Raw genomic sequence first — 55,167 nt, forward strand, 5'->3', positions numbered from 1 at the left:
TCGACCCGCAACCAGATCCCGCTCGGTTCCGAGGGCAACATCCGGGTGATGGACGCGGTGGAGGCCGTACTCGCCCAGGGGAAGGGCTCGCCGGCGCTGTCGGCGTTCCTGGCCCGCGCCGGCTACCGATATCTGCTGATCCGGCACGACCTGGACCGCGCCGCGACGGGCGCGCCCCCGATCGCCGTGCTGCGCCGGGCGATCACCGGCTCGCCCGGGCTGACCCGGGCCGCCACGTTCGGCCCGCAGGTCGGTGCCGGTGGCGCGGAACCCAGCCCGGCCGACGCCGGGATCGCGGTGCCGGCCATCGAGATCTTCGAGGTGGACCGGGACGTCCCGGCCGTCTCGGCGACCAGCTTGGCCGGCGTGCCGGTGGTCAGCGGCGGGCCGGAATCCATGCTGGAGCTTCTGGAACGTGGCCTGATCGACAGCCGGCAGCCGGCGGTGCTCGCCGGTGATCTCGGCGGTGATCTCGGCAGTGATCTCAGCGCCGGCTTCGGCGCTGGTTTCGGAGCGCCCGGCGCCGCTGGGCAGACGATCGTCACCGACGGCCTGCGCCGGCGGGAGCTGAACATCGGCCGGATCCGCGACAACGTCAGCCAGACGCTCACCGAGGACGAGGAGACCCGGCAGAACCGGGTACGCACCGACCTGGTCCCGTTCGACCCGAAAGGCCACCTGACCGTCGCCGCCTACCAGGGCATCCGTGCGGTCGAGGCGTCCAGCGGCGCCAGCTTCGCCGACTCGCTCGGCGCCTCCGACCCGTCCGCGCTGCCGTTCGCGGCCCTGGACGGCAATCCGTCGACCGCCTGGCGCGCCGACCCCTACCAGGCCGCCCCCGGGCAGTGGCTCGAGGTCGAGATGGAGACGGCGAAGCGGGTGACCGCGGTGACCGTCGACTTCGTGGCGGACCTGCGGGTCGCCGCGCCGGTGTCGATGGTCCGGCTGATCACCGACCAGGGTTCGGTGGACCGCACCGTGCCGGAGACCCCCGGCCCGCACCGGCTGGCCACCCTGCCCGGCCTCACCACCTCGGTCCGGGTCGTCGTGCTCGCCCTGCGCCAGGGTTACGAGGGCACCGTTGCTTTGCGTGAGCTGGGCATCCCGGGGCTGGTCGCGCAGCGCGGGCTGCGCACGCCGGCCGACACCGGAACAACGGCCGCCCCGGTCTTCACCTTCCGGCGAGCGCCGCAGCAGCGCGGCGCCTGTTTCCCGGCGGAGACGGGAACCCGGTGCGACCAGTTCCTGGCCCGCGCCGGCGAGGAGCCGCTCGGCGTGGACCGGTTCTTCACCACCCCGGTCGACGCCGGGTACGACCTGCGCCTCACCGCCCTGCCCCGCCCCGGCGCCGCCGTCCCGCTGAACCGTCCGGTGACCGCCGCCGCGTCCTCGACGCTGACCGGCGACGTCACGGTCGGCGCGCACGCGGCCCTCGACGGCGACCCGTCCACCGCCTGGCTCGCCGAGCCGGACGACGACATCCCGACGCTGAACCTGGCCTGGACCGGCACCCGCCGGATCGACCGGGTCCGCCTGATCACCCCGGCGGCGCCGACCGCGGGCCGTGTGCAGCAGGTGCTCGTGGGAACCCCCGGCCGCCTGGTCGAGGCCCCGGTCGACGAGAACGGCTGGGTGCGTTTCCCGGCGGTCACCACCGACCGGCTGGAGCTGCGGATCACGTCGGTGTCCCGGGTCGAGGCCGACCCGCGGGGCAACGGCTGGCCGGCCCCGGCCGGAGTCGCCGAGATCGAGGCGCCCGCCCTCGCCGGGCTGCTGACGCCGGCTCCGGCGAACACGCCGGTCAGCGCGCCGTGCGGGCGCGGACCGGCCGTCGAACTGGACGGCGTCACCTACCCGACCTCGGTGCGCGGCACGCTCGCCGACATCCGGGCCGGCCGGGCGCTGCCGGTGACCGTCTGCGACGACTTCGCGAGTGAGGTCGTACAGCTGGTGGCGGGGGAACATCGGCTGCGCACCGTCCCGTCGGCCGCGTTCGTGGCCGAGTCGGCCACCCTGGTCCGCGACGGCGCGGAAGCCGGCGCGCCGGCCGTCACCGAGCGACCGGTCGAGGTCGAGCGGTGGGACGCGACCGAGCGCCGGGTCACTGTCGCCGCGGGTGAGGCCGCCCTGCTCGTGGTGCCGGAGAACCTCAACGCGGGCTGGACCGCCACCCTGGCGGGGGAGGAGCTGCGGGCGGTCCGGGTGGACGGCTGGCAGCAGGGGTTCGTCGTGCCGGCGGGCGCGGGCGGCACAGTGGACCTGCGGTTCACCCCCGACGAGCCGTACCGGACCGGACTGGCGGCCGGCGCGGCCTGTGTGCTCCTGGTGGCGCTGCTGGCGCTGGTCCCGGCCCGCCGCCGGGTCGCGGTGAACGGCCCGGCCCACCCGACGGCTGCGGCCCAGTCGCCGGCGGCCTCTCACCCGACGGGCTCCACCCACCCGCCGGTCCGGCGCCGGCGGTCCTTTCCGGGTGGTGCGGCCTGGATCGTGGTGCCGCTGATGGCGGTCGTGGTCGCGCTGGGTGGTGCGGCCGGCGCGGTGTTCCTGCTGGCCGCGTTGATCGTGCGGCAGCTGTGGCCCCGCGCCCTGCCCGGGCTGGCTTTCGCAAGCGCCGGGACCGGCATCGTCGTCGCCGTCGCCGGGCGCCAGCTCGGCAACGGCCAGGAGTGGGCGTACGGGGCGGCGGTGCAGCTGGCGATGTTGGCGGCGGTCTGCTGGGTGGCGGCGACCGTCGCGCCCTCGGCGGGCCACCCGGACAAGGACGCGCGAATGGACGAGCCGATCGACAACCCCGACGCGCCGGTTATCACTGCGCCGACACCGACGCCGACGCCCACGCCCACGCCGACCTCGGAGCCGGAGCCGGAGCCGGAGCCGGAGCCGGGGGAGACGCGGGAGCCCGCACCGCATCGGGCCACCCTCGGCCGGTCGATCGCGCTCTTCCAGGCGTTCCTGGTGGAGCAGACCGACCCGGACCGGTTCTACTCGCACCTGGCCGTCGATTCGGTGCGCCAGCTCCGCTCGTACGTGCCGCTGGACGGCGCCACGGTGCTCGACGTGGGCGGTGGACCCGGCTATTTCGCCAGCGAATTCCGCCGGGCCGGCGCCACCTACGTCGGCCTGGACCCCGCGGTGGGCGACTTCGCCGCGGCCGGCGCCGAGGTGAGCGGCATGGTCCGCGGCAGCGGCACCGCCCTGCCGGTCCGCACCGGCGCGCTGGACGTCGCCTACTCGTCCAATGTGCTCGAGCATGTCGCCGAGCCGGAGGCGCTGCTCGACGAGATGGTGCGAGTGACGAAGCCGGGCGGGACGCTGTTCGTGTCGTTCACGCCGTGGTGGTCGCCGCACGGCGGCCACGAGACCGGGCCGTGGCACCTGATTTTGGGCGGGCACGGCGCCCGGCGCCGCTATCGGCGGATCAACGGGCGGGAGCCGAAGAACCGGTTCATGGAGTCGCTCTTCCCGATCACCGCGGCCCGCACCATGCGGTGGGCTCGGGCGGCCCGCCGGGCGGGTTCGGTCACCGTCGTCGATGTGTTGCCTCGTTACCACCCCTGGTGGGCGCGCTGGGTGGCCTCGGTGCCGGTCCTGCGGGAGACGGTCACATGGAACTTCACGGTCGTGCTCCGGCGCACGGGTGAGCCTGTTTCAGCGGTCTCCCAGGAAGATGTGTCCCAGGTCTCGCTTCCGGATGTGACTCAGTAGTAACCTTCCGCCAGCTGCATTGAAAACCTCTCGAATTCTCTTCTTGATTCATCTTGATCACCCCCGTGTCAATACCCCCGTGTCATTTACCTCGTGGAGGCACTATGAGGTCCCGCGTCCTCGGCTCCGTGCTGTTCGGCCTCGGTGTCCTGGCGTTGGTTTTCGCCGGCGGCCTGGCGTTCGTCGTGGGCCCTACCGCGGCACAGCTCCCGTACGACATGGAGATGACGCAGTCGGTCGCCGAAGCGTCCAACGCGCGTTTCCTGCAGATCGCCGACGCCAAGGCGACCGTCGAGACAGGCAACCTGCGCTCGACGGTGACCGTGCAGCCGGACCGGCAGGCGACCGCGAAGCTCGAGGGTGACCTCGACGGCAGCGCGCTCGTCTGGCTGGCCGGCCAGGAAGTCATCCGCGTCGACACCAACGAGGTGGTCAGCGCGTACAGCACCTCGCTCGCGGTGGACCGCAAGTCGGCGGCGGCCCAGGACTGGCCGAACCAGTGGCTGGACACCGGCAACGACCGGGAGGACATCAAGTACTCCGGTCAGGTCTACAAGTTCCCGTTCGGCACCGAGAAGAAGACCTATCAGATCTTCGACCGGGACATCCTCTCCGCGCAGCCGGCACAGTTCGTGGAGACCGAGGAGATCGCCGGGCTGGAGACCTACAAGTTCACCCAGCGGATCCAGAACGCCACCCAGGTGCTCCCGAACGACCGGGTCCAGCTGCTGCTGGCGCAGCTGATCCCGGGCGCCACCGCCGGTCAGGTGGCCTACAACAACACCCGGACCGTGTGGGTGGAGCCGACCACCGGCCAGTACATCAAGGTCGAGGAGCAGCAGCAGAAGAACCTGGTCGCTGCCGACGGCCGGTCCGTCGAGATCCTCAACGCGGTCTTCACGTACACCGACGACACCACGAACCGGGCCGCCGACACCGCCCGGGAGAACATCTCGAAGCTCAACCTGGTGACGCTCTGGGGCCCGCTCGGCCTGGGACTGCTCGGCCTGATCCTGGTGATCGCGGGCGCCGTGCTGGTCACCCGCGGCCAGGGCCCGGCCGGCGTGCCGGGGCAGGGCCGGCACGCGGCGCCGGGCGGTGGTGGCGCGGCGGCGGACGATGACCGCACCGAAGCCGTCGCCAAGAACTGACGACCGCGCTGAACGGCGAACCCCGTACCACCGGCTTTCGGTGGTGCGGGTTTTGCCGTCTCCTCGGCTTTTCTTGCTCCGCGTCACAACGTCGCCGGGCCGGACGTGAGAGCCGGGTAATCCGGGACGCACCTTGAGGTGACCATCCGGAAACCGCGAGTTCCTAGCGTGAGCGACGTGGCTGTCTCCCAGGTGCGAACCGTGTGCGGGTACTGCGGCGTCGGCTGCGGCATCGTCCTCGACGTGGCCGCCGGCGCCGACGGGCGGCGCCGGGTGATCAAGGCGAGCGGCGACAAGGCGCACCCCGCGAACGCCGGCCGGCTCTGCACCAAGGGCGCAACCAGCGCCGACCTGCTCACCGCGCCCGGGCGTCTCGGCACCGCCCTGATCCGGCGGCAGCGCGGCGCCGAACCGCAGCCGCTCGACGTGGACGACGCCGTCGCCGAGACCGCCCGCCGGCTGCGCGCGATCATCGACGAGCACGGCCCGGACGCCTTTGCCATGTACGTCTCCGGCCAGATGACGCTGGAGGCGCAATACCTGGCGAACAAGCTGGTCAAGGGGTACCTCGGGACCAACAACATCGAGTCCAACTCGCGGCTCTGCATGGCGAGCGCCGGCACCGGCTACAAGCTGTCGCTCGGCGCGGACGGCCCGCCCGGCTCCTACGACGACTTCGACCACGCCGACGTGTTCCTGGTGATCGGCTCGAACATGGCCGACTGCCACCCGATCCTCTTCCTGCGGATGATGGAGCGGGTCAAGGCCGGCGCCAAGCTGATCGTGGTGGACCCCCGGCGCACCGCCACCGCCGAGAAGGCCGACCTCTTCCTGCAGATCCGGCCCGGCGCCGACCTGGCACTGCTCAACGGCCTGTTGCATCTGCTGCCGAAGGACGAGGAGTTCATCGCCGCGCACACCGAGGGCTGGGCGGCGATGCCCGAGTTCCTCGCCGACTACCCACCGGACCGGGTGGCCGAGCTGACCGGCCTGCCCGGGGACGGCATCCGCACCGCCGCCGAGTGGATCGGCGCGGCCGGCAACTGGATGAGCCTGTGGACCATGGGCCTCAACCAGAGCACCCACGGCACCTGGAACACCAACGCGCTGATCAACCTGCACCTGGCCACCGGTGCCATCTGCCGCCCCGGCAGCGGGCCGTTCTCGCTCACCGGCCAACCCAACGCGATGGGCGGCCGGGAGATGGGTTACATGGGCCCCGGCCTGCCGGGACAGCGGTCGGTGCTGGCGCCCGCCGACCGGGAGTTCACCGAGCGGGTCTGGGGCGTGCCGGACGGCACCCTGCGCACCGAGGTCGGCAAGGGCACCGTCGACATGTTCGAGCAGATGGCAGCCGGCCGGATCAAGGCCTGCTGGATCGTCTGCACCAACCCGGTCGCCTCGGTCGGCAACCGGCGCACCGTGATCGCCGGACTGGAGGCCGCCGACCTGGTGATCACCCAGGACGCGTTCGCCGAGACCGAGACGAACGCCTACGCCGACATCGCGCTGCCGGCGGCGATGTGGTCGGAGGCCGACGGCATCATGATCAACTCCGAGCGCAACCTCACCCTCGTGCACCCCGTCGTCACACCCCCGGGCGCGGCCATGCCGGACTGGCAGCTCATCGCGCGGGTCGCGGTCGCGATGGGCTTCGAAGAAGCTTTCTCGTACGGCCACGCGGGCGAGATCCTCGAGGAGATCAAACAGTTCGCCAACCCACAGACGGGGTACGACCTCGGCGGCGTCACCTACGAGCGGCTCAACGAGGGCCCGGTCCAGTGGCCGGCGTCCCCCGGCGGGTCGGCACGGAACCCGATCCGTTACCGCACCGCGGACGGTGGCCTGCGGTTCGCCACCCCGAGCGGGAAGGCGGTCTTCCACGCCCGGCCGCATCTGGAGCCCGCCGAGATGCCGGACGACGACTACCCGTTCGTGCTGAACACCGGCCGGCTCCAGCACCAGTGGCACACGATGACGAAGACCGGCAAGATCGCCAAGCTGAACCGCCTCAACCCGGCGCCGTTCCTGGAGATCAACCCGGCCGACGCGGAGCGACTGGGCATCGGCGCCGGTGACCAGGTGGAGATCGCCTCTCGGCGCGGGCGTGCGGTGCTGCCGGCGGTACTGACCGACCGGGTGCTGCAGGGCGGATGCTTCGCCCCGATCCACTGGAACGACCTGTTCGGCGAATACGTCAGCGTCAACGCGGTGACCAGCGACGCGGTGGACCCGCTCTCGTTCCAGCCGGAGCTGAAGGTGTGCGCGGTGTCGCTGACCCGGGTCGCCGCCCCGCCCGCATCCGGGGCGCCGGCCGTGTCGCCGGCCGTGTCGCCGGCCGCTCTGCCGTCATCCGGGCTGTCATCCGGCGCCCTGACACCTTCGGGGCCGTCGTCGGCTGCCCTGCCAGTCACGTCGTCGGGCGCCCGGTCCGGTGCCCCGTTCGCCGTCCCGTTCGCCGTCCCGTTCGCCGCCTCGCCCGGCGCCCCGATCACCGTGCCGTCGGGCTCGGCGTCCTCGGCGGTGGTCGCCGCGTCGGTGCACGGGCTGCTCGGACTGGACCCGGTGCCGCCGGCGCTCAGCGAGGAGCAACGGCGTTATCTGGCCGGCTTCCTCGCGGGCCTGCCACCGGGACGGTCCGCGCCACCGGTACTGCCGGAGAACGCTCCGTTCGACCGGGGCGCCGCCATGTGGGTCAACGGCTTCCTGGCGGGTGCTCTGGTCGTACCGCCGACTGCTCTTGATGGTGAAAGGGCGAGGTCCGCGGGGCCGGCGGCGGGCCGGTTGCAGATCTTGTGGGCGTCGCAGACCGGGACGGCGGAGGATTTCGCGCGGTCGCTGGCGGAGCGGCTGGCGGAGACCGGGCGGCAGATCAGCATGCTGGGGATGGACGGCGCGGCCGCCGACCTGCTCGAGCCCGGCGCCGATCTGCTGGTCGTGACCAGCACGTTCGGTGACGGCGACGCGCCGGACAACGGGAGCGCGTTCTGGCAGTCGATCGCCGGGGAGGCCGCGCCGCGCTTGGACGGCCGGCGGTACGCGGTGCTGGCGTTCGGCGACTCCAGCTACGACGACTTCTGCGGGCACGGCCGGCGGCTGGACGAGCGGCTCGCGGAACTCGGCGGAGTGCGGCTGGCGCCCCGCGCGGACTGCGAGCCCGATTATGAGGACACCGCGCGGGGATGGCTGGAGAGCGTGGTGAAGGCGCTGACGCCCGCGCCGGCGCCGACGAAGGCCTCGCCGTTGACCGTGACGTTGAGCGGGAATCGGCTGCTCAGCCTGCCGGGCTCGGCCAAGGAGGTGCGGCGGTTCACGTTCGACACGGGCGGGCGGCTGGAGTACCGGGCGGGCGACGCGCTCGGAGTGTGGCCCGTGAACTGTCCGTTGCTGGTCAGCGAGTTCCTGTCTGCTACCGGGCTCTCCGCCGATGCTCCCGTGCGGTTGGAAGGATCGGGGGAGCTCGACGGGCCGGTGGCGTTCGGGGAGGCGCTGTCGACCCGGCTCGACATCACGCGGATCACGACCGGGCTGCTGCGCTTCATCGCGGAGCGTAGCGGGTCGGCGGAGTTGAAGACGCTGCTGCGCGCCGACAACAAGGGTTCATTGGCGAAGTGGTCGTGGGGACGGCAGGCCGTCGACCTGATCACCGAACACCCGGTGCGCGCGACCGCGCAGGAATGGGTGGAGGTGCTGAAGCGGCTGCAGCCGCGGCTGTATTCGATCAGCTCCACGCCGCTGACGTCGCCGGATCAGGTCAGCCTGACCGTGTCGGTGGTGCGCTTCGACAGCCATCTGGGCCGGGGGCGCAAGGGTGTCTGCTCGACCCACCTGGCGGACGCGGGCGAGGGCGCCGAAGTGCGGGTGTTCGTGCAGAAGGCGCCGCACTTCCGGCCACCCGCCGACCCGTCAGCCCCCATGATCATGGTGGGGCCGGGGACAGGGGTGGCGCCGTTCCTCGGGTTCCTGGAGGAGCGGCGGGCGACCGGCGCCGCCGGGACGAACTGGCTGTTCTTCGGGGAACAGCGGTCGGCGACTGATTTCTACTACGCCTCAGAGCTGACCGAGTTGCAATCGGCGGGCACGCTGAACCGGTTGGACCTGGCGTTCTCACGAGACCAGCGGACCAAGGTCTACGTGCAGGACCGGATGCGCGAACACGGCGCGCAGGTGTGGGCGTGGCTGCAGGACGGGGCGCACTTCTATGTGTGCGGTGACGCGAGCCGGATGGCCCGGGACGTCGAGCGGGCGCTGCATGACATCGCGGTCAATCATGGCCGGTTGAGCCCGGAGGCGGCCACGGCCTACATCAAGCAGTTGTCAGCCGACAAGCGTTACGTCCGCGACGTGTACTGAGCCGACCGCCGACCCGCAGTGAGGTCAGCTCATCCGGCTCACCGCCTGGCGCAGACGGAGCAGATCCCGGCGACGTTGTTCCATCGTGGTCGCGATCACCAGCAGAAGAACGCCGCCCAGGGCGAGCGGCGCCCAGCGCGGGACCAGGTCCCAGAACTGGACCACCTCGTGCAGAGCCATCAGAGTCAAGGCGCCGCCGCCCACCACGACGGGCGCCTGTGCCCGGACCCGTGCTCCGAGGATCAGCACCACCAGGGCGCCCACGCCGAGCAGGAGACGGCGACCATACTCCGGGTCGGGACTGTTTCCGATCACCGCGAACGTGGGCAGGAACGCAGCGCCCAGCGACGGGCCGTACGTCGTCCACGAAGGCAGGCCGGGCCGTTGCCGCCGGGCGAGCCACCCGGCGGCCAGCGCGAGCGCCGCGGCGGGAAGCGTGTAGACCTCGGGGATCCCGACGTCCCGCGACATCAGGAACAGCCACCACCCGAGCAGGACCACGACAGCGGCGGCCATCGCGTACCCGAACCTGCTCCGCCGGTTCACCCCTGGCAGCATGGCGCGCACGACCAGCACGACGGACCACAGGGTGCAGATCACTGCGGCCTGCTCGAGGCCCCCTGCGAGCAGGAGCGCCACCAGCGCGGTGGAATGCGCGACCGCCGCGACGGCGTGGGCCTCACGGGGTCGGCGCCGGGCGAGGACCCGATCGAGGCCCACGATGACCGCCGCGGCGCCAAGCATGCTGCGGGAGATCCCGGACTCGGCCGGCCCGATGGTGTCAGCCGCGGTATAGGTGACCACGCCCACTGACACCGTCCCGATGACCCACGCGACGATCCGGGCCGCCTCCTCACGCCCGGCCACGCCGACCGCGGCGGAGGTGACCACGAGAAGTCCGAAAGCAATCAGCGTGCCGCTGTGCGTCGGCGTAGCACTCGCCACACCCACCACCGCCAGCCAGGCCGACACCACCACCAGCACCGAGGATCCGACCGCGACCACCGGCAGCAGCGCCGCGGCGACAAGTCCGGCCAGCCCGGCGACCAGCGTGGCGATCGGCGTGGCCGGCCAGCTCGCCCCCGCCGCGGCGAACGTCAACGGGACCGCGACAGCGACCAGAGGCGCGGCGGCCCACGCGGCCGCTCCGCACCGCGCCACCCAACCACCGGCTGCCACCCGACCGCCGGCTGCCACCCGACCGTCGGCTGCCACCCGACCGTCGGCCGCTATCTGGCCCCCGGCCGCCGACTGACCCCCGGCCGCTACCCGACCACCGGCCGCCGACTGACCCCCGGCCGCTACCCGGCCGCCGGTCGCCGACTGGCCGCCGGTCGCCGCCCGGCCGCCTGCCGCGACGGCTGAGCCTGCTGCGACGGCTGCGGCAACCGCTGTCATCAGGAACGCGGCGACGGTAGACCAGGCAACCGGCGAGGGATCCGGATCAGGCCCGGACCAGACCCGGGTCAGCTCGCGCAACGGCTCGACCAGCACCGCTGCGAGATCGGCGCCGGCCGTGATCAAGAGCATGACGGCCGGGAGCAGGGCAGCGGGCAGAGCGCCGACACCGAGGGCGTCCACCCGCGGCAGCGTGGCAAGCAGCAGCAGGGCGCCGGCCGCGTACAGGGACACCGGATCAGGACCGGCTACAGCCCATACGGGACTGACGGTCGTGAGGAGGAGGGTTACGGCCAGCGTGCTCCGCGCGTACCCCGGGAGCACCCGAGCGACCGCATGAGCGCCGGCGACGATGACAACGACCACCGCGAAAAGCGCGCGAACCTGTGTCGCGGGCGAGGCGCCGGCGGCGATGAGTGCCTGCCAGACCGCCGCCGGTACCGCCACCAGCCCCACCACCCACGCCACCGTGGCCGCTGTGCCCGCCGCGGTTGCGCCGTTGCGCGCGACATAGTGCGCCAGCACGCCGACGACCAGGCCGGTCAGAGCGAGCGCGGCGGAGACGGCGGCGCCCACGCCAGGATGTCCGAGGCCGACGATCACCGCATGCCCGCCCGCGACTCCGGCGAGAGCGAGGCGGAAGGCGACCACCGCGCCGGCCCAGGACGCGACGGCGGACACCCGCCCGAGCGGTGTGGTCGGCGTCGTGCCGTGCTGCGGAAGAACAGCCTGCTCCGGTCCGAGCGGCGCGGTCTGCGTCGTGCCGTGCTGCGGAAGAACAGCCTGCTCCGGTCCGAGCGGCGCGGTCGGCATCGCGCCGCGCTGCGGGAGGACAACAGGCGCCGGGCTGGGTGGCGAAGTGGTGGTGCGCGGCCTGAGGAAGACGGCCAGGGCGAGCGCGACGGCAGCGGTCAGCACGCCGACCGGGGCGGCGGTCCACCAGGGCAGCCGGAAGGCCGCGGGCGCGAGCAGCGCGGTGGCCAGCAGGGCGGTCAGAGCCAGGTCCGTGCGGGTCCGGGAGGGCAACAACATGAGGTACGCGCAGACGACGGTCAACGCAGCCGCGACCGCCTGCCAAGACGTCCCCGTGACGACGGTGTCCCACGAAGCGCCGTGCAGGATGTCGGCGGCCCGGACGCTGCGCTCGGCGGCGAACAGCACTTCGATCACGACGCCGATCGCGGGGACGGCCGCCACGAAGTGCGCGCCGATCCATGGACCGCGGCGGACGGCAGCGGGCAGCAGCGGGCGGGCGACCAGCACCGCCGCTGCCAAGACGGCCGCGATGACGGCGAGGCTCAGGAGCTCCGGCCACAGCCGGACGGCCGGGCCGGCGACGGCGATGCCGAGCGCGATGACCAGCACGCCGCCGGTGAGGGACTGTGCGACGCGATTGCCGGCCAGCACCGCTGTGCCGACTCCGGCAAGGCTGACCAGCACCAGGGCCGCCCCGGCGAACCCGGCCTCCAGCGCGTTCCGCGCGGCCGGCAGCTCGACGATTGCCAGGAGCCCGGCGAACGACGCCGCCAGGCCGCCGCAGACGTAGGCCAGCACGCCGATCACGTCGCCGGTGAAGCGGCTCGGGCGGAGCTGGAGCACCGCCACGTTCATCACGGCGACCCCGGTCAGCGTCAGCGACCAGCCGACCGCCTCGATGTCTTGGGAAGCGGCGATCAGGGGCAGCACCGGCTGGGCGATGACCAGCGCGGCGATCCGTGGACCGGTGAGCCCGACGAGGCGGCTGTATCCGAGAGCTGTCCCGGCGACCACTGCGCAGACCCCGGCCGCGTACGCCTGCGGGGGCGAGCCGGTGACGCCGAGGAAGTCGACGGCCCAGGCCGCATACCCGTCCAACAGGATCATCAGCAGACCGACGGCGGCGAGGGTCTCCGCGGCGGCCGTGAGTCCGCGCCTCGCCGCGAACGGTGGCACCGAGAGGACGGCGACGGTCGCACCGCCCAGCAGCAGGGCCCGCCCGGTCACCCCGACCTGTGCCCAGGCCACCGCGGTGAAGACCGCCGCGGCGACGAGCAGCAGGAGGCCGCCGAGCGCGAACAGGACGTTCTGCACGGTGAGGGTGGTGAGCTTGGACTCGACCGGTGCCGGCGCTGCGAAAGGCGGGACCGGGGCTCCGATCGGCGACACCGGCGTCCCGGGCAGCGGAGCCGAGGCACCGGGATGTGGGAGTGATGTGCCGGGCAGCGGGGCAGGCGCGCCGGGACGCGCCGCCGGCGGGGCGGGGGAGGTCGCCGGGGCCGTCGCCGGGGACGGAGGCTGCGGGGGAGCGGCCGCCGCGTGGACCGTCTCCTGCACCCGGAAAGCGGCCGCGTTCCGCCGGGTGCCGGTTTCGAAGATCTGCCGTTCCAGGCCGGCCATCTCGGTCCGGACGGCGTGCAGCCGCTCGTTGAGCCCGGCGATCTCCGCGTCCAGCCGGAGCACTTCGAGCGCGTCGGCGTCCGGGCCGCGCCCGCAGGACGGGCAGCCGGTCTGCGCCGAGGCGACGGCACCGCAATGCGGGCAGGGATATGACGACGGTGCGGCGGTCACGGGCTGATCCAGTGCTCGTCGGGTGGTGGTGGAACACAGTTTCCGGCACGCCTGCAACTCCTCCTGGCTGCGGACGGCTGCGGATGAAGGGTCGCCATCCTGATGTGGGCGGCAGAGGTGATCATGAGCGCGCCGTGCGGGTCTCTGGCGCGGTCTCGCGGTGGGCGCGGATCCGTTCGGCGTGATCGAGCTGGAGGCGACGGCCGATCCGGAGGAACCCGGTGATGAGCGTCAGCTCGGCGGGGGAGTAGCGACCGAGCAGCTCCCGGCCGGCCTCGCCGATCGGACCGTAGATCCGGTCCAGCGTCCGGCCGGTGGGCGCGGTGACGGCGACGACCGCCCGCCGCCGGTCCGCCGGGTCGACCTCGCGGCTGAGGTGGCCGGCGCCGGCCAGTCGCTGGATCGCGGCAGTGGTGGCGGCCGGGCTGAGCCGGGCGGCGGCCGCCAGCGCGCCCGCGGTCATCGTCCCGGCGGCGGCGACCAGGCCGAGGATGCGCAGGTCGGTGCGGTTCACCTCGAGCAGGGTGGCGGCCGCGTCGTCGACCTCGTCGGTGGCCGCGCCGAACTCGGCGGCCGCGTCCGCCGCGGCGGCCAGGATCTCGGTCGGCGAGAGGTCGGCCGAGGAGGACTCCGACCGGGCACCGGCGGGCGCGAACCATCGGTAATCCACCGTCCGGCGGGCCGGCGGGCGATCTGCTCCAGGCGATTGCTTCGACACTCGAAGGAATATACAGTGTGCGAAAGCTTCGACGATCGAAAGGATTTCAGATGGCGGGGCCGACAGTGGGGCTCCCGGGCTGGCTGCGCCATGCCAACCGGGTGGTCCGCTTCCTGAACAGGCTGGGGCTGCGGCTCGGCACCATCCATGTGCTCACCGTTCCCGGCCGGCGCACCGGTGTCGCGCGGCCCACCCCGGTCTCACCGCTGACCGTCGACGGTCGGCGCTATCTGGTTGCCGGGCTTCCGGAGGGCGACTGGGCGCGAAACGTCCGCGCGGCCGGAAAGGGCGAGCTCGCCTCCGGGCGGCGGCGGAGTGCGGTGACGCTGGCCGAGGTGACGGATGCGGAGGTGCGGCGGTCGGTGATGCGCGCGTTCCCGGTCGAGGTGCCCGGTGGGGTGCCGTTCTTCGTGCGGCTGGGCCTGGTCGGCAAGGGTGATCCGGACGAGTTCGCCGCGGCCGCCGACCGGGTCGCTGTCTTCGAGATCCGGGACGGATGATCCAAGGGTGCGCGCTGGTCGAGGCCAGGGTTGCTGGCACGTTGGTCGATCCCAGGGAAAGGCTCTTTATCCGGACTTATGGTTATGCGATGGGGATGCTGAAAACGAAAGTCGTCGCTTACACCGCCGGATTTCCGGTCTCACTCGCGCTGTCAGCCGGCATGGCCATGCCGATGGTGGTGGCAGATGCCGCCGTCACCGCGCGTTCTGCCGCGGCGGCCCCGGTCGTGCCGCGGGACCTGAAGGACGCGCTGCTGGCGCTCGAAGACCTGCCGAAGGGCTATTCGGTTCTGGACTTCGATCCGAGCGATGCTCTTGCCGGGGTTGTCGATCCCAGCCAGACGAGCAGCGACCCGTGCCGAGCGCAGGACGCGATCGACCTCGACGACCTCGCTCCGGACACCGATCTGACTCCGGACACCGGCCAGGGGCCGGTGGTAATCATCAGGCCTGGTCGGCCGAACTGGCCCGATCGGCCCGGCAGGCCGGATCGCCCGGGCTGGCCTGACAGCAGGCCCGACCGCCCCGGCAAGCCTGACGGGAAGCCCGACCGCCCCGGCAAGCCTGACGGGAAGCCCGACCGCCCCGGCAAGCCTGACGGGAAGCCGGATCGGCCGGGTCGGCCGGACAAGCCCGCGCCTGAGCAGCCGGGTGGGCCGACTCTGGTGCCGGACCTGACTACGGTCGTGGCGCCGACGATGGCGCGGACGGTGGCGGCTGATGGAAAGCCGGCGGGGCGTGCGGCGGAGGACCCGGAGCTGGTGGGGGTCGGCTTCATCAAGGGCACCGAGGGTCCGGTCCTCATGCACACCATCGTCGATGTCGGGCGCAGGCAGGCCCGTGCGCTTGTCGAGCAGACGCGGGAGGTGCTGGAGCGCTGCCCGGACGTGGAGACCGACACGGTGCGGATCGAGCAGGATGACCTGCCCAGGTTCCCGGAGCTGGGCGACGATTCGGTCGCTGTGAGCATGACGATCACGCTCAAGGAGGACGACTACGAGATTTCGGTGGACGGCAAGCTGGTGGCTTTCGCGCTGGACGGCGTCTATTCCACGGTGGCGCTGGTGGGTCTGCCTACGCCGAGTACCAGCGAGCTGAAGAAGGCCGGCAAGGCAGCGGAGCGCAAACTCGAGCGTGGCTGACCTGCGCGCTCAGCGTAGGCGGGTGCGGCGCGGTGCCGGCAGTGCGGGCGGTGCGGTGCGGCGGTGCGGCGGTGCGGGCGGTGCGGTGCGGCGGTGCGGGCGGCGCGGCGCGGTGCGGGCGGTGCGGCGGCGCGGTGCGGCCGGTGCGGGCGGTGCGGCGGTGCGGGTGGCGCGGTGTGGGCGGTGCCGGGGGTGCGTGCGGTGCGGCCAGCAGCCAGCGGCTCAGCGCAGGCCGGTGCGGTGCAGCCAGCGGCGCAGTTGCTGGTGCACCGCCTCGGCTCCGTAGAGTTCGCCGCCGTCGAGGAGGTCCTCGTCGATCGGCCAGTCGTGGGGGTGCACGAGGATCGCCTGATTCTGCCAGCCGCCCAGGCCGCCGTGGCAGCCGACCAGGTCCTCGAAGGCGTGCACCTCGCCGGTGTTCTGGTCCAGGGTGGAGTGGACGTACAGGTCGGGACAGTTCTCGGCCTGTGCCACCCGTAGCAGGTCGGCGGCGGCGCGGGGGCCGAACGGGGCCAGCGGGTCGTCGCCCTGGACCTCGCCTTCGGCCAGCAGGTGGACGCCGTGGGCGCCGATCGCGACCGGGCCGCGGGCGCTGGCGGCTACCAGGAAGCCGATGCCGGGTTCGGTGAGCAGTCCGGGGATCAGGCCGGGATAGTGCTCCTGCAGGTCTTCGAGGGTGACCCGGGCGAAGCGGGGGAACCAGATCAGGCCGAGGTTGCCGGAGCCGACCACGACGAGGTCCTGGCCGCTGCCGGCCGGTGCGGTGTCCGGCGGGCCGACCAGCATGCCGCCGCGGGGGCCGGTGGAGCGGCGTGCTGCCCAGCGGCCGACCGCGCCGCCGGTGCCGAGGAGGTCGGCGAGCAGTGCGTTGACCGGGCCCCAGCCCTCGACGTCGCCGGTGGCGGTGAGCGTGGACGGCGCCGGGACGTGCAGGTGGGCGCGGACGGCGTCCTCCAGGGTGCGGCCGGAGAGCTGCTGGAAGGTGGGGCCCTGGCTCTGGCCGTGGTCGGAGAGGACCACGAAGCGGTACGCGCGTGGGGCGGCGGCCGCGATCTGTTCCAGGGTGTTGAGGACGCGGTCCACGCCGGCCAGCGCGTCCATCGACTCGGGGCGGGCGACGCCGGCGTGGTGGGCGATCTCGTCGTAGTCGACGAAATCTACGAAGATCACCGGCGCGCCGCGCATCATGTGCTCGGCGACCAGAGCGACGTTGAGGTCGCGAAGCAGGACGTTGGTGAGGCCGCGGAGCAGGGGGTACGCGCCGCGGCGGCTGATGCGGGGTTCGATGCCGCGCATCCGCTGCTGCCGGGCCTGGTAGAGCTCCTTGACGATTTCGCCGACGGTCAGGACCAGCGAGCGGACCAGGATGAACGGGCGGCCGAAGAAGCGCAGGTAGTCGCCGCCCGGGCCGAGGCCGCCGCGCCGCCCGGCCCGGCTCATCACCATCAGCGCGGTGGTGGCGTCGCCGCTGAACATGTTCGAGATGCTCACGCCGCCGTCGGCCAGCAGGCCCCGCCCGTCGGAGAGGCGCTTCTCGATGAGTTCGGCGTCGGCGGGGCGGTTGGTGACGACCAGGCGGCCGAGGCCGCGCTCGTACCACCGGAACGCGGGGATGCCGTCGGTGCGGCCGTGCAGCAGCCCGGCCTGGCTGGCCGGGGTGGTCGACGGAACCCGCGCCCACCAGCCGACGGCGTCGTGACTGCCGGAACGGATCCAGCGGGAGATCGTGGGCAGGATGCCGCTGAGAATGCCGTGCCGCAGCAGCGGATAAGGCAGGCCGTCAACCTGGACGATCACCAGACCCGCGGGAACGCCGGGCGGCGGAGCGGCGGAAGCGCCGGGCGCAAAGGCGGGAGCGGTGGGGGGCGGAGCGGTGGAGGTGCCTGGCGCAAAGGCGGGAGCGGTGGGGGGCGGAGCGGTGGAGGTGCCTGGCGCAAAGGCGGGAGCGGTGGGGGACGGAGCGGTGGAGGTGCCGGGCGCAAAGGCGGGAGCGGCGGGCGGCGGAAGGGCGGAAGCGCCGGACGTAAAGGCCGGAGCGGCGGACCGCGGGGTGGCGGCACGGCGGGACGACTTGGCCTGCCGTCGGGCGCGGCGGAGCAGGTCAGCCACGAGGTACGAGCTGTCGTTGACGCCGAGCACCCAGTGCACCACCACGGACACCACACCGACGACCCCGAACGTCGCGAGCACCGTCGTCCAGCCGTCGACGCGCACCTGCGGGGCGCCGATCAGGACGACGCCGACGATGAGGATCTGGGCCGCCACGCCGAGGATCAGGGCGGCGACCGCGCCGCACCAGCGGGCCAGCAGTCGCAGCACCGGCCGGGTCAGGCCGTCGGCGACCGCGACCACGGCGGCGACCGCGGGACCGACCCACCACGGGCCCAGGTCGAGGCCGGTGAGCAGCCACGACGCGGCGGTCAGCGCGGCCGCGGTGGGAAGCAGGCCGACGACCGCGTCGCGGATGTCCCGGTGGGTCACGATCGCTGCCCGGTGCGTCACGGTTTCGACGGTAATACCCGGGCTGTTCGGCGGACCGAAAACCCGATCTTGCGATCACGGGCTGTTGGTATCTAACATTTCAGTGTGGAGAGCATTGGACGGCATCTGCTGCGGGACGCCGCCTACGGGCGGATCCGGGGCGCGATCGTCGACGGCACGCTCGCTCCCGGGGCGGCGCTGCGGCCGGACGAGCTGGCCGAGCGGCTCGGCCTGTCCCGCGCGCCGATCCGGGACGCCATCGCCCGCCTGACCAGCGAGGGCCTGGTCGAGACGAAACCGCAGAGCTACACCCGGGTCACCGAGGTGGTCGCCAAGGACGTCGAGGACGCGGCCGCCGTGCTCGGGGCGATGCACGACCTGGCCGTACGCCATGTCGTCGCAAGCCTGACCGCCGACCAGGTGGAACGCATGCGCGAGGCCAACGCCCGATTCGCCGCGGCCGTCGCCGCGGGTGACGTCGAGGCGGCCCTGGCCGCCGACGACGAGGTGCACGCGATCCCCCTGCTGGCTTACGGCAACGCCGCGGCCTCCGGCACCGTCGATCGATACACCCCATTGGTACGCCGAGCGGAACGGTTGCTGTTCACCTCGGCGCAGGCGTCCCGCTCGGTGCGCCTGCACGAGGACCTGATCAATGCCCTGGCGGCCCGCTCGGACCGCGCGGTCGCGATCAACGCGGAGATCTGGGGCCACCTGCACCACAGCGTCAACCTGGAGGAGTTCTGATGCCGATCACCGATTTCGCCCGCCACCCGCTGCTGTTCGGGCCGTCCCCGGTGCACCGGCTCGACCGGCTCACCCGCCACCTCGGCGGGGCGGAGATCTGGGCGAAGCGGGAGGACTGCAACTCCGGCATCGCGTACGGCGGTAACAAGACCCGCAAGCTGGAGTACCTGGTGGCCGACGCCCTGGCGCAGGGCGCGGACACCCTGGTGTCGATCGGCGGGGTGCAGTCCAACCACACCCGGCAGGTGGCCGCGGTGGCCGCCGCGACCGGGCTGAAATGCGTGCTGGTGCAGGAGAGCTGGGTGGACTGGCCGGACAGCGTCTACGACAAGGTCGGCAACATCCTGATCAGCCGGCTGGCCGGGGCAGACGTGCGGCTGGTCCGGGCCGGGTTCGGGATCGGCTTCAAGGAGAGCTGGGAGGCGGCGCTCGCGTCGGTGGTCGCCGGCGGCGGCGTGCCGTACGCGATCCCGGCCGGTGCCAGTGATCACCGGCTGGGCGGGCTCGGTTTCGCGAACTGGGCTTACGAGGTGATCGAGCAGGAGCGTGAGCTGGGCGTCTTCTTCGACACGATCATCGTGTGCTCGGTGACCGGCAGCACCCAGGCCGGGATGATCGCGGGGTTCGCGGCGGCCGGTGGGCGGCCGCGGCGGGTGATCGGGATCGACGGTTCGGCAAAGCCCGCGGAGACCCTCGCCCAGGTGGGGCGGATCGCCCGCAACACCGCCGGCCTGATCGGGGCACGCGACCTCACTGCCGAAGACTTCATCCTGGACGAGCGGTACCACGCCGGGACGTACGGGATTCCGGACGAGTCCACGCTGGACGCGATGAAGCTGGCGGCCCGCACCGAGGGCATGGTCACCGACCCGGTCTACGAGGGCAAGTCGATGGCCGGGCTGATCGACCTGGTGTCCCGGGGCGAGATCGGCCGGGACGCGAAGGTCCTCTACGCACATCTGGGTGGGCAGCCGGCGCTCAACGCGTATTCCGCGCTGTTCTGATCCGGGCAGCTCCAGTCCGGGGCGGCGGCGCCGGTCCGGCCGGTGATAAGTTGCTCGCACGCCGTCGAGAGCTGGAAGGAGGTCAGAACAATGTCCGATGTTCTGCGCCCCCTCCGCGACCCGGCGTCCCCGCGGATCTGACCACAGGGGCGCCTCCTGTCCGGAGGATCCGCCATGACCGATCTAGTCGTCCGTCCGCTCACCGCGGGCGAGGAGCACGTCTTCGAAGCCATGCCCGACCCGCTGCCCGAGTTGCGGCAGGTGAGTTACGCCGACGGGCTCGCCGGCGGTGGGTTCCGTCCCGAGCACACCTGGGTGGCGATCAGCGACGGCCGGGTGGTCGCCCGCGCCGCCTGGCTGCTGCCGCCCGGCGCCGTGGGTGAACCCTGGCTGGAACGCTTCGAGCTGACCGCCGCCCCCGAGGTCGGCGCCGCCCTGCTGCACGCCGCGCACGAGGCGATGGGTGGGCCGAAGATCTACTACGCGGCCGCGCCGGCACACTGGCGCCGCCGGCCGGACGTCGCGGCCACGCTCGCCGCGCCGATCGAGGCGGCCCGCCTCGCCGGCCTGCGCGAGCGGGGTGAACGCCTCCGGCTCACCTGGACCGGGACCCCGCTGCCCGAGCCCTCCGGCCGGTACACGTTCCGGCCCGCCGGCGGCCCGGAGGAGGTGCGTGACCTGGTGGCCCGGATCGCCGAGCCGGAGCTGGTGACCGGGGCCGAGACCGCCCGGGTGGTGGCCGGGATCGACCTGGCCCGGGAGCCGCTGGGCTGGGTCAACGGGACGTGGCGGGTGGCGTCGCGCAGCGGCGTGCCGGTGGGGCTGGCCGGTCCCACCGGTGACGCGTGCTATCCGATGATCGCCTATCTGGGTGTGCTGGACGAGGCGGTGCGCGGCGACCTGCTCGCCGACGCGGTGGCGACGCTCGCTGATCAGGGCGCCTACGAGGTGGTGGCGGACGTGGACGCTCACCAGGTCGCGGTGGTGGCCGATCTCGAACGGCTCGGCTTCCGCCGGATGCGGTCCCGAGTGATCTTCACCCCCGCGTAGGAGAGGTGGCGGGCCGGGGCCGTACGAGGATCTAGATCGCGGTGGACTCGCGCGGGACCAGGCGGCACGGCAGCCGTTCGACGCCGGAGCCGAGGGTACCGTCGAAGGCAGCCGCCAGCCGTTCGGCGGCCACCCGGCCGAGCGTCTCCAGGTTCATGTCGATGCTCGACAGCGGCGGCCGCGAGCTGGTCGCGAAGATCTCCCAGTTGTCGAAGCCGATCACCGCGACGTCCCGCGGCACCTCCAGCCCTTCGCCGTGCAGCGCGTCGATGACACCCCGGGCGATCTGGTCCGAGCCGGCGAAGACGGCGTCGATCGCGGTGCGCCGGCCGAGCAGCATGCGGGTGGCGCTGCGGCCCCAGGCCTCGGACCACGCGCCGAAGTGGACCCGGTCGCCGGCCAGCGGTAGTCCCCGGTCGGCCAGCTCGGCGAGCGCACCGCGGGCCCGGTCCTGCGCCGCGCCGTACGAAGGGTCGCCGGTGATGTGCGCGATCCGCCGGCGGCCGAGGTCGGCGAGGTGCGCGATCGCCGTCCGCCCGGCCGACACGTTGTCGCTGACCAGGGAGAGGTCGTCCGGATCGGCGGACGGGGCGTACGCGTAGACGACCGGCACCGGCAGGTCCCGCCCGATCGAGGGCCGCGGGTCCGGGCGGGCGCCGACGACGATCAGCCCGTCGACCCGCCGGCTCAGCAGTGTCCGAAGATGATGACCCTCTCGGATCGCGTCGCCGCGCGCGTCGCAGAGCAGCACGCTGGTCCGGTCGGCCCCGAAGGCGTCCTCGGCGCCCATCAGGATCGGGATCGACAGCCGGCCCTCGAGGTCGGACGTGAGCAGCCCGACCATGCCGGTGCGGCCGGCGACCAGGCCCCGCGCGAGCGTGTTGGGGGAGTAGGCGAGCAGGTCGGCGGCCTTCAGCACCTCGGCGCGGGTCGCGGCGGAAACGTGTTTTCGGCCGTTGAGCGCCTTGGAAGCGGTCGCGATCGAGACCCCGGCCAGGCGGGCCACGTCGTGCAGGGTGGCCGGTTGGCCTGATGGGTGCGGTGCAGCCGACGTCACAGATACACACGGTAGCGCCTTCGCGACTATTGACCACTGTTGTGACGCGGGTTACGTTCGGAAAGCGTTTTCGGAAGGAGACTCCGATGACCGGAACCCGACGCCTGCTCGCTGCCGCCGTGGCCGCCGTCCTCACGGCCGGGCTCGCGGCCTGCGGCGGCGGCGCCGAGGAAGACGGCGGCGCCGTCGGCGCCGGCGGTGTCGAGGGCGTCGACGACGGCACCGAGCTGAGCCTGTGGACCCGGGCCCCGCTCGAGGCGCAGGCGGAGCTGCTCGTCGAGGCGTACAACAAGAGCCACCGGAACCAGGTCGAGCTGACCATCACGCCCAACGACGACTACGTCTCCCGGGTCGGCGCGGCGGCCGGCAGCGGCGATCTGCCGGACCTGTTCGCGGCCGACATCGTCTATGTGCCGAACTGGACGGACGCCGGCCTGTTCGCCGACCTCTCGCAGCAGATCGACGCACTGCCGTACGTCGGCCAGATCAACAAGGGGCACCTGGACGCGGGCACGCTCGCCGGGAAGAAGTACGTCCTGCCGTTCGTGCTGGACCTGTCCGTGATGTTCTGGAACAAGGACCTCTATCGCGAGGCGGGCCTGGACCCCGAGAAAGGGCCGGCGACCCTGGCGGAGTTCGAGGACCACGCCCTGAAGATCCACAAGCTGGGGAAGAAGGACACCTACGGTACGGCCTTCGGCGGCAACTGCGGCGGCTGTGGCGTCTTCACCTGGTTCCCGATGATCTGGGCCTCCGGCGAGGAGGTCCTGAACGCCGACGGGACCGAGTCGCTGCTGGCCGGCGCCGCCGCCAAGGAGGTCTACGCGACCTGGCGTGACCTGTGGCGCGCCGGCGCGGTCGACCCGGCCAGCCGGGACGAGACCGGCGCGACCTGGGTGGCCGGCTTCCAGGAGGGCCGGATCGGCGTGATGCCGTACCCGGCGACGCTGCTCCAGACGGCCGACAAGACCGTGCGGACAGGTGTCGCGGCCCTGCCCGGCGTCGACGGTGGGGCGTCCACCTTCGTCGGCGGCGACGGCATCGGCATCTCGAAGGACTCACAGCACACCCCACAGGCGTGGAACTTCCTGTCCTGGATGATGTCCGAACCGGCCCAGGTGGGTGTGCTGGCGGCGAACAACAGCGTGGTGTCCCGCGCCGACCTCGCCGACAACGGATACTCCCGCAAGGACCCGCGGGTGCTGGCCGTCAACGAGGTGGCGGCCGGGCCGGCCAGCAGGACGCCGGTCGCGAAGAACTTCCAGCAGGCCTTCAACGCGGCGGGCAGCCCCTGGGTGACCCTCTTCCGCGACCAGGTCTTCTCCGGCGGCACCGATCCCGCCGCCGGCAACGCCGCGATCACCGAAGTCCTCGGCCGGTGACGGCGACCTTGCGGGAGTCGCCCCCGGCGCCATCGGAGACGGCTCCGACTCCACGCCGGCGCCGGCGGCGGGCGCTCACCGGCTGGGCGTACGCGTCACCCACCGCGCTGTTCGTCCTGGTCTTCTTCGCGTTCCCGATCCTGCTGGTCACCCGGATGTCGGTGTCGGACTGGGGCCTGTTCGCCGGCAACCGCGGCCTGAACGTCCCGGAGAACTTCACCGACGCCCTCGACCAGCGCCTGTTCTGGCCCGCGGTGTGGTTCACCGTCAAGTACACGGCGATCACCACGGTCATCCTGATCGGCCTCGCGCTCGGCCTGGCCCTGCTCGTCCAGGAGTCGACCCGATGGTCGGCGTTCCTGCGCACCGCGATCCTGGTGCCCAGCGCCCTCGGCCTGGCGAGCGCGTCGCTGCTGTTCTACGCGCTCTACTCGCCGCAGAGCAGCCCGCTCGGCTTCCTCGGGATCGACTCGTTCCTCGGCACGCCGACCCGTGCGCTCTGGTCCACGGTCGCGCTGATCGTCTGGCGGTTCGCCGGGTTCTACATGCTCCTGCTGCTGGTCGCGTTGCAGGGCATCTCGGGCGACGTCTACGAGGCGGCCGAGATGGACGGCGCCGGCCGGTGGCGGGCGTTCGTGTCGATCACGCTGCCGCTGCTGCGCTCGTCGCTGGCGCTGTGCACGATCCTCTGCGTCACCGGCTCGCTGCTCGCCTTCGACCAGTTCTACATCCTCACCAAGGGCGGCCCGGACAACAGCACGGTCACCATCGTCCAGCTGATCTACAACGCCGCGTTCGCCGGCGGGAACAACCTCGGGGTCGCGGCTGCCCTCTCGATCCTCGTGCTGGCCGCGCTGCTCGTGCTCAACATCGGGCAGTTCCGCTGGCTGCGCGGCAAGGAGACCTGATGCGGCGGATGCCCTACTACGTGTTCACCGGCGCGCTCGCGGTGCTGTTCCTCTTCCCGCTGGTGTGGGCCGCGCTCGCCTCGGTCTCCCCGCAGGGCGGCACCGCGCAGACCGACGGCTGGGGCTTCGCCAACTACGCCACGCTCGCTGATTACCAGGCCGGCATCGGCGTGTACCTGATGAACAGCCTGGTCGTCTCCGGCCTCACCGTCGTCTGCACGGTGTCCGTGTCGCTGCTCGGCGGGTACGCGTTCGCCCGCTTCAGCTTCCCCGGCAAGAACCTGCTGTTCCTGGTCACGCTCGCCATCCTGATGGTGCCGTACGCGACGCTGCTCATCCCGCTCTACGTCCTGCTCAACCAGCTCGGCCTGCAGAACTCCCTGGTCGGCCTGGCGTTCGTGCTGACCATGTTCCAGCTGCCGTTCGCCACGTTCATGATGCGGATCTCGTTCGAGGCGGTGCCCGCCGAGCTGGAGGAGGCCGCGCTCGTCGACGGCTGCGGCTCGGTGCGCGCCCTGCTCTCCGTGATGCTGCCCGCGGTCCGGCCCGGCCTGATCACGGTCGGGCTGTTCGCCTTCCTCGCCGCGTGGAACGATTTCATCACGCCGCTGGTCCTGATCAGCGACGCTGACAAGGCGCCCCTGCCGCTCGCCGTCGCCAACCTCCGCCAGCAGGTGATGGGCATCATCGATTACGGCGCCACCGAAGCCGGCGTGGTCGTGCTCGCGCTGCCCTGCATCGTGCTGTTCCTGGCGCTGCAACGCCAGTACATCCGCGGCTTCATGTCCGGCGCCCTCAAAGGATGACCCGCCCGCAAAGGTTGACCCGCCCGCAAAGGATGACCATGTTCGGACCAGTGCAGCCGAGCCGGGCCCAGCTGCGCCCGGTGTCCGCGACCATCACCGGCGGCTTCTGGGCCGAACTGCAGGAACGCAACCGGAGCGCCATCCTGCCGCACATCGCCCACTGGCTGGACCGCGCCGGCTGGCTCGGCAACTTCGCGGCCGGGCCCGCCGCCCGCCGGGGCCGTGAGTTCTCGGACAGCGAGGTCTACAAGTTCCTGGAGGCACTGGCCTGGGAGCTGGGCCGCGCCCCGGATCCCGGCCTGCAGGACCGCTACGACAGGACAGTCGCCGAGGTGGCGGCCGCCCAGCAGGACGACGGTTACCTCAACACCCGGTTCGGCCGGCCCGGCCAGCCGCCCCGCTGGTCCGACCTGACCTGGGGCCACGAGCTGTACTGCCTCGGCCACCTGATCCAGGCCGCCGTCGCGCGGGCCCGCACCGGCCACCCCGGTGACCTCCTCGTCCAGGTCGCCCGCCGCGCCGCGGACCTGGTCTGTGCCACCTTCGGCGACGACGGGATCCAGTCCGTCGACGGCCATCCGGTGATCGAGGCGGCGCTCGTCGAGTTCTCCCGGGTCACCGGCGACAGCCGCTACCTCGACCAGGCGCGGCTGTTCCTGGAGCGGCGCGGCACGCACGTGCTGCCCGACATCGAGTTCGGCCGGGAGTACTACCAGGACGACATGCCGATCCGCCAGGCGCCGGTGTTCCGCGGGCACGCGGTCCGGGCTGTCTATCTGGCCGCCGGCGCGGTCGACCTGGCCGACGAGACCGGCGACGGCGAGCTGCTCGACGCGGTGACCCGGCAGTGGCGCCGAACCGTGGCCCGGCGGGTCTATCTGACCGGCGGGCTCGGCTCCCGGCATCAGGACGAGGCTTTCGGCGAGGACTGGGCGCTGCCGCCGGACCGGGCGTACTCGGAGACCTGCGCCGCGGTCGGCTCGGTCATGGTGGCCTGGCGGCTGCTGCTCGCCCACGGCGACCCGGCCTGCGCGGACCTGATCGAGCGGACCCTGTTCAACGTGATCGCCACGTCGCCGGCCGCCGACGGCCGGTCCTTCTTCTACGCCAACACGCTGCACCGCCGGGAGATCGGCGCCCGGCCCGACCCGGACCGCCCGCATCCCCGCCCCACCGCGACGGTCCGCGCACCCTGGTTCGAGGTCTCCTGCTGCCCCACGAACGTCGCGCGCACGGTCGCCAGCCTCGCCGGTTACCTCGCCACCGAGGACGACGACGGCCTGCAGATCCACCAGTACGTGCCCGGCACCGTCGCCGGCCGCGTCACCGTCACCACCCGGTACCCCGCCGACGGTGAGATCCGGGTCCGCGTCGAGGACCCGCCGGACGGACCCTGGTCGCTCACCCTGCGCGTCCCCGCCTGGGCCGGCGACGGCGCGACGCTCACGGTGGGTGGTCACACCTGGGAGGTCGGGCCCGGCTACGTCACCGAGCGCCGCCGCTGGCAGCGCGGTGACGAGATCCTCCTGTGCCTGCCGATGAAGCCCCGGTTCACCCATCCCGACCCGCGCATCGACGCGATCCGCGGCTGCGTCGCCGTCGAGCGCGGCCCGATCGTGTACGCGCTGGAGTCGGTCGACGTGCCGGGCACGGACAGCGTGGACGAGATCCGGGTGGACGGCGACCATCCGCCGACGCTGGTGAACGGCCGGGTGCTGGTCCGCGCCCGCCGGGTCTCCACCCCCGGCCCGGACTGGCCTTACGGGCCGCGACCACCGCGGCCGGTCGCGGCTGAGCTGGGCGAGATCCCGCTGGTCGCGTATCACGGCTGGGCTGAGCGGGGACCTTCGACCATGCGGGTGTGGATGCCGTTGCTGTGATCGTACGATCGTGCCGGGGTCAGAGGACCTTGGTGCCGTACATCTCGCCGAGCGGGTCCGCGATCAACTCGATGCGCGCGCCGTCCGGGTCCTGGAAGTAGACCGAGACGCCGCTGTGGACGGTGTGTTCGACGCCGGCCTCGGCGAGCCGTCCCACCAGCTCCTCCCACTTCGCCGGGTCGACCGAGATGGCCATGTGGTGCAGGCCGCCCAGCACCTCCGCGTACGGGCCGAGGTCGAGCCCCGGCAGGTCGAAGAAGGCCAGCAGGTTGCCGTTGCCGATGTCGAAGAAGAAGTGCGACGACCCCGGGTAGTCCCGGTTCTCGATCAGTTCGGTGAGCGGGAACCCGAGCAGATCCTGGTAGAACCGCACGGTCGCCTCGACGTCGCTGCTGATCAGCGCGGTGTGGTGCAGCCCCCGGGCGGTCGAGGGGGCCCGCTCGGCGGCCGGGCGGAGATAGGTGTCGCGGATCCGGTGGCGGGCGGCCTCGAGCGAGGCGAGATCGGTCATCCCTAGTGCGTATCCGAGATGCCGCCGCCGGTCAACGACCCGAGCGCCGCGGTCGCCACCGAGGAGGCCTGCGCGCACGCGTCGCGCAGCCGTTCGGCGGGCACCGGGCGGCTCAGCGCGAACCCTTGCGCGTAGTCGCACGACATCTCGCGCAGCCGGCGCAGGGTCTCCACGTCCTCCACCCCTTCGGCGACCACCCGCAGCCCTAGGTTGTGGCCGAGGTCGATGGCGCTGCGGACCATCACCGCGTCCGGGGTGCCGGGGGTGAGGTCGCGGACGAACGTCCGGTCGATCTTCAATTCGCCGGCCGGGAGGCGCCGCAGCTGGGCCAGCGAGCTGAACCCGGTGCCGAAGTCGTCGACCGACACGCTCACGCCCTTGTCGCAGACCTGGTGCAGGGCGCGGATGGCGTGTTCCGGATCCGCCATGATGCTGGTCTCGGTGAGTTCGAGGCGCAGCAGGCCGGGTGGGAGCTCCGCCTCGGCGAGGGTGGCCAGCACGTGCGGGACGAACCCCGGGTCGGTCAGCACGCCGGGTGACACGTTGACCGACACCCGGCACGGCCAGCCCTCGGCGAGCCACCCCGCTGCCTGGCGTACGCCCAGCCCGAGCAGATGATAGGTCAGCCGGACCTCCAGGCCGCCCCGTTCGGCGGCCGGCAGAAAGGCCGCGGGCGCGAGCAGCCCGAGCCGCGGGTGCTGCCACCGGACCAGGGCCTCCACCGAGGTGACCCGCCCGTCGGCGAGGCTCACCTGCGGCTGGTAGTGCATCAGCAGCTGCCCGCCCGGGTCCCCGCTGTCGAGCAGCCCGCGCAGGTCACCGAAGAGCTGGAGGCGTTCTTGGGGCAGGGCTTCGTCGGCGTCCGCGTCATAGACCGAGACGCCGCCGCCGTTGCCCTTGGCCCGGTACATCGCGGCGTCCGCGTGCCGGAACAGCTCGTCGCCGGTGCCGGACGCCGGCCCGTAGGCGATGCCCAGGCTCCCGCCGATCGCCGCCGTGGCGCCGTCCGGCTCGAAGTCGCGCCGCAGCTCGGCGACCAGCTGTTCACCGAGCTGCCGGACGGCCGCCCGGTCGAGTGCCACCGGGACCAGGGCCGCGAACTCGTCGCCGCCGAGCCGGGCCACCAGGGCGTCGCCGTCGACGGTGGCGGCGGCCGCGGTCAGGCGCTGTCCCGCCGACACCAGCACCTGGTCACCCGCGTGGTGGCCGAGGGTGTCGTTGACCGCCTTGAACCCGTCCAGGTCGATCACCATGACCGCGATCTCGTGCCCGTCCGTCGCGGCGGCGGCGAGCGCGTCGTCGAGGCGGCGGGTGAACAGCGCGCGGTTGGGCAGCCCGGTGAGCGGGTCGTGCAGGGACAGGTGCCGGCTGCGTTCGGCGTGGTCGACGAGCCGGCGCTGATAGCCGAGCGCCATCTTCAGGATCATCGAGACCAGGATCAGCCCGGCGCCGAAGCCCACCGACGTGCCGGCCAGCAGCCGCACCTGGGTCCGGCGCAGCGCGGCCACCTGCCGCTGGGCGTCCTCGTGGTACGCCCGGGACACCGCGTCCACGTCGTTCTGCAACGTGTAGAACGCCGGCGTCACCTCGAGCCGGTCGAGCGTCACCTGGTCCGGGTCGCTGTCGGCGACCATCCCGATCAGCCGCTCGGCCAGCGCCCGGTAGGAGCGCTGCTGGACGAGCAGCCGCTGGGCGTCGCGGGCGGCGGCCGGGTCCGGTCCCTCGGCGATCGCCGTGAGCGTGTCGTCCGCCGACCGGGCGACCCGGTCGAAGCGTTGTTTCACCGCGACCGACGGCTCAACCTCGTAGTGCCGCAGGTTGACCTCCTGCATGGCGATGGCGATCCGCGCCTCGCTGAACTGCAGGTCGACGGCGAGCGCCCGGCTCTGCGTCTCGGTGGCCCGGGTGGTGTGCAGGGTCCCCTGGATCACGTACGCGGCCAGGGCCAGCAGGACGCCCGCGAGCGACGCGGTCATCACCACGCTCGGTCCCCGCATGCGCCTGGTCACAACTTGGTCTTCGGCAGGGACCAGGCCGGATCAAGCACACCCGCTCAGTTGGCCGGATTTCGGACCGATACGACTGGCATGCGTATCCGCCGGCTGCTGTTCGCGGTCGCCTCCACCGTCCTGCTGGCGGCCTGCGGCGCCGGCGAGCCGGAGACTCCGTCCCCGTCGTCCGCCCCGGCCGAGACGGTCCGCCTGGCGTCGCTGGTCCCGCTGAGCGGTCGCAGCAGTCACTCCGGCGAGTCGATGGTGAACGGCGCGAAGCTGGCGGTCGCCGAGGCCAACGCGGCCGGGGGAGTGCTGGGCAGGCAGGTGGAGCTGGTCGTCGAGGACGACGCCTGCGACCCGGGCACCGCGGTCACCGCGGCGCAGCGCGTGGTGAAGCAGGACGTCGCGGTCTCGGTCGGTGGTTACTGCAGCAGCGCGGTGGTGCCCACCCTCAAGATCTTCCGGACCGCCGGCGTGCCGATGGTGATCGCCCAGGCAAACTCGACCGACCTGCTGGCGCCGAAGTACGACAGCGTCTTCCTGATATGCGGCACGGTGACCTCCGAGGCGGACTTCGCCGTCGACTGGATGACCCGGCTCGGCGGCACCCGGCTGGCTCTGGTGCACGACGGCACCAGCTTCCCGATCACTCTCGCCGATTCGACGGCGACCGCGGCGAAGCGCACGAAGAAGCTGGCCGTCACCGCGAACCTGAAGCTGAGCCAGGGCGCGCCCAACTATTTCCGGATCGCCGACGCGGTGCTGGCCGGCAAGGCCGACATCGTCTATTTCACCGGTTACTACGCCGAGGCGAGCCAGCTGATCAAGGATCTGCGCGGGCAGGGCTTCACCGGCCCGATCGTGGTCGGCGACGGCGCGACGGACGGGCCGCTGCTGTCCGGCCTCACGCTTGAGGAGGCCCGGGACGTGTACGGCACCGCACTGATCTTCCCCGAGTTCATGCCCGCCCTGAGCGAGTGGTCCGGCCGGTACGAGAAGGCGTACGGCTCCGCGCCCGGCCCGTCCACCGTCGAGGCTTACGACGCGGTGAAGGTCGCGCTGGACGCCGTCGCGCGGGCCGGCTCCCTGGACCGGGAGGCGATCCGCAAGGCGCTGGCGGCGACCGACACCACCGTGGCGTCCGGGCCGGTCAGTTTCGAGCCGGACGGGACTCGCACGGTGCCCACGTTCCTGCTGCTCCAGGCGAAAGGTACGGAGTTCCGCCTCTTCAGTACACCCTCTTGACAGTAATGGGTGTCGATGGGTGAATGTGTTCAACCCTGATCAGAGTTTGTTCAGCTCTGAGGGGTTGTGCCGGCTTCCTCCGGCGAAAACCCGTTCCCCTCGAAGGAGTCCTATGCGCCTCCTGCTGGCCCGTACCCTCGCCGTCCTGACCCTCGCCTCGGCCGGCGTCGTCGCCGTCACCGCGCCCGCCGCTGCCGTCGTCCCCAAGACCCCGCCGCTGTCCACCCCCTGGACCAGCCAGGTCTCCACCACGAACCCGCTGCCGGAGTACCCGCGCCCGCAGATGACCCGCCCGGACTGGCAGTCGCTCAACGGCGAATGGCAGTTCCTCAACCCGGCCACCGACGCGGCCGGCAACGTCAACCGCAACGCGGCGCCGCCGATCGGGCAGACACTGCCGGAGCGGATCCTCGTCCCGTACCCGGTGGAGTCCGCCCTCTCCGGGATCATGCGCAGCGACAACCGCGACCTGATGTTCTACCGGCGCACCTTCACGGTCCCGTCCGGCTGGACCGGCCGCCGGGTGCAACTGCACTTCGGCGCGGTCGACTACGAGGCCACCGTCTGGGTCAACGGCGTGCAGGTGACCACCCACCGTGGCGGTTACGACCGCTTCGAGGTGGACATCACCCCGCAGCTCAACGGCGGCACCAACGAGATCGTCGTGCGCGTCTACGACCCCACGAACGGCCGGGGCGAGGAACAGCCGGCCGGCAAGCAGGTCAACAACCCGGGCGGCATCTTCTACACCCCGACGTCGGGCATCTGGCAGACCGTCTGGCTGGAGCCGACCCCGGCCTCGTCGATCTACTCGGTCGACGTGTACCCCAACATCACCGACAACACCGCGAGGGTACGGGTCTTCACGCGCGGGAACGTGAGCGGTCACAGTGTCCTCGCCGAGGCGCTGAACGGCACCACGGTCGTCGGCTCCGCCACCGGCGCCTTCACCGAGTTCACCGTCCCGGTGCCGAACGCGCGGCGCTGGTCGCCCGACGACCCGTTCCTCTACAACCTGCGGGTCAGCCTGCGCAACGCCGGCGGGACCACGATCGATGCGGTGACTAGCTATTTCGGCATGCGCGAGGTGGGCACCAAAATGGTCAACGGCGTGCTGCGGCCCACCCTCAACGGGGAGTTCGTCTTCCACGCCGGCACCCTGGACCAGGGCTTCTGGCCGGACGGCGTCTACACCGCGCCCACCGACGCGGCCCTCGCCTTCGACCTGCAGAAGCACAAGGACCTGGGCTTCAACATGGTCCGCAAGCACATCAAGGTGGAGCCCGCCCGCTGGTACTACCACGCCGACCGCCTCGGCCTGCTGGTCTGGCAGGACATCCCGTCCGGCGGCGACGACACCAAGAGCGCCGCGCAGATCGCCCAGTTCGAGACCGAGGCCCGCGAGATCATCGACGAGCACCGGGCGTTCCCCTCGGTGGTCACCTATGTGCCGTTCAACGAGGGGTGGGGCGAGTGGAGCCTCGCCGAGACCCAGCGGGTCACCCGCAGCCTCAAGAGTTACGACCCGACCCGCCTGATGAACGCGCACAGCGGCTTCAACTGCTGCGCCTCCAAGGGCGACCCCGGCACCGGCGAGATGATCGACTGGCACGTCTACACCGGACCGGACGCACCCAACCCGAGCGCCACCCGGGTCTCGATCCTGGGTGAGTTCGGCGGCCTGGGGCTGCGCACGCCCGGCCACGAGTACAGCCCGAACGGGCAGTTCTTCGCGTACGAGCAGATGTCCAGCGCCGCGCACCTCAACGACCGGTTCACCGGCATGCTCCGTGACTCGCAGAAGCTGATGACCACCAAGGGGCTGTCCGGCTTCGTCTACACCGAGATCACCGACGTGGAGGGCGAGTACAACGGCCTGTTCACCTACGACCGGCGCATCCAAAAGGTCGACACCAATCAGGTCCGCACCGCGCTGACCAACCTGATCCGCGCGTCGAAGAACCAGAACGCCGCAGTGCCGCTCACCCTCGGTCACGTCCGATCCTTCCAGGTGACCACGCCCGGCTACACCGACCGGCACCTGCGGCACGCCAACTCGCTGGCGCGCACCGACGTGATCAGCGGGGACGGCGCGCGCCAGGACGCCTCGTTCCGCACCGTGGCCGGCCTCTCCGACCCGCGCTGCTACAGCTTCGAGTCGGTCAACCTGCCGGGCCGCTACCTGCGGCACGCCGCCGGTGTGGTCCGGCTCGACGCGGACACCGGTGGGTCGTTCGCCGCGGACGCCACCTGGTGCGCCCGTCCCGGCCTGGCCGCCGGCGGCACCTCGTTCGAGTCGGCGAACTTCCCGGGCCGGTACCTGCGGCACGCGGGTGAGCAGGTACGCCTCGACGCGAACACGGGCGGCTCGTTCGCGGCGGACGCCACCTGGGACGTCGCCGACCCGGCGCAGTGGCGCAGCTCGGTGATCCTCCCGTTCGACGTGCGGCGCTCACTGCAGGTCACCACGTGGGGTTACACCGATCGTCACCTGCGGCACGCGGACAGCCTCGGCTGGACCGAGGTGGTCAACGGGTCCAGTGCCGCGCTGCTCAAGAACGACGCCACCTTCGTCCTGCGGCGGGGACTGGCCGACTCGTCCTGCTACTCGTTCGAGTCGGTCAACGTGCCGGGGCAGTACCTGCGGCACGCGGCCAGCCGGATCCGCCTGGCCGCGAACGACGGATCGGCGCTCTTCGCCGGCGACGCCACCTTCTGCGCCCGGCCGGGTGTCGGCGGTGCCGGGGTGACGTTCGAGTCGATCAACTTCCCGGGCAGCTACCTGCGCCACTACGACTCCCAGGCGTGGATCGCGGCCGGCGCCGGGAGCGGCTTCGACCGTCCGCTCACCCTCTCCGCCGACAGCAGCTGGAACGTCGTCGCCCCCTGGTCCCCCTAACCCCAGTGTGTGAAGTTGGGGTCGCGTTCGCACCTCAACTTCACACGCTGGGTTGGGGCGGGCGAGTGTGTGAAGTTGGGGTCGCGTTCGCACCTCAACTTCACACGCTGGAGTGGGCAGCTCCGCCCGGCGGGGGCGGCAAAGGCCGGTGTTGCAGAGAGGTCGCTGCGACTGGTGGGGACCTGGCGTGGGCGTACCAGAAAGTGTGTGTAAAGAAAGAAGGAGCACCGCCCGGCGGAAGCTTTCCGCGGGGTGTTCGAAAGTTTCGGGTCGCTGATGGGTTCCGCAGACGTGTCCGACCGGTAAAATGTTTCATCGATGGGAGCGCTCCCATAAGCTCTCCACGGAGCTTTTCCGTCGCGCGCTTCCCTCTGCCGGGCGGCAAGGTGCCGAACGGCCTACCCGCCACCGGGGAGGACCTTTTGCGCTACGGGCATTTCGACGACGATCAGCGCGAGTACGTGATCGAACGGCCGGACACTCCGCTGCCGTGGATCAATTACCTCGGCACCGAGGCCTATTTCGGCATCGTCTCCAACACCGGGGGTGGCTACTCGTTCTACCGTGACGCCCGGCTGCGCCGGCTGACCCGGTACCGCTACAACAACGCCCCACTCGACCTGGGCGGGCGTTACGTCTATGTGCGTGACGACGCCACCGGCGACTACTGGTCGCCGACCTGGCAGCCGACCCCGGAGAAGGAGCTCGACTCCTACGAGGCGCGGCACGGCATGTCCTACACGAAGATCGCGTCGCAGCGTGGCGGGATCGCCGCCGAGACGCTGTACTACGTGCCGCTGGGGGAGACGCTCGAGGTCTGGCGGGTCCGGGTCACCAACCACCGGGACACCCCGGCCGAGCTGTCGCTGTTCTCCTCGATCGAGTTCTGCCTGTGGGACGCGCAGGACGACGCGACGAACTACCAGCGCAACTACAGCACCGGTCAGGTCGAGGTCGTCGACGAGGTGATCTACCACAAGACGGAGTACCGGGAGCGCCGCGACCACTTCGCCTACTTCGCCTGCTCGGCGCCGCTCGCCGGGTTCGACACCCAGCGTGAGGCCTTCCTCGGGCCCTACCGCGGCTGGGACCGGCCGGCCGCGGTGGAGCGGGGCTCGTCGGGCGACTCGATCGCGCACGGCTGGCAGCCGGTGGGCAGCCACCACGTGAAGGTGGCGCTCGATCCGGGCGAGACCCGCGAGGTGATCTTCGTGCTCGGGTACGCGGAGAACCCCCAGGACGCCAAGTTCGACCCGCCGGGCTCGCAGACGATCAACAAGACCCGGGTCCGGCCGGTCATCGACCGCTGGCTGCGGCCCGAGACGGTGGAACAGGGGTACGCGGAACTCCGCGCGTACTGGGACGGGTTGCTGGGCGGGCTCCGGGTGCGGACGCCGGACGGCGACACCGACCGGATGGTGAACGTCTGGAACGCGTACCAGAACCTCGTCACGTTCAACATGAGCCGGTCCACCTCGTTCTACGAGTCCGGGATCGGCCGGGGCATGGGCTTCCGGGACTCCAACCAGGATCTGCTCGGCTTCGTGCACATGATCCCGGAACGGGCCCGGGAACGGATCCTGGACATCGCCGCGACCCAGAAGGAGACCGGCGGCGCGTACCACCAGTACCAGCCGTTGACCAAGCGCGGGAACAACGACATCGGGGAGGGCTTCAACGACGACCCGCTGTGGCTGATCCTCGGCGTGGTCGCCTATGTGAAGGAGACCGGCGACCTGGCGCTGCTCGACGAGCCGGTGCCGTTCGACAACGCCGAGGGCAGCGAGGTCCCGCTCTACGAGCACCTGCGCCGCTCACTGCGGTACACCCTGGACCGGCTCGGCCCGCACGGCCTGCCGCTGATCGGACGTGCCGACTGGAACGACTGCCTCAACCTGAACTGCTTCTCCGACACCCCGGGCGAGCCGTTCCAGACCACCGAGAACGCGAGCGGCGGGGCGGCCGAGTCGGTCTTCATCGCCGGTCAGTTCGTGCTCGCGGCCAAGGAACTGGCCGCGCTCGCGGCGATCCTCGGCAAGGACGGTGAAGAGGTCGTCTACCGCGCCGCCGCGGAGAAGATGGCGGGCAGCATCGCCGAGCACGGGTGGGACGGCGCCTGGTTCCGCCGGGCGTACGACTTCTTCGGTCACGTGGTCGGCTCGGGCGAGAACGACGAGGGGCAGATCTTCATCGAGCCGCAGGGGATGTGCATCCTCGGTGGCGTCGGCATCGAGGACGGCCTCGCGCAGAAGGCGCTGGACAGCGTGGCGGCCCGGCTCGCCACCCCGCACGGCATCGTGCTCCAGCAGCCGGCCTACTCGGGGTACCGGATCGAGCTGGGGGAGATCTCGTCGTACCCGCCGGGGTACAAGGAGAACGCCGGCATCTTCTGCCACACCAACCCGTGGATCATGATCGCCGAGACGATCGTGGGCAACGGCGACCGCGCCTTCGACTACTACCGGCGGCTCAACCCGTCGGCGCGGGAGACGATCAGCGAGGTGCACCGCTGCGAGCCGTACGTCTACGCGCAGATGATCGCGGGCAAGGACGCGCCGACCCACGGCGAGGCGAAGAACTCGTGGCTGTCCGGGACGGCGGCGTGGAACTACGTCGCGATCACCCAGTGGATCCTCGGCGTCCGGCCGGACTTCACCGGCCTGCGGGTCGATCCGGTGCTGCCCGCCGACTGGACCGGTTTCGAGGCGACCCGGTCGTGGCGGGGCGCCACGTACGAGATCACCGTGACCAAGCCGGCCGGGGTACGGGGCCGGGTGTCGCACCTGCTGGTGGACGGTGAGCAGGTGGACGGAAACCTGATCCCGGCGGCTCCGGCCGGTTCGGTGGTCCGGGTCGAGGCGGTCATCGCCTGACCCGTCGTGGTGACTTCGGGTGCGTATCGCGCCCGAAGTCACCACGCTGGGCGGGGGTGCTGACGCGGGTCCGGGGCGATACTGGGTGTACCCGGCCGATCGACGTGTCAGGACATCGAGGATGACGATGACGAGTCCGGCTCACGCTGCCGACGATCATTCCGTGCCGCTGCCCGGCGCCCGGGCCGGCCGGGACCCGGCGCGTGCGATCAAGCGTGGGCCGCGGCAGGTCCCCGCCGAGGTGGTGGCAGCCACGCAGCGGGAACGGCTCTTCGACGCGCTCGTGCACACGGTGGCCGAGAAGGGGTACGCCAACGCCCGGGTGACCGACATCTGCACCGCCGCGGGGGTGACCCGGCCGGCGTTCTACGCGCTGTTCGCCGGCAAGGAGGACGCCTTCCTGGCGACCTACCGGCACGGCACCGGGGTGCTGATGAAGCTGATGGACCGGGCGTACGCGGAGGCGCCCGACTGGCGGGCCGGCGCCCGGGCCGCGCTCGGCGTGCTGCTGGACGTGCTGGCCGGGGTGCCCGCCTTCGCCGCCATGGCGATCGTCGAGATCGACGCGGCCGGTCCGCTCGCCCGGCAGGAGCGCGAGGAGCTGCTCGGCCGGTTCGCCCGGTTCTTCGCCGACGCGCCCCGGCCCGGTGACCAGGGGCTCCCCGGCGACCTGATCGGCGCGGTGGTCGGCGGCGTGTACGCGACGATCTACCGCTACGTCTCCGCCGGCCGGGTCGGTGAGCTGCCGGAGCGGCTGCCGGTGCTGAGTTACTTCATGATGGCGCCGTTCCTCGGGCGGGACGCCGCGGAAGCCGAGCTGGACGTGCCGGTGGACCCGGCGGCGCAGGTCAGCGCCCCGTGCGCGGAGCCCGGAGCAGTCACCCGCCCCGGGCCCGCGATGACCGGAGCCTAGGGGCCACTCACCCCGGTCGCGACACAGCTCGTACCGTCCGGGCCCTCGCCGATCTTGGTGGGCTCGTCGCCGGTGTCGTTGCCCTCGAACAGGTCGCACAGCCCGATCTCGCCGCCGGCCAGGGTGACTCCGTCGATCGTCAGCCGGTCGCCCAGGTTGACGTTGATCCCGGCCAGGGTGTCGCCCGGCGCGGTGGCGACGATGTCCCGCATCGTCACCGTGCGGGCGGCCTGCGTCGAGCAGTTTCCGCACGAGCGGTACAGCTTGCCGAAGTCGGAGACCTCGAAATTCCGGATGGTCACCGAGCCGCCGGCGCCGCGGTTGTCCTGGAAGACCTTGTCGTCGGCCGCGGCGGCGCTGCCGTTCTCGATCACCACGGTCGCGTTCGTGCCGCGGAAGGTGGCGGCATCCTCGCCGACGTCCTCCCAGTGCACCGCGCTCAGCGTGCAGCTGCCGGCGCAGTGCACGCCGTCCGCCGCCGGGCTGCCCAGGATCACGTTGCGCAGCGTCGCCCCGGCGGCCAGCCGGAACAGCGGGTCCTGTCCCTCGCCCTGACCGCCGCCACCGAGGTCACCGCCGCCGACGAAGCGCTGGTTCGCACCGTCGAAGACACCGCTGACCTCGATCGTCTCGGTGACGACCTGCTCGCCGGTGGCGGGCGGCACGTCGGCCGCGGCGAAGTTCGTGAACGCCACCGCGGCGATCAGTCCGGCCGTGACGGCCGCCGCGGCGACCACTCTGGTTCTGGCTCGCGAGATTGCCCTCATGTCGTGCCTTTCCCTAGCAGGACGCCCGGATCTTGTCCCCGGGGAATAGCACGAACGCAGGGAGAAAGCGGTTTCCCACAGAGCCGGAACTTAAGCCGGAATTAAGCCTGCCGGCACCTCATCCCTTCACCACGCAGCGCTGCCGGCCCAGCCCGTCGATCTCCATCTCGACCACGTCGCCGGCCCGCAGGTACGGGAAGCGGCCGGAGAGGGCCACCCCCTCGGGCGTACCGGTGTTGATCAGGTCGCCCGGCTCCAGCACGGTGAACTGGGACAGGTGCCAGATCAGGAACCCGACGTCGAAGATCATGTCCTCGGTGGTGGAGTCCTGGCGGGGCTGCCCGTCCACCCACGACCGCAGCCGCAGCGGGAAGGTCAGCTCGTCCGGGGTGACCAGCCACGGCCCGAGCGGGTTGAACGTCTCGCAGGACTTGCCCTTGGACCACTGCCCGCCCGAGCGCTTGAGCTGGAAATCCCGCTCCGAGACGTCGTTGGAGATCACAAACCCGCCGATGTGCCCGAGCGCCTCCGCGGGTGAGGAGAGATAGCGGGCGGTCCGGCCGATCACCACGCCCAGTTCGACCTCCCAGTCGGTGCGCACCGAGTCACGTGGCAGCAGGATGTCGTCCTCCGGGCCGACCACCGTGTTCGGCGCCTTGTAGAACAGGATCGGCTCCTCGGGCGGCTCGGCGCCGGACTCCTTGGCGTGCGCGGCGTAGTTCTGGCCGATGCAGAGCACCGACCCCGGCCGGGCCACCGGCGGGCCGATCCGGCTGCCGTCCACCCGGGCCGGCGGCAGGTCGCCCGGGTCGCCCCGGAAGCCGCCGGCGGCCAGGAAGGCGCCGTCGATGTCCGCGGTCACCCCGGACAGGTCGAGCAGGGCGCCCTGGTGGTACAGCACCGGGCGCTCGGCGCCGGGCGGGCCGACCCGCAGGTATCTCATCGAAGCTCCCATCGGTTGCACGGACCGGCCTCGGTGATCGGACCGGAGAGTTCGGCCACCACGGTCACGGGACCGGGACAGCGGGATCGAGCAGCCAGGCGTCGGCCAGGTCACGCCAGAGAGCGCCGGGGATCTCCACCCGGGCCATCGCGGCGGCGTCGGCGACCTCCTCGGGCGACCGCATGCCGACCAGCACGGCCGCCACCGCGGGATGGCCGAACGGGAACTGCAGGGCGGCGGCGCGCAGGGGTACGGCGTACCGGTCGCAGACGCGGGCCATCGCCTGCGCCCGGGCCAGCACCTCGGGCGGGGCCGGCCGGTAGTCGTACGACGCGCCGGGGCGTGGATCGGCGAGGACACCCGAGTTGAAGACCCCGCCGACGATCACCGAGATGCCCCGGCGCTCACACTCCGGCAGCAGATCGGCCAGCCCGGACTGGTCGAGCAACGAATAACGCCCGGCGAGCAGAAGACAATCGAACAGGCCGGTACGGGCGAAGTCGGTCAACATCGCGGATTGGTTCATGCCGGCGGAGACGGCTCCGATCGCGCCCTCGCGGCGCAACTCCACCAGGGCCGGCAGCGCCTCGGCCACCGCCGCGGTGAAGTGCTCGTCCGGATCGTGCAGGTGCAGCACGTCGACCCGGTCCAGGCCCAACCGCTCGAGGCTTTCGCGGTGCGCTGCGCGTACCCCCGCTTCGGTGAAATCCCAGACCGGGACGACCTCGCCCGGCTCGGCCCACAACCGGTCCTGCCCGGCGCCCGGCGCCAGCCGGCGGCCGACCTTGGTGGAAAGGGTGAACGCCTTACGCTCCCGGCCCCGCAGAGCCGCGCCGGCCCGCCGCTCGGAGAGCCCGGACCCGTAGAGCGGCGCGGTGTCGAAGAACCGCACACCCTGCCGCCAGGCCTCGTCGACCGCCGCCGCCGCGGTCGCGTCGCCGACCGCGGAATAGAGGCCACCGATCGGCGCCAGGCCCATGCCGAGGCGGGTGACGGTGACCCCGGTCGAGCCGAGGGTGACGGTTGCGAACGGGTCCACGCGAATCCTTCCGTAGATCTCTCCAGGATCCCACGACACTGTGAACGTCCGTCGATTCCCGCGGCGCGACCGGTGGATCGCGTAGGCTACCCGCCGCACCCCGCACGGATTCGGAACAGGTGAGATGACCGCGAGCCCACACTGGCACGGCGACCCCTACCGCCAGGCCCGCACCGCCCTGCAGCACGGCGACACCGCTCCCGCCCTGAGCCTGCTCGCCGCCTCTCGCGGCGACGCCGAGGCGCGCATCCACGCCGTCGGTGTGATCGCCGACGAGCGGACCCTGTCCCGGCTGCCCCTGCTGGAGGCCCAGCTGGGCCAGGACCCGTGGAACGCCGACCTCTGGCTGCTCGTCGGCTCCCTGCAGAACACGATGGCGTGGGAGGCCCGCGGGGCCGCCACCATGGACCACACCAGCCGGGAACAGGTCGACGGCCTGCTGCACCACATGACCCGGGCGCGCGAGTCGCTGCGCCGCGCCGCCGAGCTGCTCCCGGACGACCCGGCGCCCTGGCACGAGCTGATGAGCTGCGCGATGGCCGCGAAGATGTACCCGGGCGAGCCCCACGACATGTGGGCGGAGCTGGTCAAACGCGGCGGCGACGTGTCGTACCAGGCGAATCGGCTGCGCCTGGTCACGCTCACCGCGAAGTGGCACGGCAGCCGCGAGCAGTGCTTCGCGTTCGCCCGCGAACGCAGCGAGACCGCGCCGCCCGGGCACCCGCTGCACGCGCTGATCCCGCTCGCGCACGTCGAGGAGTACGTCCGGTTCGGCATGACGGGCAGCCTGCTCACCCGGGTGCGCGTGGTGCTCCGCTACTTCAACCGGCGGGAGGTCAAGCGGGAGGTGGACCAGGCCGCCGACCGGTTGATGGCCGGCGCCGACGCCTACGCCGCCCACCCCTCGTCGGCCGCCGCCCATCAGGCCTTCGCCTTCGTCTTCAACGACCGCGGCGACGTCAAACTTTCCCGCCGGCACCTGGAACGTGGCGGTGACGAGCCGCTCTGGCCGTGGACCTACCAGGGTGACGAGTACGAGGTCTGGGACAAGGCGCGGATGAACGCCGGGTTGCCCCGGGTTCCCCGGAGTTGACTCCGGGCGGTGTGGGTAACTCAGGGGCCATGACCCAGTACGGCATCCACGCCTCGCACGAGCAGATCCCGCCCGGCGCCCTCCTGGAGGCCGTGATCGCGGCCGAACGGGCCGGCTTCGACGCCGCCATGTGCTCCGACCACTTCTCGCCCTGGAGCGAGAGGCAGGGCCAGTCGGGATTCGCCTGGTCCTGGCTCGGCGCCGCGCTGCAGGCCACCAACCTGTCGTTCGGGGTGGTGAACGCGCCCGGGCAGCGGTACCACCCGGCGATCATCGCGCAGGCGATCGGCACGCTAGGATCGATGTACCCGGGCCGGTTCTGGACCGCGTTCGGCAGCGGCGAATACAGCAACGAGCACATCACCGGTGCGAAGTGGCCGCGCAAGGAAGTGCGCAACGCCCGGCTGCGCGAGTGCGTGGACGTCGTCCGGGACCTGCTGAACGGCGAGGAGGTGTCCCGCGACGGTCTCGTCACCGTGGACCGCGCCCGGATCTGGACCCGGCCGGAGACCCCGCCCCCGCTGATCGGCGCCGCGGTCAGCACGGCCACCGCCGCCTGGTGCGCGGAGTGGGCCGACGGCCTGGTCACGGTCAACGCCCCCGAGGAGCAGCTGAAGAAGATGATCGCGGCGTACCGGGGTGCGGGCGGTCGCGGGCCGATCTGCCTCCAGGTGCACCTGAGCTGGGCGGAGAGCCAGGCGGAGGCCGAGCGGATCGCCCACGACCAGTGGCGCAGCAACATCTTCCCGCCGCCGGTCTGCTGGGACCTGGCCACCGACAAGGAATTCGACGTGGTCTCCGAGAAGGTGACCGTCGAGCAGGTCGCCGAGGTCGTGAACATCTCCGCCGACCTGGAACGGCACGTCGAGCTGCTGCGCGGTTACGCCGCCCTCGGCTTCGACCGGATCTATCTGCACCACGTCGGCCAGGACCTGGGCCCGTTCATCGAGGCGTTCGGTGCGAAGGTGCTGCCCAGGCTGAGGTGATACGAGTCGGCCACCGGCCTGCGCGTCATGGCGCTCTCCCCGGGCGCCACCGAGACCGGGTTCTTCGCCGTCGCCGGCCAGGGCGCCGCCGGCGGCACCCCGCGGATGCGGCCCGACCGGGGGTGGTCGACGCGGCGCTGAAAGCCCTCGACCGGCGTAACCCGCCGCCCAGCCTGGTGACCGGCCGGGCCAACCGCCTCCTGGTCGGCACCGGCCGCCTCGCCGGGCGCCGGATCACGATGGCTGCCATCGGCGTGCTGATGCGAGACTCAGCCCCATGACGGGCTATGTCACCACCAGGGACTGGGACGCGGGGGCGTCGAAACTGCGCAGCCACGAAGGGATCACGTTCCCCGACCTCGACCTGTGCGAGACCGACGTGCAGGGCGTCGAGTTCTCCGGCTGCACGTTCCGCGACGCCCGGTTCAACTGCTCCCAGCAGGTCGACGTGGCGTACCTGAACTGCACCTTCGTGAACTGCACGTTCTTCGACGCCACGTTCACCAACTGCAAGATGGTGGGCAGCGTCTTCGAGCGGTGCACCTTCGACATCATGACGGCGGAGGGCGGGGACTGGTCGTTCGTGGGGTTGCAACGGGCCGACCTGAGCAGCGCGACCCTGACCGGCCTGCGGATGCGGGAGGCGGACCTGACGGGGGCGCGCTGCCAGGGTGCGACGATGCGCGACCTGGACCTGTCGGGGGCAGCCCTGGCGGGGGTGGATTTCACCGGGACCGACCTGCGGGGCAGCGACCTGTCGGCGCTGGACCCGGCGGGCGCCCAGGTGCGCAACGCGATCATCACGGTGGACCAGGCGATCACCGTCGCGATGGGGCTGGGCATGCAGATCCGCGATTAGCGCGTGTCACCCGGCATTCGGCGTGTCCCTGCGGGATCGCCGAATGAGCTGCCAGACTTCGGGTGAATCCGCTTTCTGTAGATCATCGGCCATGCTCTAGCATCCAACGGTCGCTCAGACAGAATAAATTCGTCCGAGGAAGGGGTCACTGTGTCCAAGGGTGAAGGTGGCAGCGGCGGAAACTGAATCCGCCCGCGCAGACCAGAGAGACCACACGCTTCAGCGTGTGGTCTCTGTCGTTTCCGCGGCCGGCCATGCGAACGCGATTCCGTAATGTTCCCGCGGTTGGCAGGGTCGGTCGGTGAAGGTGAACTGCACATCGCGGCCGATGATCCGGAGAAGCCGCGGGTCGCCCTCCGGCGGTCGGTCGTAGCGTTCGGCCTCGTTGGCCTCCGCATACCACCAGACCGCCTCAGGAACATGACCGTCGTCGAACCGGATGCGGATGGTCAGACCGCTGACCGGAACCAACCCTCCATACGCCACCTGGCCGCGGGCAATGCCGTAGTGGTCAACCTCGACATCGACCCAGTAACGCTCCTCCTCGATGTTCTCGTCGATCACCTCGGAGGCGAAATGTGCGTGCTCCCCCTCTCGTAGAGGCTCCGGAAACCAGAGTCGGGTGACCGCGGGCCGGCCTGGACCGGCGGTCCGGACGAACTCGGCTGTGCATCCCCAGAGAGCCTGTACCGGCATGTAGTTGATCCGCGTCGGTTTACCGGCGAAGCCGCGGGCCGTGTAATAGGCGACATTGTCCTGTCGTGCGGTGACCAGGCGTTCGGTGATCCGGCGGTAGACCGCCCGTCGCCGCATGAAGACCGTGGTCACGAAAAGGCTCACGAAGAGCGGCTGGGCCCCGGGTGAGGGTTCCCGGAAGAATGATCGGGGATCGTTCGGCTCGCCGAAGTAGACCGGCCAGCCACTGAATGACTCATCTGGTCTGACCTGGCCGGGCCGGTACCGTGCCCAAGCCTCCGGCTTGTCAAGCGTCCGGAAGCGGTCGTCGAGATAGGCGGCCAGCGCCCGGACGCCGCGTCGCCAGGCCATCTCCATCGGCTGCGTGGTAGTCGGGTGGTTGAACACCATGGAGAGGCGGGCAAGCTGTTTGAATCGATCGTGCAGCGACGCCCGCCATGGATCATGGATGTCCGGATCGGTCAGCCGGAACGCGGCGTACAGTGCCCGGCGGCGCCGCGACTGGGTGGTCGGGCCGACATCGGGGGCGACGATCGCCTCCTGGATCAGCCGCCAGACGGCCTGGGCGCGTTCCTCCGCGGTGCAGTCGGTGAGCACGGCGGCCGGCTCGGTCAGCGCGGCCAGCTCCCGTCCGGTCTGGCTGGCCGGCACGTCGACAGCGTGACGTAACAGTTCGAGCGGCTCACCATGGGTGAGCCGCCCCAGGTGTCGCAATGCGCGCTCGATCCGGTCCCGCGCCGATTCGAACTGGCTCGCACTCGCGCTCACGAATGTGATCAGCTCCTGCAACGATCGTCGAAACGACAGAAAACGACACTTGACGATAACCCGATGGCAGGGCTCCGCAAAGAATTGCCCGGCGACGCCGTATTACTGGCGCACCGTCGGCTGACCCGGCCGCCCGCGTACCTACCGTTGAGTGGTAAGGGTGAGGTAGCTGCCCCGCCAGCCGGGGAGAGCGATCGGAAGGATTGCTTTTCCACCAGACTTCTTACCCTCCTGACGTTCTTCGCCAAGGGGGAGTCAACTATGGTGCTCGGTGTTGTTCGCCTGGTCCCGCCGCCTGTCACGGCCCGGCAGCGGGCGAACGGGCGTCTGGTCGGCGCGGGCTGAGGATGCCCGTCATGTGGGACGATCTGTCAGTGCCGACGGTCGGCGTGGTGCTTTTCGCGTATCCGGTTTATCTATTGATCATGGCGGGTGTCCTGCGCGCCTGCGGCGTTCCCCGCAAGGAGATCGCGAAGTGGGTGCTGCGGCAGGCCGACCGTCAGCGGGTGGCCGATCTAGTCCGCTCGTTCCAGCACCGGCCGGCCGTCGAACCGGAGCAGCCACGGGAGACGGCTGAAACCGAGCCGCCGGAGTGACACGGCCGGCGAAAACGCCCGGCGCGACCGGAAGAAGGTCGCGCCGGGCGTCGAGGACGGATCAGGCGCCGGGGGACATCACCAGGATGCCGAGGCACATCTCGTCGCTGGTGCCCTCGCCCCAGACGACGTAGCGGGACGGGAGCTGCTTGAGCTGCGGCAGTTTCTCGCGGAGCGTGGCGTCGTGGGTGCAGGTGACGCGGATGCTGTCGCCCTTGGCGACCGGGATGGGCTCGTCGAGCGGGATCAGGGCCTGGTTGTCGAAGTTGTACTGCGGGACGTCCAGGATGGTCTTGGCTTTCGCGGTGCCGGGGTTGAGCTCGACCTTGATGGCGCGGCCCAGCAGGTGCATGTGGCCGGCGGCCATGTGGATGGTGCCGGGTTCCTCGATCGGCTGGTCGCAGCTCTGGGTGTTGCCGGGCTTGGGTGTGCCGCCGCTGCACCACTGGAGGAGCTGGTCGACGGTGCCGCGGGACTCGGCGCCGAAGCGTTTCTCGACGTCGGCGACGGCGGTTGCGCGGTCGCAGAGCGGGCCGGTGCCGCCGGGCTCGCAGGGCAGCTCGATCGGGGCCATCACCAGGCCGGTGGCGAGCGGCTTCAGTGCGGTGTCGGTGGGGGCCAGGCGCATCTGCATGCCGGACTGGTCGCCCGCGTCGCCGCCGGTGCCGCCGAGCAGGTTGTAGTGGATCTGCATGACGAGTTTGCTGCCGGGCGGCATCTCGAAGCCGAAGCCGTCCGGCATCAGGGTCTCGCCGGCGCCGGGCGCCCAGTGCGCGACCCAGGCGGTCTGGCCCTGCACGCCGGTGTCGCCGAAGCAGGTCCAGCCTTCGCCGGGGGAGTCGGCGTCCACCTTGGTGGCGGCCTGCGCCTGCTCCGGGCCGAGCCGGTAGAAGATGGCGTGGTGCACGATGGCGGCGTTCTGCGGCAGGAAGCGGCTGCCGGTCAGGAACGCGGGTTCGGTGAGCTGCGGGTCGACCAGGAAGCACCGGTACTCGTCGGTGCCGCCGTTCGGGGCGGCCGGTTCGTACGGCTTGTCGAGGCCGATGTCGACGAACCGTTCGCCGGCGCGTAACGGCGCGGGCGGAGGCGCGGAGCCGCCGCTGTGTGAGGCGTGCGGAGCGGTGGCCGGTTCTTCGGCGGTGTTCGCCGCCGGCTCGTTGCCGCACGCTGCGAGGAGCAGCAGAGCGGTGAGCGAGCCGGCGGCGGCGAGACGGCGGAACCTCATGACGGCCTCCCCAGGGCCAGGCGACGAGACCCGCCAATCGTCTCAATACAGGTACCGAGGGTATATCCGGGACAACCCGGGTCTTTGTCAGCTGGTCAGCCGGAAGGTCGCGTCGGCCCGTTCGGTGGCGGTGCTGATCGGGTCGATACGCAGCAGATAGTCGTAGTGCCGCAGGTAGCGGGTGGGGTAGTTGTACGACTGGAACGACGACCAGGTGCTGTCGGCCAGGCCGGCCACCCGCCGGAACGTCGCGTCGGCGGCGAACGTGCTGGTGCCGTCGCTCGGGGCCAGGACCAGGTCGTACCCGTAGTGCCGCAGGTAATGGCCCGGGAAGTTGACGGACTCGAAGGATACGTACCCGTTCGGGTTCGCCAATCCGGGGATCACCCGGAACTGTGCGTCCTGGGCGGGGCTCACCGAGGCGTCGATCCTGATGTCGTAGTTCGCGTGGCGCACGTACCGGGTCTGCTGGTTGTACGACTGGATGCGGTTGACCGGCGTCGAGGCGCCCCACTTGCCGAGCACCCGGCTCTCCTCGGCCGCAGTCAGGTTCAGGATCGAGCCGTGCCGTTTGCGGGTGGCGCCGAGGCTGTAGTCGGTGCGGGTCCGAAAGTTCTGGGTGCTCCCGAGGTTGGTCGAGGTGACCGGCATGTAGCCGCGCCCGGTCGCGTACTGGTCGAGCCACAGGTTCCACTCGTTGGTGCCGTTGGTCTGCGCCCACATCGGGCCCTCGACCACGTTGCCGCCGGTGGCGCCGTTGGAGATGCCGAGGTGCTGGAGGTCGCCGATCCGGGTCCAGGAGCCCAGGATGGCGTTGCTGCCCTCGATGGTGATCTGCCCGTCGGCGGAGGCCCGGTAGTAGCGGTACCCGCCGGCGCTGTTCGCGACCTCGACGATCTGGGTGTCGATGATGCCCTGGCCGGTTCCCCGGTCGATGTAGAGCTGCGGGGCGGAGACGGTGCGGAAGTCGCTGGTCCGGGCGTACCAGACCCGGTGCTTGGTCACGCCGTTCAGGGCCGAGTTGGTGGCCCAGTAGACGACGTAGTCCCCGGTGGCCGGGTTCCAGATCGCTTCGGGCGCCCACGCGTCACCGGCGCCGGAGATGCCGCCGGCCACGTTGAGCAGCCGGGGTGCGGACCAGTTGACCAGGTCGGTGGACTCCCAGACGACCAGGTTCTTGCTGCCCCGGTTGGCGGCGTCGCTCCACGAGGTCCCACTGGCGATCCGCAGGTCGGTGGCGATGATCCAGTACCGGTCGCCGGCCGGGGAGCGGACCAGCGCGGGGTCGCGGACGCCTTGGGTGCCGATGGTGGAGAGCAGGACCGGGCCGCCGTTGTTCAGGTCGGTCCAGTTGCGGCCGTCCCGGCTGTGCGCGAGATAGATCTGCTCGCCGCGGGCCGACTCCCCGATGAAGTGGGCCATCAGGTAACCGGTGAGCGGGTCGAGCGCGGCCGCGGGACTGGGGACGGCCAGCGACCAGGAGGTGAGGACGAGGAAAGCGAGGGTGAGGAGGGTGGTGATCCTTCGGCGCATCTGATCCCTCTGGGGTTAGCGTTAACATTGCTGGGGATGGATTGTTTCGCAGTGTTGATGCCCGTAACTTTCTTGTCAAGAAGGCGTCACTTGTGAGCGTTACACCATGGCTCGAAGCGGTAACTCCTCATTAATGGGCGAAACGTGCCGAAGGACCTGTCATGAGGACGGGCGACATCCAGGTGACCGTGCAGCGCAGCCCGCTCACGGGACGGCTCGCCGACTTCCGCGTCGGTGCCAAGATCTACGTTTCGGTGGTCGCCATCGCGATCGTCGCCCTCGCCGTCGGGGTGCTGGCGATCAACCGGATGAGCGTGCTGAACGACGGGGTCACCCGGATGAAGCAGCAGCACGTCGACGCGCTGGTGCAACTCAGCACCCTGCGCGGCGCGGCCACCGACGACGCCTCGCACATGTTCGGCTGGGCGGTGTCGCAGCCCGCCGCCGCGAAGAACGCGTCGCGGGAGGCGCTCAAGGACTCCGAGGCTGACTTCCTGGCCGCGGTCGACCGGTACCGCGCGCTCGCGGCCGGCTCCGCGGAGCGGACGGCGGCGGCGCAGAAGGTCGAGGACGAGTTCACCTATTTCCGCAACCTGCGCAACGTCGCCCTGTTCCAGGAAGCGCCGCCCGCCGGCTTCGAGATGCCGCCCGCGGCCGAGATCACCTCGGTGTGGATCCAGACCCAGGACAATCTCAAGGCGGCGATCGAGGAGCTGCAGCGGGTCGAGGACGTCGAGTCGGGCGAGATGGCCGCGCAGGCTCAGGACACGTACGAGAGTGCCCGTACCCAAATGATCATTTTCGTGGTGGTGGCCCTGCTCCTGGGGCTGGCCCTGGCGACGTTCATGGCCCGGGTCATCCTCCGCCAGCTCGGCAGCGTCTCCACCTCGCTGGCCGCGGTCGCCCAGGGTGATCTGACGGTGCTGGCCGAGGTGCAGGTGCGCGACGAGCTCGGCGGGATGGCGATGGCGGTGAACACCGCCCGGGAGGGCCTGCGCGACATGGTCGGCCAGCTCACGGCCAGCTCGCAGGTCCTCGGGCAGAGCACGCACCGGCTCAGCGGCGCCACCGAGCGGATCGGCGAGTCGGCGCGGCAGGCGTCCTCGCAGGCGGACGCGGTCGCCGCGGCGGCCGGCACGGTGTCCTCGAACGTGCAGACCGTCGCCGCCGGCAGCGAAGAGATGGGCGTCTCGATCCGGGAGATCGCGGAGAGCGCCAACGAGGCGGCCCGGGTGGCGTCCGAGGCGGTCGGCGTCGCCGAGATGACCAACGCCACCGTGTCGAAGCTGGGCGAGTCCAGCGCCGAGATCGGCAACGTCGTCAAGACGATCACCGCGATCGCCGAGCAGACCAACCTGCTCGCCCTGAACGCGACCATCGAGGCGGCCCGGGCCGGTGAGATGGGCAAGGGGTTCGCGGTGGTGGCGAGCGAGGTCAAGGACCTGGCGCAGGAGACCGCGCGGGCCACCGACGACATCTCCCGGCGGGTCGAGGCGATCCAGTCGGACACCACCAACGCGGTGGCCGCGATCGGCGAGATCTCGCAGATCATCGCGCGGATCAACGACTATCAGCTGACCATCGCCTCGGCGGTCGAGGAGCAGACCGCGACCACCGGGGAGATGAGCCGCAGCGTCGGCGACGCGGCGCAGGGCAGCACCGACATCGCCGGCACCATCGGCGGCGTCGCCAGCGCGACCCAGAGCACCACCGCCAACCTGGCGGAGGCCAGCGCGACCGCCACCGAGCTGGCCGGGATCAGCGCCGAACTGCAGCAGGTGATCGGGCGTTTCCGGATCTAGCTCTTGAGCAGGTCCCGCATCTTCGTGGCGATGAGGCCCGCGGCGCGGCGCGGGCTGAGCCGGTAGAGGCGGTCCATCATGCGGGCGTCGGACCCGGTCAGGACCCGGTACGCGTCATGCTCCATCCCGTCGAGGATGTCGCGGGCGGCCTGTTCCGGCGTCGTGACCCGTCCCGCCGGCTGCCGGTCGCCGGTTGCCGTCTCGACGCCCGAGTTGGCCTTGATGTTGGTGGCCACCCCGCCCGGGAAGACCGTGGTCACCCGGACCCGGGTGCCGGCGCACTCGGCGTGCAGCGCCTCGGTCAGTACCTTGACGGCCGCCTTGGACGCGCCGTAGACGGCCTGGCCCGGCACCGGCAGGAACCCGCCCATGCTGGAGACGTTCACGATGTGGCCCTCGGGGCGCTTCAGCAGCACCGGCAGGAACGTCTTGGTCAGATAGAGCGTGCCGGACCAGTTGACCGCGAAGACCCGTTCGATGGTCTCGTAGTCGAGATCCTTGATCCGGAGGAACGGCTGGATGATCCCGGCGCAGTGGATCAGGCCGTCCACCGCGCCCCACCGGCCGGTCACCAGGCCGGGTAGCGCCTCGACGCCGGCCCGGTCGGCGACGTTCAGCTCGTGCACCGAGACGGCGTCCTCCGGGCCGGCGAGTTTCACCGTCTCGGCGAGCCCCTGGCCGTTCAGGTCCACGGCGGCGATCCGGGCGCCACGCCGGACCGCCTCGATGACCACGGCCCGGCCGATGCCGCTGCCGGCGCCGGTGACGACGAGGATCTTTCCTGAGGCTCTCACGTCGGAGATCCTCGCAGAAAGGCTCGGTTTCGACCCTATATAGAGTCCAGATACAGTGGCGGGATGCGGATCACCATACCGACGGCCCGGGTCCTGGCCGCGCTGCTCGCGGAGCCCGACGCAGATCGGTACGGCCTGGAGATCATGCAGGCGACCGGCCTCGCCAGCGGCAGCCTCTATCCGATCCTGCACCGCCTGCAGGAGGCCGGCTGGGTGGACGCCCGCTGGGAGCAGATCGACCCGTCCGCGCAGGGGCGGCCGGCCCGCCGGTTCTACCACCTCACCGCCGACGGTGCGGTCCAGGCCCGGCAGGCGCTCGCCGAGCTGCGCGCGCAGACTGCCGTGCCGGGAGCCGCGGCCGGGACGGTCAACCCGGCCTGGTGATCAGGGTCCGCTCACGGCCCAGTCCTGCACGTCGATCTGGCTGCCGCCGTACCGGGGCGTGAAGATACTCAGCGTGCCGAGCGACCTCAGCCGCTGGTGGTCGATCAGCGGGTCGGAGTAGTAGATCGCCCCGGACGTGTACCGGATCGTCCAGTCGGTCCAGCCGGACGCCTTCGACGCGGTCTGGATGTGCAGCTTGCGGGTGGTTGAGTCGCCGCTGGCCACGTAGAGGTTGTCCCGGGCGTCGACCGCTATGTCGCCCCGGGACAGCCGCTCCAGGAACGGCGTGTACGTCTGGTGCCACACCTTGCTCGCCTTGTCCCGCCAGTAATGCACCAGCACGGCCGCATTGCGTGCAGCGGTGAAATCGGTGTTGCTCGCCGCCGACGCGGGCAGATGCGAAGCCAGCACGTGTACGACCCCGCCCGCGTCCACCACCTGCGACTCCTGGTTGATCAGGCCGCGGTTCTGGCCGATGCCCCACACCCGCAGGCCCGCGGCGTCCGAGCGCAGCGGGCTGGACCCGGTCGTTGCCACCACCGTGCCGGCGTTGTTGCGCCAGGTCCGGCCCCGGTCCTTGCTGTAGGCGTAGTACAGGTCGTGGTTGGTGCTCGCGTTCGAGGTCTCCCGGACGGTCCAGGTGACGTGCAGCAGCGGCGCGGCCGGGTCGTAGTTGTCGTACTCGATGCCGAACAGGTAGGCGTTGTTGCCGGCCGTGGTGCCGTCGATGAACTCGCCGACGCGGCTCCAGGCGCCGGACCGGTACTCGTAGAGCACCTCGTCGCCGGTGCCGCTGTACCCGGTGCGGATGGCGAGTTGCAGGCTGCCGTCCGGGTGGGTGACGAACTGCGGATAGGTCACGACCGACATGGTGGTGCCGGCCAGGGTGTTCTGGACCGCGCCGAAGCTGCCGGCCGACCAGGCGGCGGAGGTGGCCAGGCCCGCGACCGACCTGCGGTAGCGGAACTGTGAGGAGTGCGTGTCGAAGGCCAGGTGGATGGTGCCGTCGGCGGGCGCGATCCCGATGCTGATGGTGTTGTGCGAATCGGTCGAGGTGGTCGTGTAATCGGTGAGCCGCACGTTCTGCCAGGCGCCGGAGGGCAGTTGCCGCCGGGAGATGTTGACGTGGCCGCTCTGGTCCCAGAACGCCGCGTACTGGCGGCCGGCGTGGGTGACGATGCCGTCCTGCTGGAACGACTCGCCGTTCATGTAGCCGGTGTAGGTGAGCGCCGTCCGCCCGGTGGTGGTCAGCACCGTGGTCGAGACGTGCGTGACGGTGGGGGCGGCTGCAGCCTGGGGGACGGCGGCGACGAGCAGGGCGGCGAGCGCGATGAATCGTTTCATCGATAGACCTCTCGGGGATGTCAGTCCGGTGGTGGCATCGACGCTAGACGATCGAAGAGATCCGTGTCGCAGCATCCGCACCTGGTCGCGTACGGCGCCGGGCGGATGCTGCTGACCTGGCGGCGGGCTCGGCGATGGCCGGGCAGGTCTACGACTCGGGCACCGGCAAGGCGGTCGGTGGCCGGTTCACCATCAAGGTCAGGGACCACGCCTACCAGGCTTTCAAGGCCTGTCCGGACGGCAGTGCGGCCTACCCCGCCGCCGGCAGCGGCAGCACCTCGATCAAGATCGCCCGCGTCCTGCCCCTCACCTGACCCGCGGCGCACGGGAGGGTCAGACGGTGGCGGGGATCGGGACCCAGTCGAGGTACTTGCCGGTGCGGTTGTCGCCGGACGACCGGCCGGCGAGCCGCCGCTGGATCCACGGCAGCACGAACTCCCGGTAGTACCTCGCCTCGGCGAGCAGCCCGCCCCGTGTCGCCGGGCCGGGGTCGACCACGTGCGCCTCGGTCGGATGACCCAGCGCGGTGAGCACCTTGCCGGCCACCCGGCGGTGCCCGGCCGAGTTCAGGTGCAGCCGGTCCGCCGACCAGTAGTCACGCCGCTGGATCTCCCGGTCGTTGAACATGTCGACGAAGACCACGTCGTACCGGTCGGCGAAGTCGCGGACGGCGGCGGTGAGCGCGGCGCCCTTCGGCCGCATCCGGCTGCCCATCGGGAGGTGGCCGGACGGGTCGGCGCCGCTGAGCAGCAGCACGCGGACGCCCGCGTCGGTGCACCGCTGCACCGCCTGCTCGGTCAGGCGCACCAGCCGGGCCAGGTCGCCGCCCGGGCGCAGCATGTCGTTGCCGCCGCCGTTGAGCGAGAGCAGCGTCGGCCGCGGCGACAGGGAGAGCGCCGCGTCCAGCTGCTCCGTGACGATCGGCTCGAGCAGCCGGCCGCGGATGGCGAGGTTCGCGTACTGAATGGTCTCGTTCTCACCGGCGGCGATGCCGGCGGCGACCAGGTCGGCCCAGCCCCGCTCGGTCCCGTCCGGCTGGGTGTCGCCCAGGCCCTCGGTGAAACTGTCCCCGATCGCGACGTACCGCGTCGTCATGCCGCTCTCCCGTCGATCCCCGCTGTTCCGCTCCCCGACGTTACCGGTCCGTAGGTCCGGCCGCGGCAACCCGGAGCGGCAGCGCGACGGGAATCACGGCGCCGGCGATCGGCGAAGCGGGACATGCACCCGGTCGTACGCGGCGATATCATCCGCAGTGGGCGGTGCGCAGCGGCTTTACCGGCCGCAGGCAGGATGACCGATGAGCAGGGATTCCGATGAGCAGGGACGCCGGGCCCCGCGCCGGGGCCGGGCCCGCAAGCGAGCCATCCGCGCCCAGGCCGCGCGGGCCGGCGTGGCTTACTCGGTCGCCGCCCGCCAGCTGGAGGCCGCCGGGCTGCGGCCGGGGGAGAGCATCGCCAGTCAGGGCCGCACCGTGCACCCGGCCACCGCTCTCCGGGACACCCGCAGTGCCGAGCAGCGCCGGGACGACGCCCGCCGGGCCGGGTTGATCCCGTCCGGCCGGGCGCAGCGTCTGGTGGAGCGGTTCCCGCCGACCCGGGGCCGGCCCGGATCGCGGGTCGGGCCGTTCTACTCCGGTCCGGGCCGGGCCGAGCTGTTGTCGCTGGTCTATGCGGAGGTGGCGGGCCGTTCGCCGGGCTTGATGCCCGAGGCCGCCGAGCTGGCGCGGACCGCCGACGAGGCCGCCGTCGACCGGGTGTGCGCGGCCCTGGACCTGCGGGCCCGCGACTTCCTGGAGGCGGACCGGGACGAGCTGGCCGCGTTCGTGCATCACTCCTGGCCGGGGGAGCCGCCTTTCGGTGGTGTCCAGCAGATCCTGGACGCGGTGCTGATCGCCGCCAACGACGGCCATGCGCCCGGCACGCGGGTGCGGATGTTCGTCAGCCCGCACGAGAACCGCACGGCCGCGATCGTCGCGGCGGTGTGGGGTGCGTCCGGTCCGCCGGTCGCCTATCGCGTGCAGATCGAGGGCCTCGGCATCTTCACGGCCGCCGCGCCCGGCGAGCTGATCGTGCTCGCCGGGCAGTGAGCCACCACGCTCGCCGGACGTGTCACTCGGTCACCGGCACCGTCGCGTCGGCGTCCTCCTCCTGACCCGCGGCGGGCTTGTCCGCGCTGCGGAAGACCAGCTGTTCCGGGGTGCCCCCGCAGTCGACCACCACGGTCTGGCCGGGGCGCAGCTCGTTGAAGAGGATCTGCTCGGAGAGCGGGTCCTCCAGGTCCCGCTGCACCGTGCGGCGCAGCGGCCGCGCGCCCATCACCGGGTCGAACCCCTTGGTGGCCAGGAACTTCTTCGCGTTGTCGGTCAGCTCGAGGCCCATGTCCTTGTTCTTCAGCTGCGCCTCGATGCGGGCGGTGAAGATGTCGACGATCTGCAGGATCTCGTCCTCGCGCAGCTGGTGGAAGACGATCGTGTCGTCGATGCGGTTGAGGAACTCGGGGCGGAAGTGCTGCTTCAGCTCGTCGTTGACCTTGATCTTCATCCGCTCGTAGCTGCTCTCGGTGCCCTCCGACGTCTGGAACCCGAGCTGCACGGCTTTCGTGGCGTTCCTGGTCCCGAGGTTCGTCGTCAGGATGATGACGGTGTTCTTGAAGTCGACGATGCGGCCCTGACCGTCGGTGAGCCGGCCGTCCTCGAGGATCTGCAACAACGTGTTGAACACGTCCGGGTGGGCCTTCTCGATCTCGTCGAACAGCACCACACTGAACGGCTTGCGCCGCACCTTCTCGGTCAGCTGACCACCCTCGTCGTAACCGACGTAACCGGGAGGGGCACCGACCAGACGCGACACCGTGTACCGGTCGTGGAACTCCGACATGTCCAGCTGGATCAACGCGTCCTCGGAACCGAACAGGAACTCCGCCAGCGCCTTCGACAACTCCGTCTTACCGACACCGGACGGGCCGGCGAAGATGAACGAACCGGACGGCCGCTTCGGGTCCTTCAACCCGGCCCGCGTGCGCCGGATCGCCTTGGACACCGCCTGCACCGCGTCTTCCTGGCCGATGACCCGCTT

General features: G+C 71.4%; 40 protein-coding genes (1 of these 40 cut by a window edge). 24 read left to right on the plus strand and 16 right to left on the minus strand.

Going from position 1 to position 55,167, the window contains the following annotated elements; genetic code table 11:
• The 3 genes from AC0NH5_RS33135 to AC0NH5_RS33145 form a co-directional block, all read left to right on the plus strand.
• Positions 1-3,705, plus strand: partial view of an alpha-(1->3)-arabinofuranosyltransferase domain-containing protein gene (locus tag AC0NH5_RS33135; protein WP_474410878.1) — the 3' portion only. The gene continues 1,485 nt to the left of window position 1, outside the view; the window shows 3,705 of its 5,190 coding nt (coding positions 1,486-5,190); its start codon lies off the left edge, out of view; the stop codon is at positions 3,703-3,705.
• A 104-nt stretch (positions 3,706-3,809) separates the two neighbouring features.
• Entirely contained in the window at positions 3,810-4,856 is a 1,047-nt protein-coding gene (gene pgfA, locus AC0NH5_RS33140; RefSeq protein WP_474410879.1) for a cell envelope lipid trafficking protein PgfA, read from the plus strand.
• A gap of 177 nt (positions 4,857-5,033) precedes the next feature.
• On the plus strand, positions 5,034-9,209 hold the full coding sequence (locus tag AC0NH5_RS33145) for a molybdopterin-dependent oxidoreductase (protein WP_474410880.1): 4,176 nt from the start codon (positions 5,034-5,036) through the stop codon (positions 9,207-9,209).
• A gap of 24 nt (positions 9,210-9,233) precedes the next feature.
• Here the strand turns inward: AC0NH5_RS33145 and AC0NH5_RS33150 are convergent, their stop codons facing one another.
• Entirely contained in the window at positions 9,234-13,154 is a 3,921-nt protein-coding gene (locus AC0NH5_RS33150; RefSeq protein WP_474410881.1) for an SCO7613 C-terminal domain-containing membrane protein, read from the minus strand.
• Between the two features lie 121 nt (positions 13,155-13,275).
• Positions 13,276-13,872 (minus strand): MarR family transcriptional regulator, encoded by a 597-nt coding sequence (locus AC0NH5_RS33155; RefSeq protein ID WP_474410882.1) that lies wholly within the window; start codon positions 13,870-13,872, stop codon positions 13,276-13,278.
• A gap of 50 nt (positions 13,873-13,922) precedes the next feature.
• Between AC0NH5_RS33155 and AC0NH5_RS33160 the strand changes: the two genes are divergently transcribed.
• A complete protein-coding gene (locus AC0NH5_RS33160) occupies positions 13,923-14,372 on the plus strand; it encodes a nitroreductase/quinone reductase family protein (RefSeq protein ID WP_474410883.1) in 450 nt (149 codons plus the stop codon).
• An 89-nt stretch (positions 14,373-14,461) separates the two neighbouring features.
• Complete coding sequence (locus tag AC0NH5_RS33165) at positions 14,462-15,514, plus strand: hypothetical protein (protein WP_474410884.1); 1,053 nt, start codon at positions 14,462-14,464, stop codon at positions 15,512-15,514.
• A 222-nt stretch (positions 15,515-15,736) separates the two neighbouring features.
• Here AC0NH5_RS33165 and AC0NH5_RS33170 read toward each other — a convergent pair whose 3' ends face one another.
• Complete coding sequence (locus AC0NH5_RS33170) at positions 15,737-18,016, minus strand: alkaline phosphatase family protein (RefSeq protein ID WP_474410885.1); 2,280 nt, start codon at positions 18,014-18,016, stop codon at positions 15,737-15,739.
• Positions 18,017-18,100: 84 nt separating this feature from the next.
• Between AC0NH5_RS33170 and AC0NH5_RS33175 the strand changes: the two genes are divergently transcribed.
• From AC0NH5_RS33175 to AC0NH5_RS33185, 3 genes are all read left to right on the plus strand, one after another.
• Entirely contained in the window at positions 18,101-18,742 is a 642-nt protein-coding gene (locus AC0NH5_RS33175) for a GntR family transcriptional regulator (protein ID WP_474410886.1), read from the plus strand.
• Positions 18,742-19,746 (plus strand): 1-aminocyclopropane-1-carboxylate deaminase, encoded by a 1,005-nt coding sequence (locus AC0NH5_RS33180; RefSeq protein WP_474410887.1) that lies wholly within the window; start codon positions 18,742-18,744, stop codon positions 19,744-19,746. The genes AC0NH5_RS33175 and AC0NH5_RS33180 overlap by 1 nt, the downstream gene beginning before the upstream one ends.
• A gap of 174 nt (positions 19,747-19,920) precedes the next feature.
• Complete coding sequence (locus AC0NH5_RS33185; RefSeq protein ID WP_474410888.1) at positions 19,921-20,796, plus strand: acetyltransferase; 876 nt, start codon at positions 19,921-19,923, stop codon at positions 20,794-20,796.
• A 31-nt stretch (positions 20,797-20,827) separates the two neighbouring features.
• On the opposite strand, the gene AC0NH5_RS33190 is transcribed toward AC0NH5_RS33185, so the two are convergent.
• A complete protein-coding gene (locus AC0NH5_RS33190; RefSeq protein ID WP_474410889.1) occupies positions 20,828-21,853 on the minus strand; it encodes a LacI family DNA-binding transcriptional regulator in 1,026 nt (341 codons plus the stop codon).
• An 86-nt stretch (positions 21,854-21,939) separates the two neighbouring features.
• Between AC0NH5_RS33190 and AC0NH5_RS33195 the strand changes: the two genes are divergently transcribed.
• From AC0NH5_RS33195 to AC0NH5_RS33210, 4 genes are read left to right on the plus strand one after another with little or no spacing between them, the layout of a single operon-like run.
• Positions 21,940-23,235, plus strand: coding sequence for an ABC transporter substrate-binding protein (locus tag AC0NH5_RS33195; protein ID WP_474410890.1), 1,296 nt, complete (start codon positions 21,940-21,942; stop codon positions 23,233-23,235).
• Positions 23,232-24,143, plus strand: coding sequence for a carbohydrate ABC transporter permease (locus tag AC0NH5_RS33200; RefSeq protein WP_474410891.1), 912 nt, complete (start codon positions 23,232-23,234; stop codon positions 24,141-24,143). Before AC0NH5_RS33195 ends, AC0NH5_RS33200 begins: the two co-directional genes overlap by 4 nt.
• Positions 24,143-24,949 carry a carbohydrate ABC transporter permease gene (locus tag AC0NH5_RS33205; protein ID WP_474410892.1) on the plus strand — a complete coding sequence of 269 codons (807 nt, stop codon included), beginning with the start codon at positions 24,143-24,145 and terminating at the stop codon, positions 24,947-24,949. Before AC0NH5_RS33200 ends, AC0NH5_RS33205 begins: the two co-directional genes overlap by 1 nt.
• A gap of 38 nt (positions 24,950-24,987) precedes the next feature.
• Positions 24,988-26,829, plus strand: a complete 1,842-nt coding sequence (locus tag AC0NH5_RS33210; protein ID WP_474410893.1) for a glycoside hydrolase family 127 protein — start codon at positions 24,988-24,990, stop codon at positions 26,827-26,829.
• A gap of 19 nt (positions 26,830-26,848) precedes the next feature.
• Here AC0NH5_RS33210 and AC0NH5_RS33215 read toward each other — a convergent pair whose 3' ends face one another.
• Both AC0NH5_RS33215 and AC0NH5_RS33220 read right to left on the minus strand, forming a co-directional pair.
• Positions 26,849-27,340: a VOC family protein gene (locus AC0NH5_RS33215; RefSeq protein WP_474410894.1), complete on the minus strand. Its 492-nt coding sequence runs from the start codon at positions 27,338-27,340 to the stop codon at positions 26,849-26,851.
• Positions 27,341-27,342: 2 nt separating this feature from the next.
• Complete coding sequence (locus AC0NH5_RS33220; protein WP_474410895.1) at positions 27,343-29,337, minus strand: putative bifunctional diguanylate cyclase/phosphodiesterase; 1,995 nt, start codon at positions 29,335-29,337, stop codon at positions 27,343-27,345.
• A gap of 90 nt (positions 29,338-29,427) precedes the next feature.
• Between AC0NH5_RS33220 and AC0NH5_RS33225 the strand changes: the two genes are divergently transcribed.
• From AC0NH5_RS33225 to AC0NH5_RS33240, 4 genes are all read left to right on the plus strand, one after another.
• Positions 29,428-30,579: a branched-chain amino acid ABC transporter substrate-binding protein gene (locus tag AC0NH5_RS33225; protein WP_474410896.1), complete on the plus strand. Its 1,152-nt coding sequence runs from the start codon at positions 29,428-29,430 to the stop codon at positions 30,577-30,579.
• A gap of 112 nt (positions 30,580-30,691) precedes the next feature.
• Positions 30,692-33,478, plus strand: a complete 2,787-nt coding sequence (locus tag AC0NH5_RS33230; protein WP_474410897.1) for an AbfB domain-containing protein — start codon at positions 30,692-30,694, stop codon at positions 33,476-33,478.
• Positions 33,479-33,900: 422 nt separating this feature from the next.
• On the plus strand, positions 33,901-36,351 hold the full coding sequence (locus AC0NH5_RS33235; RefSeq protein ID WP_474410898.1) for a glycoside hydrolase family 94 protein: 2,451 nt from the start codon (positions 33,901-33,903) through the stop codon (positions 36,349-36,351).
• A gap of 127 nt (positions 36,352-36,478) precedes the next feature.
• Positions 36,479-37,264, plus strand: a complete 786-nt coding sequence (locus tag AC0NH5_RS33240; protein ID WP_474410899.1) for a TetR/AcrR family transcriptional regulator — start codon at positions 36,479-36,481, stop codon at positions 37,262-37,264.
• Here the strand turns inward: AC0NH5_RS33240 and AC0NH5_RS33245 are convergent.
• From AC0NH5_RS33245 to AC0NH5_RS33255, 3 genes are all read right to left on the minus strand, one after another.
• Positions 37,261-38,031, minus strand: a complete 771-nt coding sequence (locus AC0NH5_RS33245; protein WP_474410900.1) for a pectate lyase — start codon at positions 38,029-38,031, stop codon at positions 37,261-37,263. The genes AC0NH5_RS33240 and AC0NH5_RS33245 overlap by 4 nt on opposite strands.
• 118 nt (positions 38,032-38,149) lie before the next feature.
• Positions 38,150-38,974, minus strand: coding sequence for a fumarylacetoacetate hydrolase family protein (locus AC0NH5_RS33250; protein ID WP_474410902.1), 825 nt, complete (start codon positions 38,972-38,974; stop codon positions 38,150-38,152).
• A 64-nt stretch (positions 38,975-39,038) separates the two neighbouring features.
• Positions 39,039-40,013, minus strand: a complete 975-nt coding sequence (locus AC0NH5_RS33255) for an aldo/keto reductase (RefSeq protein ID WP_474410903.1) — start codon at positions 40,011-40,013, stop codon at positions 39,039-39,041.
• Positions 40,014-40,137: 124 nt separating this feature from the next.
• Between AC0NH5_RS33255 and AC0NH5_RS33260 the strand changes: the two genes are divergently transcribed.
• The 3 genes from AC0NH5_RS33260 to AC0NH5_RS33270 all read left to right on the plus strand — a co-directional run bounded on the left by AC0NH5_RS33260 (position 40,138) and on the right by AC0NH5_RS33270 (position 42,951).
• Complete coding sequence (locus AC0NH5_RS33260; protein WP_474410904.1) at positions 40,138-41,106, plus strand: hypothetical protein; 969 nt, start codon at positions 40,138-40,140, stop codon at positions 41,104-41,106.
• A gap of 29 nt (positions 41,107-41,135) precedes the next feature.
• Positions 41,136-42,092 carry a TIGR03885 family FMN-dependent LLM class oxidoreductase gene (locus tag AC0NH5_RS33265; protein WP_474410905.1) on the plus strand — a complete coding sequence of 319 codons (957 nt, stop codon included), beginning with the start codon at positions 41,136-41,138 and terminating at the stop codon, positions 42,090-42,092.
• A gap of 277 nt (positions 42,093-42,369) precedes the next feature.
• Entirely contained in the window at positions 42,370-42,951 is a 582-nt protein-coding gene (locus AC0NH5_RS33270; protein ID WP_474410906.1) for a pentapeptide repeat-containing protein, read from the plus strand.
• A 219-nt stretch (positions 42,952-43,170) separates the two neighbouring features.
• On the opposite strand, the gene AC0NH5_RS33275 is transcribed toward AC0NH5_RS33270, so the two are convergent.
• Positions 43,171-44,436 carry a hypothetical protein gene (locus AC0NH5_RS33275; RefSeq protein ID WP_474410907.1) on the minus strand — a complete coding sequence of 422 codons (1,266 nt, stop codon included), beginning with the start codon at positions 44,434-44,436 and terminating at the stop codon, positions 43,171-43,173.
• 335 nt (positions 44,437-44,771) lie between these two features.
• Between AC0NH5_RS33275 and AC0NH5_RS33280 the strand changes: the two genes are divergently transcribed.
• Positions 44,772-45,011, plus strand: a complete 240-nt coding sequence (locus AC0NH5_RS33280; RefSeq protein ID WP_474410908.1) for a hypothetical protein — start codon at positions 44,772-44,774, stop codon at positions 45,009-45,011.
• A gap of 61 nt (positions 45,012-45,072) precedes the next feature.
• Here the strand turns inward: AC0NH5_RS33280 and AC0NH5_RS33285 are convergent, their stop codons facing one another.
• Together AC0NH5_RS33285 and AC0NH5_RS33290 are read right to left on the minus strand one after the other, a co-directional pair.
• Positions 45,073-46,236 (minus strand): monooxygenase, encoded by a 1,164-nt coding sequence (locus AC0NH5_RS33285; RefSeq protein ID WP_474410909.1) that lies wholly within the window; start codon positions 46,234-46,236, stop codon positions 45,073-45,075.
• Positions 46,237-46,323: 87 nt separating this feature from the next.
• A complete protein-coding gene (locus AC0NH5_RS33290; RefSeq protein WP_474410910.1) occupies positions 46,324-47,769 on the minus strand; it encodes a glycoside hydrolase family 43 protein in 1,446 nt (481 codons plus the stop codon).
• Positions 47,770-47,930: 161 nt separating this feature from the next.
• Between AC0NH5_RS33290 and AC0NH5_RS33295 the strand changes: the two genes are divergently transcribed.
• The gene (locus AC0NH5_RS33295) at positions 47,931-49,571 is read left to right on the plus strand and encodes a methyl-accepting chemotaxis protein (protein ID WP_474410911.1); all 1,641 of its coding nucleotides are present in this window, start codon (positions 47,931-47,933) and stop codon (positions 49,569-49,571) included.
• Here AC0NH5_RS33295 and AC0NH5_RS33300 read toward each other — a convergent pair.
• A complete protein-coding gene (locus AC0NH5_RS33300) occupies positions 49,568-50,365 on the minus strand; it encodes an SDR family NAD(P)-dependent oxidoreductase (RefSeq protein ID WP_474410912.1) in 798 nt (265 codons plus the stop codon). The genes AC0NH5_RS33295 and AC0NH5_RS33300 overlap by 4 nt on opposite strands.
• Positions 50,366-50,428: 63 nt before the next feature.
• Here AC0NH5_RS33300 and AC0NH5_RS33305 point away from each other — a divergent pair, with 63 nt between their 5' ends.
• Positions 50,429-50,749, plus strand: coding sequence for a PadR family transcriptional regulator (locus AC0NH5_RS33305; protein WP_474410913.1), 321 nt, complete (start codon positions 50,429-50,431; stop codon positions 50,747-50,749).
• On the opposite strand, the gene AC0NH5_RS33310 is transcribed toward AC0NH5_RS33305, so the two are convergent.
• Positions 50,750-52,093 carry a BNR repeat-containing protein gene (locus AC0NH5_RS33310; protein WP_474410914.1) on the minus strand — a complete coding sequence of 448 codons (1,344 nt, stop codon included), beginning with the start codon at positions 52,091-52,093 and terminating at the stop codon, positions 50,750-50,752.
• Positions 52,094-52,227: 134 nt separating this feature from the next.
• Here AC0NH5_RS33310 and AC0NH5_RS33315 point away from each other — a divergent pair, with 134 nt between their 5' ends.
• Entirely contained in the window at positions 52,228-52,407 is a 180-nt protein-coding gene (locus tag AC0NH5_RS33315; RefSeq protein ID WP_474410915.1) for a hypothetical protein, read from the plus strand.
• 19 nt (positions 52,408-52,426) lie between these two features.
• Here AC0NH5_RS33315 and AC0NH5_RS33320 read toward each other — a convergent pair whose 3' ends face one another.
• Positions 52,427-53,188: an SGNH/GDSL hydrolase family protein gene (locus tag AC0NH5_RS33320; RefSeq protein WP_474410916.1), complete on the minus strand. Its 762-nt coding sequence runs from the start codon at positions 53,186-53,188 to the stop codon at positions 52,427-52,429.
• A gap of 202 nt (positions 53,189-53,390) precedes the next feature.
• Here AC0NH5_RS33320 and AC0NH5_RS33325 point away from each other — a divergent pair, with 202 nt between their 5' ends.
• Positions 53,391-54,179 (plus strand): hypothetical protein, encoded by a 789-nt coding sequence (locus tag AC0NH5_RS33325; RefSeq protein ID WP_474410917.1) that lies wholly within the window; start codon positions 53,391-53,393, stop codon positions 54,177-54,179.
• A 22-nt stretch (positions 54,180-54,201) separates the two neighbouring features.
• On the opposite strand, the gene AC0NH5_RS33330 is transcribed toward AC0NH5_RS33325, so the two are convergent.
• Positions 54,202-55,167 (minus strand): AAA family ATPase (locus AC0NH5_RS33330; RefSeq protein WP_474410918.1); only part of this gene is annotated, 966 nt, incomplete at its 5' end.

This window comes from Actinoplanes sp. 13, from assembly GCF_056134165.1.

What these genes read in the sequence shown, in the direction of transcription:
- pgfA (WP_474410879.1), top strand. Translation starts at nt 3,810, where the DNA reads ATGAGGTCCCGCGTCCTCGGCTCCGTGCTGTTCGGCCTCGGTGTCCTG.
- AC0NH5_RS33160 (WP_474410883.1), top strand. Translation starts at nt 13,923, where the DNA reads ATGGCGGGGCCGACAGTGGGGCTCCCGGGCTGGCTGCGCCATGCCAAC.
- AC0NH5_RS33165 (WP_474410884.1), top strand. Translation starts at nt 14,462, where the DNA reads ATGGGGATGCTGAAAACGAAAGTCGTCGCTTACACCGCCGGATTTCCG.
- AC0NH5_RS33180 (WP_474410887.1), top strand. Translation starts at nt 18,742, where the DNA reads ATGCCGATCACCGATTTCGCCCGCCACCCGCTGCTGTTCGGGCCGTCC.
- AC0NH5_RS33185 (WP_474410888.1), top strand. Translation starts at nt 19,921, where the DNA reads ATGACCGATCTAGTCGTCCGTCCGCTCACCGCGGGCGAGGAGCACGTC.
- AC0NH5_RS33195 (WP_474410890.1), top strand. Translation starts at nt 21,940, where the DNA reads ATGACCGGAACCCGACGCCTGCTCGCTGCCGCCGTGGCCGCCGTCCTC.
- AC0NH5_RS33205 (WP_474410892.1), top strand. Translation starts at nt 24,143, where the DNA reads ATGCGGCGGATGCCCTACTACGTGTTCACCGGCGCGCTCGCGGTGCTG.
- AC0NH5_RS33210 (WP_474410893.1), top strand. Translation starts at nt 24,988, where the DNA reads ATGTTCGGACCAGTGCAGCCGAGCCGGGCCCAGCTGCGCCCGGTGTCC.
- AC0NH5_RS33215 (WP_474410894.1), bottom strand. Translation starts at nt 27,340, where the DNA reads ATGACCGATCTCGCCTCGCTCGAGGCCGCCCGCCACCGGATCCGCGAC.
- AC0NH5_RS33220 (WP_474410895.1), bottom strand. Translation starts at nt 29,337, where the DNA reads ATGCGGGGACCGAGCGTGGTGATGACCGCGTCGCTCGCGGGCGTCCTG.
- AC0NH5_RS33225 (WP_474410896.1), top strand. Translation starts at nt 29,428, where the DNA reads ATGCGTATCCGCCGGCTGCTGTTCGCGGTCGCCTCCACCGTCCTGCTG.
- AC0NH5_RS33230 (WP_474410897.1), top strand. Translation starts at nt 30,692, where the DNA reads ATGCGCCTCCTGCTGGCCCGTACCCTCGCCGTCCTGACCCTCGCCTCG.
- AC0NH5_RS33240 (WP_474410899.1), top strand. Translation starts at nt 36,479, where the DNA reads ATGACGAGTCCGGCTCACGCTGCCGACGATCATTCCGTGCCGCTGCCC.
- AC0NH5_RS33245 (WP_474410900.1), bottom strand. Translation starts at nt 38,031, where the DNA reads ATGAGGGCAATCTCGCGAGCCAGAACCAGAGTGGTCGCCGCGGCGGCC.
- AC0NH5_RS33250 (WP_474410902.1), bottom strand. Translation starts at nt 38,974, where the DNA reads ATGAGATACCTGCGGGTCGGCCCGCCCGGCGCCGAGCGCCCGGTGCTG.
- AC0NH5_RS33260 (WP_474410904.1), top strand. Translation starts at nt 40,138, where the DNA reads ATGACCGCGAGCCCACACTGGCACGGCGACCCCTACCGCCAGGCCCGC.
- AC0NH5_RS33265 (WP_474410905.1), top strand. Translation starts at nt 41,136, where the DNA reads ATGACCCAGTACGGCATCCACGCCTCGCACGAGCAGATCCCGCCCGGC.
- AC0NH5_RS33270 (WP_474410906.1), top strand. Translation starts at nt 42,370, where the DNA reads ATGACGGGCTATGTCACCACCAGGGACTGGGACGCGGGGGCGTCGAAA.
- AC0NH5_RS33280 (WP_474410908.1), top strand. Translation starts at nt 44,772, where the DNA reads ATGTGGGACGATCTGTCAGTGCCGACGGTCGGCGTGGTGCTTTTCGCG.
- AC0NH5_RS33285 (WP_474410909.1), bottom strand. Translation starts at nt 46,236, where the DNA reads ATGAGGTTCCGCCGTCTCGCCGCCGCCGGCTCGCTCACCGCTCTGCTG.
- AC0NH5_RS33290 (WP_474410910.1), bottom strand. Translation starts at nt 47,769, where the DNA reads ATGCGCCGAAGGATCACCACCCTCCTCACCCTCGCTTTCCTCGTCCTC.
- AC0NH5_RS33295 (WP_474410911.1), top strand. Translation starts at nt 47,931, where the DNA reads ATGAGGACGGGCGACATCCAGGTGACCGTGCAGCGCAGCCCGCTCACG.
- AC0NH5_RS33305 (WP_474410913.1), top strand. Translation starts at nt 50,429, where the DNA reads ATGCGGATCACCATACCGACGGCCCGGGTCCTGGCCGCGCTGCTCGCG.
- AC0NH5_RS33310 (WP_474410914.1), bottom strand. Translation starts at nt 52,093, where the DNA reads ATGAAACGATTCATCGCGCTCGCCGCCCTGCTCGTCGCCGCCGTCCCC.
- AC0NH5_RS33315 (WP_474410915.1), top strand. Translation starts at nt 52,228, where the DNA reads ATGGCCGGGCAGGTCTACGACTCGGGCACCGGCAAGGCGGTCGGTGGC.
- AC0NH5_RS33320 (WP_474410916.1), bottom strand. Translation starts at nt 53,188, where the DNA reads ATGACGACGCGGTACGTCGCGATCGGGGACAGTTTCACCGAGGGCCTG.
- AC0NH5_RS33325 (WP_474410917.1), top strand. Translation starts at nt 53,391, where the DNA reads ATGAGCAGGGATTCCGATGAGCAGGGACGCCGGGCCCCGCGCCGGGGC.